The following is a 56,290-nucleotide window of genomic DNA, read 5'->3' on the forward strand; positions in this document are numbered from 1 at the left end:
CAACTTGCGGCGTCGATTTATCGAGCACGACCTCGCGGTTACTCATCGTGGGGAGCACACTTTTTGAGCCTTAACTCACAAAAACCTAGGTTGACCAGCTATTTTCCTCAGGCGCGAAAAAAGTTGGAGAATTGGTGTTGACGTTTCGGTGCCAAGTCCGTATGATGGCAGCAACAGCTAGATTTCCCGCGAACCGAGCGTGGGGAAAGGGAAGTCTCAAAATATGCAGAGCGTCCTCGGACGTCGCATCATAAGGTTATGAGAAGCAGAGTATTTGAGCGAAAGCCGGATGCTCTGCTTTTTTGTTGCCTTAAGGAGGTGAGACGAGGATGGATGTCAACTTGTATGCGCTTCTCACGTATGCGCTGACGGCGGCGATCTCCCTTTTGGTCATCGCAGTCATCGTGGTCATCAACAAGCTGATGAACCGCAGCAAATCCAAAGATTCCGAGTAAACCGAGTATCTGATTTGCCCCTGGGCGCCCTTGCGCCCGCTCCTCTGATCTCCGAAAGGAAAACGAACTAAGATGGATGTTTTAGCTCAGATTTTCCCCGGCATCGCCACCCTGTTCATGACCGATCCCGTTTTGGGCGCCGTGCGCGTGGGGCTGACGATCCTGGGCTTCGTTTTGGCCTACTTCGGCTTCAAGGGCAAGCTTGAGCCGCTGATCATGGTTCCCATGGGCCTTGGCATGATCGCCGTGAACTGCGGCGTGCTGTTCTTGGACGGTGGTACCACGGGCACCCTGATCATCGACCCGCTCGTCAGCGAGACCGATGATCTCATGACGGCCATCCAGGTGAACTTCCTGCAGCCGATCTACAACTTCATGTTCTCCAACAACCTCATCGCATGCTTGGTGTTCATGGGCATCGGCGCTCGCAGCGAGATCAGCTTCCTGCTGGCCCGCCCCTGGACCTGCATCATCATCGCCATCTTCGCCGAGCTGGGCACCTTTGTCACCCTGGCTCTGGGCGTCGACTTCTTCGGCCTCGATCCGGCCAGCGCCGCCTCGGTGGCCATCATCGGCGGCGCCGACGGTCCCATGGTGCTGTTCGGCACCCTCATGATGAAGCCGGAGCTGTTCGTGTCCGTCTCCATCATCGCCTACCTGTACCTGTCCCTCACCTACGCGGGTTATCCCTACATCATCAAGGCCATGGTGCCCAAGAAGTACCGCGGCATCGACATCGAGTTCGATATGCCCCAGGTGTCCCAGAAGGCGAAGTTCATCTTCATCGTGGTGGTCTGCCTGCTGCTGTGCCTGCTGCTGCCCGTGGCCGCACCGCTCATGCTGTCCTTCTTCCTCGGCATGGCCGTGAAGGAAGCGAAGATCATGCCTTACCAGGAGCTGCTCGAGGGCGGTATCACGAGCTTCTCTTCCCTGTTCTTGGGTCTGGTGCTCGGCTGCCTCTGCGAGGCGAGCACTATCCTGAATCCCACCGTGGGCATCATCCTCGTCCTCGGCATCCTGGCCCTGGCCATCTCGGCCGTGGGCGGCATCGCCGGCGGCTGGGTCATGTACTTCGTGGGCAAGAAGACCGGTAAGTCCTTCAACCCCGCGGTCGGCATCGCCGGCATCTCCTGCATGCCCACGACGACCAAGCTCGCCCAGCATGCAGTGGAAGAGGAGAACCCCTTCGCCATCGTCATCCCCATTGCCATGGGCTGCAACATCTCCGGCGTTATCGTGTCGGCCATCGCCGCCGGCGTCTTCGTCGCCACCATCGGACTGGTCCTCTAGTCCAGCGTTTCAATCGCGAACCATTCGATGAGCGGGCCGCCTCTCACCGAGGCGGCCCCCGAGAGGGCGGTGGGATCTCATGGATGCTATCGACTACGAACGGCTTCAAATCAAGGGTATCGGCCCCCAGGGCCTGGGGCGCCGGGCGCTCCAGCTGTCCATGACCGAGACCAAGTCCGAGGAGGACGCCCTCAAGCGGCAGTTCCTTCGCGAGGGCATTGTGGCTGTGGCCACCGAGGTGGGCGGCACGAGCGATACCGACTTCCAGACCAAGGCCGCCCGCGCTGTCATCGGGGCGGCGCTCAACTCCGGTCTGGTGGAGAAGGAGGGTCGCTCCATCCACGCCCTCATGCATGCGACCGAGGAGGCCAAGCGCGGCGTTCTCGTGAACACGGCGTCGTCGGCGAGCCTCGCCATGAAGATCGCCATCGTGCGCAATAAGGGATGGGTGGCCGTGGCCTTCTACGGCGAATCGTCCCTCCATGTGTTCTCGTGCCACGAACGGGTGGGCCTGGGCGTCATGCACCTGCCCGATCTGGACCGCATTGAAAAGTAAGGCAAGCAGGTATCAGGAAAGGAAAGGAGAAGGAATGACGACGGAACCGAAGATCTGGAACACGCTCCAGCGGGACTACCGTGAGCGCATCGAGGCCGCCCGTCCCTATGTGATGGACGGGAAGGTGGTCGAGGCGGGAGATGCGGTGAAGCTGCTCGAGGCCGTGATCCGCCCCGGCGACAAGGTTAACATCGAGGGCGACAACCAGAAGCAGGCCGACTTCTTGGCCCAGTGCCTCTGCGAGGTGGACACCGAGAAGGTGCACGATCTGCACATGGTGCAGTCGGTGCTCTCCATCCCGGCCCATCTGGACGTCTTCGATAAGGGCATCGCCAAGAAGGTGGACTTCTCGTTCTCGGGGCCCCAGGCGGGCCGCTTGGCCGAGTACGTGCGCGACGGCAAGATCGAACTGGGAGCCATCCACACCTATCTGGAGCTCTACGGCCGCTACTTCGTGGACCTCACGCCGCGCGTGGCGCTGTGCGTGGGCGTGTCCGCCGACAAGGACGGCAACATCTACACCGGCTTCAACACCGAGGACACCGCGGTCATCGCCGAGGCGGTGAAGTTCCACCAGGGCATCGTCATCGTGCAGGTGAACGAGCTGGTGGACGAGGTGCCCCGCGTGGACATTCCCGGCGACTGGGTGGACTTCGTCATCCAGGCGCCGCGCCCCTTCTACATCGAGCCCCTGTTCACCCGTGACCCGGCCCTCATCACCGACTCGCAGATCCTGCGCGCCATGATGGTCATCAAGGGCATCTACGGCGAGTACGGCATCCAGCGCTTGAACCACGGCATCGGCTTCGATACCGCCGCCATCGAGCTTCTGCTGCCCACCTATGGCGAGGAGCTGGGGCTCAAGGGCAAGATCTGCTCCTACTTCGTGACCAATCCCCATCCCACCCTCATCCCGGCCATCGAGTCCGGTTGGGTGAAGACCATGTACTGCTTCGGCGGCGAGGCGGGCATGGCCGACTACGTCCAGGCGCGCCCCGACGTGTTCTTCATCGGCCCCGACGGCACCATGCGCTCGAACCGCGACTACGCCCAGACCGCGGGCCACTACGCCCTGGACATGTTCATCGGCGGCACGCTGCAGATCGACAAGTACGGTAATTCCTCCACGGCCACGGCCAGTCGCATCGCCGGTTTCGGCGGCGCTCCCAACATGGGCTGCGACGCCAAGGGCCGACGCCACTCCACGCCGGGCTGGATGAAGTGCGGCGAGGAGTACGGCATGCACGACGAGCTGGTTGGCGACCTTCCCCGCGGCAAGCGGCTCGTCGTGCAACTCCAGGAGACCTTCCGGGAGAAGATGGCCCCGGGCTTCGTGGACAAGCTGGACGCCGTGGCCCTGGCCGAGAACGCCGGGCTCGATCTGCCCCCGGTCATGATCTACTCCGACGATCTCACCCACATCGTCACTGAGGAGGGCATCGCCTACCTGCACAAGTGCACCTCCATGGCCGACCGCATGGCCGCCATCCGCGCCGTGGCCGGCTTCACCGAGGTGGGCATGGCCGAGGATCCGGACGAGACCGCGGCCCTCAAGGAGCGCGGCATCTTCAAGACCCCAGCCGATCTGGGCATCGACGTGCGCCGCGCCAACCGAGACCTTTTGGCCGCTAAGTCCGTGAAGGACCTGGTGAACTGGTCCGGCGGCCTGTACAACCCGCCCGCGAAGTTCCGCAACTGGTAGTTCGACCCAATCGGTCCGAAGAGAAAGCAAGGAGGTTACCCGATGGCATTGAGGGAGCTCAATTTCACGTTCACTCCCGAAGACCCGCGTCCGTTCCCGGTGGGCTGGTCCCACCGAGGCGTCGTCGGCTCCGGCGATATGGAGGTCATGTTCGAGCAGCGCGATCTGGGCGGCGACGTGCAGATCAAGGTGTGCACCCCGGTGGTCGGCTTCGACGAGGTGTGGGAGCGCGTGCTCGACCGCTTCGTGCGCGAGAGCCAGGTCAGTGACGCCGTTATCGAGATCAACGACAACAACGCAACCCCGGTCGTGGTGTCCATGCGCATGCGCCAGGCCATTGAAGAGGCAAGGAAGGAGGCAGAGTAAATGATCGACTGGAAGGAACTGGAGGCCAAGAGCTTCTACGGCGCCTCGGCTCGCGAGCGCGCCCGCGGCATCGTCGACGAGGGCACGTTCACCGAGCTTGCCGGACCTGCCGACCGTATGAGCAGCCCGCATCTGCCCGTGCTCGGCGAGGCCGTGGAATGGGACGACGGCTGCGTGACCGGCGTCGGCCTCATCGGCAAGCACCCGGTGTTCGTCATCTCCCAGGAGGGCCGCTTCATCGGCGGCGCGGTGGGCGAGGTCCACGGGGCCAAGATGGTGGGCACCTTCGTGCTGGCCCGTCAGATGTACGAGCGCATCAAGGAGGAGTATCCCGACGAGCTGGCCGAGCGCCTGCCCGCCGTGGTCATCTCCTTCGAGACCGGCGGCGTGCGCCTGCACGAGGCCAACGCCGGCCTTCTGGCCCATGCCGAGGTCATGGACCAGATTCAGGAGACCAAGGGCAAGTTCCCCGTCATCTCGCTCATCGGCTCGAAGGTGGGCTGCTTCGGTGGCATGGGCTTCGTGGCCGCCGCCACCGATGTCATCGTCATGAGCGATCTGGGCCGCCTGGGCCTGACGGGCCCCGAGGTCATCGAGCAGGAGATGGGCAAGGACGAGTTCGACTCCGCCGATCGCTCCCTTGTGTACCGTACCACCGGCGGCAAGCACAAGTACATCATGCGCGACGCGAACTACCTGGTGGAGGACACCCTGGGTGACTTCCACGATCAGCTGGCCGCCATCATGGAAGCTCCCTACGACGAGATCGTGAAGTGCCGCCGCATCGGCAGCGAGGAGCTCGTGGACGAGCAGCTGGCCCTAGCCGAGCTGTCCGTGGAGATGGCGCCGAAGGACGCGCGCGACGTGTGGGCCTACTTCGGCAACGAGGACGTCGAGCAGATTCCCGAGATGACCACGGCGGAGTTCCTCGCTGTGGCTCAGCGTCGATAAGGAGGCACCATCTATGACTGTTGAAGTAATGATCGGACGGGGCCGCGATGCCATCGACATGGTGGTGGACCCCGGCAGCTTCCACGAGAATTCGGTGGGCGATGTAACGTTTTCCGAAGACATCGGCCCGGGTGCTGTGGTAGGCGAGGCGGCCATCGACGGCCGCGACGTGGTGGTCATCGCCAACGACGCCCAGGCGTTCAATGACAAGTTCCCCGTGGTGTATTTCGGCGTCATCGGCCTGGAAGAGGCCTACAAGATGGCGAAGGTGGTCTACACCACCATCAAGCAGGACGCCGACAAGCCCGTGGGCGAGAAGCGCCCGCTCGTGCTCATCGTGGACACCCCCGGCAACGGCCCCGGCAAGATCGAGGAGATCTTCGGCATGAACAAGGCCACCGGCTCCTATCAGCTGGCCTTGGCCGAGGCGCGCAAGAGCGGGCATCCCGTGATCGCGCTCGTCATCGGCCGCGCCATCTCCGGTGCCTTCCTCTGCCACGGTCTGCAGGCCGACCATATTCTGTCCCTGTCCCCTGAGTTCGGCACCATGATCCACGTCATGCCCATCACCTCCATCTCCCGCATCACGAAGATGGATATCGAGCGGTTGGAGGAGCTGTCCAAGGAGAACCCGGTCTTCGCGGCCGGCCCCCAGTTCTTCTACCACCTGGGCGGCGTGGACGAGCTGGTGGAGAACGTCGAGGACATGCGCCCGGCGGTGGCCCGCCACATCGCTGAGGTGGAGGCCGCGAAGCTGGCCGGCGATGGCGACGCTACCGGTCCTATGGGCCACGGCACCCTCGGCGAGGAGCGCGGCGGCCGCATGATGCGCCGCAGGGTCATCGACCGCATGGAGGAAGAGTTTGCCTCCGTGGCCGGCCAGTACCTCTAGGCACTCCCATGGACGTAGCACAGCAGGCTGTCGACGAGCTGGCGTACCTGGCCGAGGAGTTTTCCACAGCCCCCGCGTTGGACGAGATGGAGCGGCGCACCTTGGCCGACAAGGCCACGGCCGGCCCGACGAGCGCCCATGTGATCGAGGAGGTGCACACGCCCCTGAACTTCGCCTATACGACGTTCACCACGGGCAGCACCGCCTTCCAGAACATCGTGGGTGTGACCTGGTCCGAGCTGCCCGAGCGCGAAAGATCTGGGGCGCGGGCCCTCAGCCGGGCCGGGGCGCGGCCCGATGACACGGTGCTGCTGTGCTACGCGCCGCTGGGCAACGTGTTTTCCCGCGGGGCCTTCGAGCGGGCGCAGGTCAGGCCGGTGTTCCTCAGCCGGTCCTCGCGCGACGCGTTCCTCGTGGCCTTGTGCCGCGAGCGGCCCCGGGTGGTCGTGGGGGAGTCCAGCTTTCTGCGCGCCTCGCTGGAAGATGCCAAGAAGCTGGGCGTGTGGGATGCGGTTCCGGAGGGGGTGCACCTGCTGTGCGCGGGCACGCCGCTCGATCTGGAGCTCTTGCCCATCGCCGAGGAGAAGGGCGCGGTCGTGCACGACCTGTACGGCTGCCAGGAGTTCGGCTGGCTCGTGATGGATGGAGCGCCTCTGCGCGACGACCTCACCCTGGTGGCCGACCCCCAGCGGGAAGGCTGGGCCATGTTGGCAGCGGGAGGGCTGCCGACCGGCGACAGCTTTCCCGTGGGCGGAACCGGGCACGTGCTGAACCCCGCCGGCATCATCCACACCTATTCCCGTAAGCGCACGACGCCGGAGCTGGAGGTGGTGGTGCAGGCTTGCACCGCGCAATCGGCTCTGACCCTCGAGCGGGCATGCCGGTCCATCCTGCGGATCAAGGGCCGCATCGTGCGCATGGCGCCCGACGTGGTCGTCGGCGCTCCGGTCAACGAGCTCGCCCTCATGAGCGCGTGGCCCGAGAACCGCATGGTGGCCGTCATCGACGACCCGGAGAAGACGGTGCTGTTCGCGCGCCTTCTGGAAGCGCAGGAGCGCTACCAGGCCACGTCGAAGAGCGATCCGCTCTGGACGAAGGGGCGCTGAGCGGTGCGCGGGCGCTTTCGCCGCCACGACCTGGTGACCATCGTGCCGGCGGCTCGCCGGTCGCTGGCGGTGGAAGTGCTCGGCGACCCGTCGTGGTGGCCCGCCGACGAGGTGGAGCAGCTGCGATGCGGGGTGGTGGACGGGGTGCCGCTGCCGGGAATCGTCTCCCGGCAGGAGGACGGTCGCCCCGGCTTGGCGGTGGGGTTCGCAACGCCCTTCCGCCAGGAGGGAAACCGGTTGCGCGGGCGCGCCGTCGTGCCGCCCGCGGCCGTCTCCCTCATTCGCGATCCCTACCAGGTGATCGCGCACAAGCGCTGCACGGTCGTTCCCGATCTGCCGGTTTTCGGCGTTCTGGACGAGGCGTGGGCGCTGGCCGCCGCGGCCGGGCTGCCCTGCGGGGTCTTCGGATCCGTCGCGCTGCAGCTGGCAAGCGGCCTGCCCTTCTGCCACGAGGGCTCGGATCTGGACCTCGTGGTGAAGATGGGGGCGCTCGGCGCCGTCGAGCGCTTCTACGGCGCGGTGGTCGACCTCGCGCAGAAAAGCGGCGTTGCCATCGATGTGGAACTGGAGCTTCCCGATGGCGCGGGCATCAAGCTCGCCGAGCTTTTCGACGGGGGAGCCACCGTGCTCGCCAAGGGATTCACTGGCGTGCGCCTTATGGACAAAGACGAGGTGCGCGCCATGGATCATAGATATTCGCTCTGCTAAGAGAAGGAGAAAGAAATGGATGTCAAATCTCGTGTGCCCGGCAAGATGGTCGAGGTGAAGGTTGCCGTGGGCGACACCGTGGCGACCAAGGACGTGCTCGGCGTCATGGAGGCGATGAAGATGAACCAGAACATCGCCTGCCCCTGCGACGGCGTGGTGAAGGAGATCAACTTCGCCGCCGGCGATCGCGTCGACGCCGGTGCCGTGATGTTCGTCATCGAGTAACTGAGAAAACGAAGGCGGCTGCGGAAAGGGGTTTTCGCCGCAGCCGCCCCACCTGACATGTAAGGGGCAATTCATGGTTATTTACGGATTAGCCTTGCTTTCGGGATGCTTCTTCGGCGGCATGCTGCTCGGAGACATCCTGGGCATGATCACCGGCGTTGGATCCAACGTCGGCGGCGTGGGTTTCGCCATGTTGGCGCTGATCCTCGTCTCGAGCAAGCTCTTGAAGGAGAACAAGCTGTCCACCAAGGCTCAGGACGGCATTATGTTCTGGAGCGCGATGTACATTCCCATCGTGGTGGCAATGACGGCCTGTCAGGACGTCGCTGCGGCCATCATGGGAGGCGGCGTGCTCACCATCATGTGCGGCATCGTGTGCACCATCGTGCCGCTGCTGCTCATTCCGGTTATCTCGAAGTTGGGCGCGCCTTCCGAGCCGCTGCCCCCGCTGAGCAAGGAATAAGGGGGTCGTCATGGAACTGATCGAAATGATCACCAACATCATGACCAAAAACGGCCTGGTCATGTCGTTTCTCGTCGTGGGCGCCGTCATGGCCGTCGCGAATCTGCTCGGCAAGGCCACCCGGGGCCGTATCGCCGGCTCGGCCATCGCCATCGTATTCGGCCTGATCCTCGCCCTCATCGGCGGTCTGGCCACCGGCGGCGAGAAGGGCCTGTCGGACGTGGCCATGTTCAGCGGCCTGGCGGTGATGGGCGGCGGCATGCTGCGCGACTTCTCCATCGTGTCCACGGCCTTCGGCGCCAGCCTCGATGAGATCAAGAAGGCCGGCCTGCCCGGCATTCTCGCCCTGTTCATCGGCGTCATCCTGGCGTTTATCATCGGTGCCATCTTCGCCTTTGCCTTCGGCTACACCAGCGCGGCCGACATGGCCACCATCGGCGCCGGCGCCGTGACCTTCATCGTGGGCCCGGTCACCGGTGCTGCGGTGGGCGCCTCCTCCGAGGTCGTGGCCATCTCCATCGCCATCGGCGTGCTGAAGTCCATCGTGGTCATGATCGCCACGCCCATGCTGGCCAAGCCACTCGGCTTGAACAACCCGAAGTCCGCCATGATCTTCGGCGGCCTCATGGGCACCACCTCCGGCGTGGCCGCGGGCCTGGCCGCCACCGACGAGCGCCTGGTTCCCTACGGCGCCATGACCGCCACGTTCTACACCGGCACGGGCTGCCTGCTGTGCCCGTCGGTGCTGTATCTGGCGCTCACGATGTTCTTCTAGCGGCGCTGATCGCGCTGCGGGGCCCCGGACGGGGCGCGGGCGCGGTGTGGTGGCGCCTCAGGCCGCCGAGGCCCTCTGGCAGGGGCCGACGGAGCGGTTGGGGGCGACGGGCCGGTTCTCTGGCAGGAACCGCGCAGCGGTCGCCCAAGAAAGTAACGGCATAGGATTATGCGCGGGGGAGAAGGAATTGAACGACGTGCGCTGGGCTTTGGCTGAGCCGGTGGTAAACGGTCTGTTGCTCGAAGTGGCAACGGCAGGCAAACCGGGACTGGTTTGCCCTGGCAGTACCGGAAGCCACGACGATATGAGCATTCTCACGTTCATGTGCGGGTCGGCGTCCCTTCTCCCTTACTTTCTGGAGTTTATCGAACGGGGGCTCTCTTTTGAAGGAGAGCCCGCCGAGTTGTTCCGCCAGGCGCGGTTTCGGGGCATCTCGGCTGAGCGCCGCCTCCTGGAGGCAACCGGGGGCGTGAATACGCAAAGGGGGGCGCTGTTCGCCCTCGGTATGCTGGCAGCCTTCGCCGGCCAGGTGCATCGCCTTCACGGAGAAGTGCGGTGCCCGTCCCTCTTTGCCTATGCGCGCGCGGCCACCGCCGGCCTCGTGGAGCGGGAGCTGGCGGGGACGACTGAGCCGGTCACGGCCGGAGAGAAGCTGTATAAGCGCTACGGGGCCACGGGCATCCGTGGCGAGGTGGAGGCTGGCTTCCCCTCGGTGGCCGAGGCGGGCTTGCCGGCCCTGCGCGAGGCCTTTGGGCGCGGGAGTACCCTCTCGGAGGCCCTGACCCACAGCCTGGTGGCCCTCATGGCCGTAGTGGACGACACCACGGTGCTCTGGCGCGGCGACGATCGGCTCTTGGTCGAGGTGCAGAACCGCGCCGCCGCCGTGCTGGAAGCAGGCTCGGTGTTCACCGAGGCAGGACGGGCGGCCTACGGGCGCCTGGGTGCCTTCTGCGCCGCCTATCGTTTGAGCCCTGGGGGCAGCGCCGACCTGCTGTCGGCCACCATCGCCTGCTACCTGTGGGAAGAGGGGGCCTTCCCCGCCGATATTAGCCGTCGCTAGGGCGGCGGAAGGGAGCTTGCCGTGATATCCTGTCAGGCCATTGCTGCCGAGCTGCGCCTCGGTCACCCCTGGGCCATTCGCAGCTTCGATGAAGTGGGCTCCACTATGACTGAGATTAGTCGGGCCGCCGAGGAAGGTGCGCCCCCCTTCACGGTGGCCGTGGCCGAGAGCCAGACCGCGGGCACCGGCCGCCACGACCGCCCCTGGGCATCGGCGGCGGGGGACGGCCTGTGGATGACGGCCCTGCTGCGACCCTCCCTTCCTGCGGATCGGGCACCCTGGTTCACCCTGGGCGCTGCGGTGGCCGTGGCCGACGGCCTGCTCTCCCTCGGGTTCCCCGTGGGCATCAAATGGCCCAACGACGTGCTCGTGGCCGACGGCCCCCTCTTTCGCCGCAAGCTGTGCGGCATTCGGGCCGAGATGGCCGTGGCCGAAGACGGGAGCCTGGCCTGGGTGAGCATCGGTATCGGTCTCAACGTGCACCAGGCCGCCTTCGAGGGGGAGCTGGCTTCGGTGGCTGCCAGCCTGCGCATGGTGGCGGCCGCGGGGGGCGTGGAGGGGGCTGGCGATTGCGCGGCCTCGGGCGAGCATTCGGGCGCGGCTTTCGGCAACGTGGCGACGGCTGGCAGGTGTGGCGCAGCGGGAGCAGGCGGTGCGGCGGGAGAGCCCTCGCGGGCCCAGTGCGCCGGAGCCATTTTGAACCGTTTGGAACGGGTGGACCGCTCCTTTGCCGAAGAGGGCTTCGGCCCGGTGCGGAGCCGCTGGCTTGATCTGGCCCTCGGCCTGAACCGAGAGGCCACGGTGCGTGACATCGAGGGCGAGCAGACCGGTATCGTGCGCGGCATGGACGAGGAAGGGCACCTGCTGCTGGAGCGGCCCGGCGACGACGCCCCTTTCCCCATTGTGGCGGGAGATCTCGTCTTCGCCGTGTAGGGCGGCGGTTTTGCAGCCCGATCCCGCGCAGGGGCGCGGCGGCTCCCTTTCCTTGGTGCGGAATGGTGCCGTCGGGGTAGTGCGGCCAGAGGTTCGCGGGGGGCTGGGAATGCGGCCGGCGCGCCCCGGCCTTATTGACGCTCGTTCGGGCTTTTCGATCTTTCACCCTTTTGGCCGATGGGCTGTGCGTTTTTGTATCGACATTCGTTCCCGCGTCGTTTATCATCCAAATAGCTGATGATATGCCCGCTGCGGGAGGGGTTGTTCCTGTGTTTGAATTCTTGTCTTCGCCATTCGGTTTGGTAGCCGTGGGCCTCGGTGTCCTGGCGGTGGCCGTCTTGGCCCTGTGCCTGTGGATCACCACCCTCGACCGCCGTATGCGCGGCATGGCCGATGGTCTGGAGGTGGAGCGACGCAAGGTGGCCGAAATGCAGATGGTCATCGGCCGCCGCAATAATGCGGCCCGCAGCTATGGGCGCGGCGGCCGCCCTGCCCCGGCGGCTGCTCCGGCTCCGACGGCCGCCCCCGCGCCCAACGGCGCCCCCGCGGCCATGGCCCAGGCCGCTCCGGTTCCGAGCGGTGCCGCCGCAACGGCGCCCGGCGCCCCCGTGCCCGGCCGCCCGGCTCCCGCACCCCGCGGTGCGGCCGGCCATCCGTCCCAGCCGACCCCCAATCCGCAGCAGACGCCGCAGGGCTGCGGCCCGCAGCCCGCGCCGGCTCGCGGCGGTCGTCCCGCCCGGGGCCAGGGCAGCCGGCACCCGCAGATCCCCCGCGGCGCTCAGGCCGCCCTGGCTCCCACGCCCCAGCCGGCCGCTGCCGGGTGGACCCCTACGAGCATCCCCCTGCCCACGGGCCAGGAGGTGGATTCCTGGGTGCAGGGTGGTCCGGCCGATCAGGCCATCGTCATGCCCGGTAAGAAGATGAGCCGCAAGGCCCGCCGCGAGGCCGAGCGCGCCTTCGCCGCTCGGGCTGCTGCCGAGCTGGAGGCCCGTCAGGCCCGCCGCGCTCAGGAGGTTTCGGTGCCCCGGGGCGCCCAGCGCACGGGCAATCCCCGGGCTGTGGCTGCCCGCGGTGTTGAGGCCCGCGGGGCCGTGCGTCCCTACGGCGGACCGGCCGCTCCGGTGCCGTCGGCTGTGGCCCAAGCCCAGGTCCAGGCCCGCGGCCGCCACGCCCGCTAAGGCCCTCGCCCACCGCAAGGCCCCCGTTCGCCACGGCGAACGGGGGCCTTGCGGTTGCTGCCTACTTGCCCGTATAGGCCGCTTGGAATCGGGCCACGTCGTGCTCGTAGATGACGAGCGTGCTGTCGGGCTCTTCCAGGTAGAAGGGCACCCCGGTCAGCTTCGGATGGTTCACGAGGGCCGCCAGGGCCTCAAAGCCGATCGCACCCTCGCCGATGCGGGCGTGGCGATCCACATGGCTGCCGCGCTCGTGGATGGCATCGTTGAGGTGCACGGCCTTCAGCTTGTCCAGACCGACGGTGCGATCGAACTGCCCGAGCACGCCGTCCAGGTCGCCCGCGATGTCGTAGCCCTCGGCCCACACGCCGGCGCAATCGAGGCACACACCCACGTGATCGGCCAGCTTTACCTGGTCGATGATGGCTGCTAGCTGCTCGAAGGAGGTGCCCACTTGGCTGCCTTCCCCGGCCATGGTGTCCAGCAGCACCAGGGTGGTCTGGCTGGGGGTGATCACCTTGTTCAGGGCATCGGCCACATCGGCCAGCCCCTCTTCCACGGAAATGCCCATGCGGCTGCCCGGGCGCACCAGGTACAGCGGCACTTGCAACTCGGCCAGCTGGGCCAGATCCTCGGCGTAGGTCATGAGGGCGAAATCGCGCTCGCTCATCTGGGCCGCGGCCGGGTCGGTGTCGTAGGGGGCGTAGGCCAGCACGTCGCGCATGCCGTGATCGGCTGCGAAAGCGAGGTATTCCCGCACGTCCTTGGTATCCAGCTCCGCCTGTCGGCTGCCCCGCGGGCTGCGGGTGAAGTACTGGAAGGTGTTCGCGTTGATGGATGCGGCCTCTTTCGCCATTTCCAGATAGCCGCGCCGCTTCGACAAGTGGCAACCGATAGTCAGCATGGGGGTCCTTTCGCGAGTAGATTCTATTTTTGTGGCCAAAAAGCCGCCGAGTGAGCTCGAGATGATGGGAAGATCATAGTTCAGGGGTTGCCGAGGGGCCGAGAGTGGGGAAATTCGTTCAATAATCCGTTGCTTTGTACCCATGGGGACTCTTGTATGCGGTCCGGCGCGCTCCCAGAGCTCACTCGGCGGCTTTTTGGCCACAAAACGGCGGAGTGCTCCCATTCCTGTGCCCCCCACACTCTCCACACCCCCGCACCCCACGTACCCCACACACCCACATTCCCGCCCCCCCACATTCCCCACACCCCGCGCACCCCGCACCCCGCGCACCCACCTCCCGCACACCGTGCTTCGCCCCTCCCACGTTGGCGCGGCACCGTTTGGCCCGTGGAAGCCGCCGATCAACGGTCGCCGCGGCGTTGCCCGGGTGGTAGAATGGCCCTACCTCAAGAACATGCAGCCCAAACGAAGACAGAAGAGGTTCTCGCCCCATGGCACGATCTCAGCTCATCCTCAATCGCTATCGCGTTATCGACCAGGCCGGTGCCGGCGGCTACGGTACCGTCGTGCACGCCTTCGACACCCATCTCAAACGCGATGTGGCCATCAAGTGCATCGAGCTCTCGGAAGACGAGGTGGCCCGGGCGCGCCTCGTGGCCCTAGAGGCCCGCATGGCCGCCGATCTGGAGGACGGGGAGCCCTCCGCGGGCGCTGTAGCCGCTGGCGTTACGGCTCCTGCGGGTGCCGCGCCTTCCGGCGCCTCCGCCCCGGCCTCCGGTGCCGCCGATTTCCCCGCCGACCCCGCCTTCCTCCGGGGGGTCGACGAACGTCGCAGCGGTCGTCACTCGGCTGCGACTGTGCGCAGCGCCGAGGAGGTGCCCCCCTGGGAGGACATGGCCTTTGCCGAGGAAGAGGACGACTCCCTTGTTCCCTGGAACGCCGCTACCGGCGGCTTCGCCGGCCGTTCGCGGCCGAGCTTGGACGGCCGGGTGGGGCCCCGCAAGACGCGCCATGCCCCCGAGGCCCCCTACGTACCGCCGGTGGAGGTGCAGGATGCCGCCCCCATGAGCGACTACTTCGACGAGAGTGCCGTGGATGTGCGCCATCTGCGGGGCATCCGGGCATCCCGCACCATCGACGGGGCCGCCGAGAAGCGCCGTCGCCGCGGGGGCCGCGCCGCGGCCGCCTCCGTCGCCGTGTCGAGCGTATCGGCCGCAGTGGGCGGGGCCGGCGCCTCCGTGCCCCCGGCTTCCACCGACTTCGACGAGACCGACGATGCCGATCTCTTCGAGCACATTCCCGGCTTGGAGGAAGCCCGATCGGTGGCGAAGCTGTCCGATGCCAACATCGTCACTGTGTACGACTGCGCTGTAGAGGACGCCTGCGCCTACGTCATCATGGAGTACGTCGAGGGCAAGACCTTGGCGCAGATCATCGACGAGATCGACGACAGCATCACCCTGGATGTGGTGGCCGCCGTCTTCTCGGCCGTGGCCCATGCCCTCGAGGTGGCCCACGGCGCGAATACGCTGCACCTGGACATCAAGCCCGAGAACGTCATCGTGAACTCCAAGGGCGTGGCGAAGGTGACCGACTTCGGCCTGGCCGCCCTCATGGACGCCACGGGATCGGGCACCACCGGCGGCGGTACTATCGGCTATATGCCGTTAGAGCAGATGCGCCAGGAGCCTTTGGACGTGCGCACCGACGAGTGGGCCCTGGCGAGCCTCACCTACGAGATGCTCTCTGGCGAGAACCCCTTCTTCGCCAACGATCTGCCCGAGGCCGAGGAGGCCATCGAGGAGGCGGAGCTGGTGCTGCCCTCTCTGTGCTGGGACGAGCTGCCCGCCGAGGCCGACGACATCATGTTCGCCGCCCTCGACCCCGACCGCGACGAGCGCTTCGATACCGTAGCCGACTTCTCCGAGGCCCTCATGCCCCTGCTCGGCAACGCGAAGAAGGGCAAGAAGGTGCTGGCCGACATCGTGAAGGGGAAGGAAGACGCTGTCGCCGCCCCTGAGCCGGTGGAGCCCGCCGAGCCTCTGCCCCCCTTGGTGGACCGCCTCGGTCTGCGGGGCGCCATGGTGGTGGGCCACAGCCTGGCCGCCGTGGCCGTGGGGCTCATGGCTGCCGTGGGCATGGCGAACATCTCCCTGAGCCCGGGCTCGGCCATGGGCCTGGCCACCGATGCGCCGGTGGTGTACTGGGTCCTGGTGGCCCTCTGCGCCGGCGCGGCGGCCCTGCGACCCGCCTGGGGCTCGCTTCTCGGCTACGGGGCCCTCGTGGTGGGGCTCGGGGCCTCGGGCAGCTGGGTGCTCGCCCTGTTCCTGGCTGCGGTTACGGGGCTGTGGTGGTACTACGTCGGTCGGCGCGGTCCTACCCAGGCCGTGGCGGCCCTGGCTCAGCCCCTGTTCGGCTCCTTCGGTTTCGCGGGGCTGGCACCGGTGTGCTGCGGCGTGTTACTGCCGGTGCTGCAATCGGCCATCACGGCGGCCTTCACCTTCGCGACGGCTCTGGTCATGGCTTCCTTCGGCTCCCTGGATCTGCTGAACTGGGACGCTCTGCTCCATGTGGAGTTCGGCAGCAACCCCCAGGCGGCCTGCATCTCCATGGTCTCCCAGAGCGCGCCGTGGGCCATTGGCGTCAGCTGGATCGCCGCGGCCGCCGCCTACAGCCTGTTCTGCGTGCGCGGCACCCGCAACTTCGATATCGCCGGGTCGGTGGCGGCCGCGGCTCTGCTCATGCTCGGCGTGTGCGCCGCGGCCCACCTGGGCTCCTTCGGCGGCTCGTGGCTGCCCGCGCCGCCGGCTCTGCTGGGCGCCCTCGTGCCCGGTGCCCTCGGCATTGTCGCCGCGGTCATGGGCATTCCCGACCGCGCCCGCTGGGCCGAGGAGGAGTGGTACCTCGACGACGAGGAGCTGGAAGGGTAGGGCCTGTCCCAGCCCGGGGCCGCTCGTGCTCGGCTCCGGACCGCGGCGGCCGCTTGCGCTCGGCCCCAGGCTGCGCCCGATCCCGGGCTGCGGCGCTCGTGCTCGGCTCCGGCCGGGGCGCTCTCGGCTTCGAGCCCAGAAACACCGCGAGCCCGACCGTGATGGCCGGGCTCGCGTGGATGCGCGGGTCAGTGGCGAAGGCGGGCTAGTTCTCCTCGCCGTCCTCGTCATCGTCGAACAGCGACCAGTCGTCCTCGGTCTTCTCGTGGTTCTTGAACTGCTTGCGCGTCTTGCGTTCCAGAATGACGCACACGATGATGCTCGCGAGCAGGCCGATGCCGACGAGTACACCAATGCCGGGCATGGTCTCGAACAGGAAATGGTAGATCTCTTCAAAGTTCACGTTCATGGCGTCGTCCTCGTCTGCCTGAAACGCCGCGGGGCCCCTGGTGCCGAACGCGGCGGCGGGTCGGTGTTTTGCTGGGGAAAGTATACTATGCTTCTTCACCGCAAACGCAATCTCCACGCCCACTGGTTGCGCTATACTGGTCGAACGCAAAACGCACGATTCGAGGAGCGCCCCTATGCTGGATGTCAAATACGTTCGCGACCATCTTGATGAAGTGGCCGAGGCCATGCGGAACCGCCATGCGTCGTTCGATCCGGAGCAGTTCGCTGCCCTCGATGTGCAGCGTCGCGAGGTCATCGCCGAGGAAGAGGCCCTCCAGGCCGAGCGCAACCGTATCTCCAAGCAGATCGGCGCGCTTATGGGCCAGGGCAAGAAGGACGAGGCCGAGGCCGCCAAGGAGCAGGTGCGCCAGATCAACGAGAAGCTGGAAGCGGCCAGCGCCGCCCGCACCGAGGCCGACGGCGCGCTGCAAACGCTGCTCATGAGCGTGCCGAATCTGTGCGACGCCTCTACCCCCATCGGCGAGGACGAGGACGACAACCCCGAGGTGCGCCGCTGGGGCACCCCGCGCGACTTCGCCGCCGAGGGCTTTGAGGCCCAGGCCCACTGGGATCTGGGGCCGGCCCTGAATATCATCGACTTTGAGCGCGGCGTGAAGCTGGCCGAGAGCCGCTTCTACGTGCTCGGCGGCGCCGGTGCCCGCCTGGAGCGCGCCCTCATCTCCTTCATGCTGGATCAGCACACCGCCCGCGGCTACAAGGAGTGGTGGGTGCCGGCCATGGCCAACGCCGCCACGCTTACGGGCACCGGCCAGCTGCCGAAGTTCGAGGAGGATCTGTTCCACACCACCGAGGGCCTCTACCTCATTCCCACGGCCGAGGTGCAGCTGACCAACCTGCACGCCGGCGAGGTGCTGGATGCCAGTCAGCTGCCGCTGCACTACTGCGCCTTCACCCCCTGCTTCCGCGAGGAGGCGGGTTCGGCCGGCCGCGATACTCGCGGCATCATCCGCGTGCACCAGTTCTCCAAGGTGGAGATGGTGAAGTTCGCCACCCCCGAGACCGGTTTCGCCGAGCTGGAGTCCATGGTGGAAGACGCCGAGAACATCCTGCAGAAGCTGGAGCTGCCCTATCGCGTCATCAGCCTGTGCACCGGCGACATCGGCTTCTCCTCCGCCAAGACCTACGACGTTGAGGTGTGGCTGCCCAGCTACAATGCCTACAAGGAGATCTCCTCGTGCAGCTGCTGCACCGACTTCCAGGCCCGCCGCGCCAACATCAAGTACCGCGATCCGGCTAACTTCAAGGGCACCCGCTTCGCCTATACCCTGAACGGATCGGGTCTGGCCGTGGGCCGCACCATGGCTGCGGTCATCGAGAACTACCAGAACCCCGACGGCACCATCACGGTGCCCGAGGTGCTTGTGCCCTACATGGGCGGCAAAACGGTGATTGGGCCGGAAGAGGTCTAAGGCCATCATGGGTGCACAATCGCGCGAGCCGGGGCCTCGCGAGTCCCGGTGCCGCGCCTCGGCGCAGCGTTTCGGCCGCGGAAGCGGGCCGTCGGCAGAGCGCCGCGCCGCGCGCTGCGGGACGGCCGCCTGGGATGATGAGCCGCCTTCGGCCGAGGAGCGCGTCGCGGCCCGCCTCGCCCAGCGCGCCGGTGCGGCCGGGGGTGAGGCGGGCCGTTCGGGTCGTGCCGGTCGCGACGGCCGCACGGATCGCGTGAGCCGTCCCGCCGTGCGCAAGCGCCGCTGGACGAAGGGGAAAGTGGCGGCCCTCGTGCTGTCGCTGCTCGCATTGTCCCTGGCGGCCGCCGTGGTGGTCGGCTTCTCGTGGCTGCGCTGGTTCTCCGCCGACGACGGCGCCGACATCCAGGGCACCTGGTATCTGGCCGGTACCTCCACCCCCATCACCATCACCGACGAGCGCATCCAGTTGACCGAGGACGTGGCCTACCACTACGCCCTGGATCCGGTTGCCAAGACCATCCAATTCACCTTCGGGAACCTCACGGGGGGCGGCTGCTACCGTTTCTCGCTGGATCGCGACGAGCTGGCCCTGGTGGACGGCTCCTTCTCGGCCACCGACACCCTGGGCCGCGATATCGGCTGGACTCTGGAGGCCCTCATCGAGAAGCTGCGGGACGGCGACCTGCCCCCGGCCGAGGAAGCGGGCCGCGGTCTCACTCTGCTCTCGCGCACTCCCACCGCCGGGGCCACGGCCAGCCCTCAGTCGGTACGCGACACCCCGGCGCCGGGGGAGGGCTCCCTTGGCAGCGCCGATGGCGCTGACGATGATTCGGAGACCGACGGCGGCGCCCAGACCATCGAGGACGAGCCCGTGGGCGACCTGTCGGGCAAGGTGCCCGCTGCCATCGACGAGCCCCGCGACAAGGCCGCCGATGACACAGGCGGCGCCGGGGCGTCTGGCAGCGCCGATGGCGCGGGTGGCACGACGGACGGCACCGGAGACGGCGCGAGCGCTCCGGATGGCGCTGGCACGGTGGGTGCGGGGGCTGACGACGACAGTGCCGGAACCTCGGCCGGCCGCGGGGCCTGATGGCGGCCCTCGTCCTCGAGCGAGCGGCTATGGAGCGCGACCGCATGGCCCTGCTCGTGCGCGTGGCCGGCGGCGCGAGGGCCCGGCTGTCCCCGGCGGCCGCGGCCCGGCTGCTGCGGGAGCGCCCCACTCTGGCAGCCCACGCCTGCCTCAACGAGGCCGGCGAGCCCTTCGGCGCCATCCTCGACCGTACCTCCCTTCCCCATATCCTGGAGCATCTCATCATCGATTTCCAAGCCGAGCTCGATGACCGTTCGGCGGCAACTTTTGTCGGTACGACGGAATGGCTGAACGAGCGCGAGGGTCTGGCCCGCGTTGAAGTAAACTTTACCGATGACCTCATCGCACTGGCGGCCTTGAAAGCCGCCTGCGCGCTTATGGAAGGGATGGTGGATTAGCCATGTCATCAGCTCACATCACCTTCGACACCACGGGCGACAAGATCGCCCATCGCGTGCGCATCATGCGACCCTCGGCGGTGCGCAACCTCTTCGCCGCCGCCACGCGCGACGACGTGATCTCGCTGTCGGGCGGCATGCCCGCCGTGTCGCTCCTGCCCGAAGAAGACGTGCGCCGCGCCGTGCTGGCCGCGGTGGAAAGTCCCCAGGCCCGGGCCGTGTCGCTGCAGTACGGCCCCACCGACGGCCTGGCCGGCCTGCGGGCCGTGCTCGCCGATATGATGCGCGATCTGGGCATTCGCGTGAAGGCTGACCAGATTCTCGTTACATCGGGGGCCCAGCAGGCCCTCACGCTCATCGCCGAGGCCTTCATCGATCCGGGCGACATCATCATCACCGAGGGCCCCACCTATCTGGGGGCGCTGCAGGCCTTCTCCGCCTTCGAGCCCGATATCCGCGCCATCCCCTTCGACGAGGACGGCATGCGCATGGATCTCTTGGAGGCCGAGCTCGAGCGCATCGGCAAGGGCAATCCGCGCCTGAAGTTCTGCTATACCATTCCGAACTTCCAGAACCCCGGTGGCGTGACCATGAACGCCGAGCGCCGGCGTCGTTTGTTGGAGCTGGCCGACGAGTACGGCTTCATGGTGGTGGAAGACGACCCCTACGGCCGCTTGCGCTACGACGGCGGCCATCAGGTGCCTTTGAAGGCCATGGACGATTCGGTCATCTACCTGGGCACTATCTCGAAGATGTTGGGGCCGGGCCTACGCACGGGCTGGATTGCGGCGCCGGAATCGGTGCTCGCCCGCGTCAACCTGGTGAAGCAGGGGGCCGATCTGTGCGGCAGCGCCTTCGACCAGCTCGTGGTGCAGCACTACTTCGCCGATATTCCCTGGCAGCGCACGCTGCAAAAGTTCATCGCCCTGTACAAGGAGCGGCGCGACACCATGCTGGCGGCCTTGGAAGAGTTCTTCCCGCCCGAGGCCACCTGGACCCATCCCGCCGGCGGCATGTTCCTCTGGATCACGCTGCCCGACTATATGGATACCGATTCGATGCTTGCCGAGGCGCTGGAGGCGGGCGTAACCTATGTGCCAGGGAACTCCTTCTTCCCCGATGGCGTGACCGGCAAGAACTCCATGCGCGTGAACTTCAGCTTCGAGACGCCGGAATCCATCACCGAGGCTATCCGCCGGCTGGCCGGGGTCATCGAGGAGCGCCTGGAACTGTACCGCGTGTTCATCAATGCCGGCGCGCTGCCGGGTTACGGAAAGGAGGCCGTCATGGCCGAGAACGAGCGCGAGAATTGGGACGAGGTCATCGTGGCGTCCGAGCAGAACGAGGAGGCCGTCATGCAGTCTCACGACGGCGATGCTGCCCAGATCGAGATTGCCGAGGACAAGGTGGCCGAGGCCGAAGAGGAGGCTCGATGAAAGTAGCAGTGCTCATGGGAGGCAAGTCCTTCGAGCGTGAGGTGTCGCTGGCATCGGGCAAGGTGGTCTGCGAGGCCCTGGAAGAGGCCGGTCACAAGGTGGTGCCGCTGGACACGAACGCCGACTTGGTGCCCACCCTGCGCAGCGAGCGCCCCGATGTGGTCTACAACGCCTTGCACGGCAAGCACGGTGAGGATGGTACCATCCAGAGCCTGATGGAATTCGTCGGCTTGCCCTTCGTGGGCTCGCCGGCCAGCGTGTGCCATTGCGCTTGGAACAAGGACGCGCTGCACTCCTCTCTGGAGAAGTACCGCGACATCACGGGCGAGGAGGGCATCGCAAGCTGGCCCCAGGGCGTGTACCTGTCCCGTGACGCCTTCAAGGACATGGGTGCTGCCACGGCTCTCGACCTGGTGGCCGACCGCGTGATCGGCGGCTACCCGGTGTGCGTGAAGCCGGCCCACGGCGGCAGTGCGCTCGGCGTACACAAGGTGGAGAGCCAAGACGAGCTCGGCGAGGCGGTGCTCGATGCACTCTCCTTCGACGAGGCTGTGAACATCGAGCAGTGGGTCGACGGCGTGGAACTGTCCGTAGCCATTCTCGGCACCGGCTGGGACGCCTATGCGCTCCCGCCGGTGGAGATTGTGGCTCGCGAAGGGGAGTTCTTCGACGCAGCGGCCCGCATGCGCAACGACGCCGTGGAGTTCTTCTGCCCTGTGCGCCCGGCGTCGCTCTCGCCCGATGAGGCGACCGCCCACGCCATCCGCGCCGAGATCGAACGGGCCGCGCTGGAAGTGTATCGCGCCTACGGCGCCCGCGATTTGGGCCGTGTGGACCTTGTGTGGGACGGCGGTGCCGCCCGCTGCTTCGAGCTGGACGTATCCCCGGGCATGACGCCACATTCCCTGTTCCCCATGGCCTGCTCGGCCGCCGGTCTCACCCTGCCCAAGGTGCTCGACACCCTGGTGGAAGAAGCCTACGCCCGCGGTGCCAAGTTCTAGGCCGCTGCACATTTTCCTCAGTGCGAAAATGTGCGTTATCGCGAGTTTTGCTTGTCCGAATGTGCGAAAATGCACGTTATCGCGAGTTTGAAGCGGCTATCGTTGGAGCAGGGCTCGCGATAACGTAATTTTTCGCACGGGGGCCATCTGAGCTTCCCCGATCCCGCCCCTTTTCCTCGGCCTGTGTCGCTCTTGCGCACAGGCTGAGGTTTTCTCTGAGAGTTTTCCTCATCGATGATGTTTGACGGCTTGTTTACCGTAAGGTGAGAAGCGGGCTTTCGCGGCCCCGTTTCGGGTGCGCTCACCCTATAATGAGCGGACTTGATAACCTGTCGATAAAGGAGGCAGTTATGGCCAACAAATTTGGAATGTTTCTGATCGGTGGCGTCGTCGGTGCCGTCGCAGCCCTGCTGGCCGCGCCGCGTCCCGGCGCTGAGACCCGCGCTATGGTGGCCGACAAGGCCAACGACATCTTGGGCGATGCCCAGCAGTGGGGCGGCCAGGCCGCCGCTGGAGCCCAGCACATCTACCAAGAGGCTGCCACCAAGGGAGCCGAAGTGGTGAACAGCGTGACCGCCCGCGGCCAGGAGATCGCCTCCGAGGCCGCCGCTCGCGGCGCCGATATGGCCGCGTCCATCCAAGAGGCTGCCAGCAACATTTCCCCCACCATCAACGAGAAGGGCGACGAGCTGCGCGAGAAGATCGAGGCAGCCCGCCAGCGCATTGCCGACCAGGTGGCCAAGAACGCCGGCGAGGACGCCGACGCGGTGGCCGATGCCGCCGAGGATGTGAAGGATGCTGCCGCTGACGGCGCCGAGGCTGTGAAGACCGCCGCCCACGAGGCCAAGGAAACCGTGAAGGAAGTTGTCGCGGACGATAAGAAGGACGCCGAGTAGACCATGGCCAAGCGTTACGGCACCACCGGAGAGATTGTCGGCAAGCGCGTGTTCCTCGATAGGAGCACGCCGAAGAGGCCCGAGGCGGTCAAAAGGCTGGGGAAGGTGCGCCACTGTGTGTTCCATCCCATCCAGCGCCGCTTCGTCGGCTTCATCGTGAAACGGCCCGATTTGTTGTGGATGTTCCACCGCAAGGATGTGTTCGTGGCCTACAACGGCTACGACGTGGTGGACGGCCGTATCCTCGTGCTGCAAGATGCCGGGGCCACCGATAAGGGCGCCTGCAAGGCTCTGGGCGTGGATTACGACGACTGCGTGCTGTGGGCGGGGCTGCCCGTCATCGGAGAGGACGGCACCGTCTACGGCACGGTGGGCGACGTGTCCTTCGATCCCAAGACTGGCGAGGTGCGCTTTCTGGCCGTGACCCAGGGGGCCACGGCCAACGCCCTGCTCGGCGTGAGGGAGATTCCCGGTTCTATGATCCGGGGTTTCCGCCGCGGCATCGGCACGGCGCTGTCCGTGAACGGCCAGGCCGACGCCGAGAACCCCGAGCTGGGGGCCATCCTCGTGAGTGACGAGGTGGCCGAGTTGGCAGTCGAGGGCGGCTTGGCCGCCAAGGCCGGCGAGGCCACGGCCGTGGTGGCCGATCGGGCCCGGGAGACGGTGGAGGCGGTAAAGCCGGCGGTGTCTACAGCCACGAAGGCCGCGGGCAAGGCCGTCAACGCCGGCGCCTTCGCCACAGGCCGCCAGATCAAGCGGGCCAGTGGCATGTTCTCCGCCTTCAAGGAGGAGTACGACAAGGCCCGCAAGGACGACGATGAGCGCGGGGGCGGACTTGCCCGGTAACATTGTCCCAGTATGGGGGGCGTGTTGGCGCGAAGGTCCGGCCGGGCTCGGGCTCTTCGCGGGCAGCCCTTACGATTTCGTCACTAAGCTATAGAGTTCTTTAAGATGCGCCCCGCCCCGCGGGGCGCTCCGTTACACTGGAGCCCATGAATACACACGATAACAAATCCCCCAAATCCGAGCGCCTCCAGAAGCTGGACGCCAAGGCCCACCAGGAGAAGTCCGTTGCCGGCCATGAGATGCCTGCGGCGAACATCTTCAAGTTCGCGGGCCTCATCGCGTTCTTCGTCATCATGATCGTGGTGTGCGCGGCTCTCTGGCCCATGATCCACGAGCTGTTCGAGCCCGGCGGGGTGGACCGCGTCACCTCCGACATTCGCAACGCCGGCCCCTGGGGCTTCCTCATTCTGCTGGCTATCCAGTTCCTCCAGATCGTGGTGGCCTTCATTCCCGGCGAAGTGGTGCAGGTGGCCGCCGGCATGATCTACGGCCCCTGGGTGGGCGCGCTCATCATCTGGCTCGGCTGTATCATCTCCAGCTCGTTCATCTTTGTGCTTGTGCACAAGCTGGGCGCCCCCTTCGTGCAGGCCATGGTGCCCGAGAAGTACATGGGCAAGTTCCGCGAATGGGAAACCTCCGAGAAGTTCAACGTCATCGTGTTCATCCTGTTCCTCATCCCGGGGCTGCCGAAGGACGTGTTCACCTACATCACGCCGCTGACGCACATGTCCATGCGCAACTTCGTGCTCATCTCGAACTTTGCCCGCATCCCCGGTATCGTGCTGTCCACCTATGCAGCGTCCGGGCTCGTGTCGGGCAACATCGCGGAGTCCGTCGTCATCTTTGCGGCGACGGCGATCATCGCCATTGTGGCGCTGGTGGTGTACAGCCGCATGACGAAGAAGGCCGCCGACCCGAAGGAGTAGGGTCCCCGATACCGCGCCGGCCCTTCGCCACTTTCTTTGTGAAAGAATGCGCGGTCAGGCTTACTTTTCTGTACAATAGTCGCCGTTATTGATACGAATTCCAAGGAGGATCCCCATGCCGAAGATCACCCGTGATCAGGTGCGCGTTCCCGCCGACGTCATGCCCGAGGCTCGCGATGAGTACATCTCCAACTACATGAAGGCCACGCGCGAGACCGGCCGTCTCATGCTGTTCGCCTGCGATCAGAAGATCGAGCACCTGAACAAGGACTTCTACGGCGAGGGCATCGACATCGCCGACCTGGATCCGGAGCACCTGTTCAAGATCGGCTCCGAGGGCGTCTGCGGCGTGCTCGCCGGCCAGCGCGGCCTTGTGGCCCAGTACGCGGCCGACTACCCGGAGATCAACTACCTCGTGAAGATGAACTCCAAGACCAACCTCGTGGGCACCAAGCAGGAGGATCCCTACTCCCCGCAGCTGTACGATCTGGACGCCGTGCTGGCCATGAAGGAGGCGGGCGTGAACGTGGTGGGCCTCGGCTACACCATCTACCTCGGCAGCGAGTACGAAGCCACCATGATGGCCGAGGCCGGCGAGCTCATCGCCCAGGCCCATGCCAACGGCCTCATCGTGGTGCTGTGGATCTACCCCCGCGGCAAGGCTGTCACCGCCGAGAAGGATCCGGACCTCATCGCCGGTGCCGCCGGCGTGGCCCTGTGCCTCGGCGCCGACTTCGTGAAGGTGAACCCGCCGAAGCCCGAGGACGGCACCCCGGCCGCTGAGGCCCTGAAGATCGCCTCCACCGCCGCTGGCCGTTGCGGCCTGGTGTGCGCGGGCGGTTCCACGGTGGATGCCGACACCTTCCTCACCCAGCTCTACGATCAGATTCACGTGGGCGGGGCCGTGGGCAACGCCACGGGCCGCAACATCCATCAGCGCTCCCTGGACGAGGCCGTGCGCCTGACCAAGGCCATCTCTGCCATCACCCTGGCCGACTGGGCGGTGGCCGACGCCCTGGCCGTGTTCAACGGTGAGCGCGACTTCACCCTGGCCGACATCTAGGCCGCTGGCATAGTGCTTGCAGGAAAGGCTTCCGAAAGGGAGCCTTTCTTTATGGGATAGAGAAGGGGAGCAGTGGCAATGAGCGCGCTTGATGGATTGGCGATGCGGGTTACGCGGCCGTACCGCGAGGAGGATGTGGCCGCCATGATGGAGATTTGGAACGCCGTGGTGGAGGCCGGTCGCGCCTTTCCGCAGACCGATCCGCTGACGGCGGAGGAGGCGAGCGCGTTCTTCGCCGAGCAGTCTCATACGGCGGTGGCCACGGTGGCTGGACGCGTGGCGGGGCTGTATATCTTGCATCCCAACAATGTGGGTCGCTGCGGACACGTGGCCAACGCGAGCTATGCGGTGTCGTCGGAGGTGCGCGGCCACGGGGTCGGGCGTCTTCTGGTGGAGGACTCGCTGCGTCAGGCGGCGCGTCTCGGCTTTCGCGGTCTGCAGTTCAACGCCGTGGTGGCCAGCAACGAGCGCGCCATCGCCCTCTACGAAGATCTGGGCTTCCAGCGCATCGGGCGTATTCCCGGCGGTTTTCGCAACAAGGATGGCGTCTACGAGGATATCTTCATCTACTACCACGAGACTGCTTGAGCGCTCCGCCGGGCCGCCGCCCTTGCCTGCGACGAAAAACGGCTCCCGCGGGGGAGCCGTTTGAGGTTCGCGGCGCTCGGGGCGTTTCGGTAGGGAGCCGCGTACTGCGAATGGCGGCCCCTTTCCCGCTGTGGGTGTCAATTTCCGGTGGATCATTGGCGTGCGGCGTTGTGGGCCTGCAGGGTCGCGGCGATCCGCTGGCGTGGAGTCGCTAAGCTGCGAAGCCAATCGGGCTTGCGAATGAGGGCGCTCGCGAGTTTGCGGGTGAGCCGCCGTATGAGGAGTATCGGTGCGGTCGGCTGAGGTTCTCCCAGCGTGATTTTCGGCGCTGCGGCTCGGATTTTGTTTCCGAAGAGACCGGTTTTGTGCAGTAAACTCCGCGAAGTAGACGTAAGGTCTCCGGGAAGGGGCGGCTGGCTTGGTTGAGATGCGGCTTATGCAGCGTTTTCCCTGGTGCTATATGGCCGCAAAGCCGTTCGAGCTGGAATGTGTGTCGGGGAGCATCTATCTCGCGGAGTTTGCTGCGCAAATCTACCCGTTTCGGAAACACGAACTGATCCTGCGAGGGAATCGGGCACACCTCGATCGGAGCACTGAGCCTTAATCGTTATCCTTCTTGTGCCGGCTGCGGCATAGGAAGCGTAAGCGCCATTCCAAGGCAATTCCAAAAGCAAGCAATTCCCTCATGAATGGTCGTTCAGTTAATTTCGCGGCATGGCCTGCCGAGCGTCGAATCGGCACAGTATCCTGCACCAATGAACATATATCCGAGTCATACCTCCGCCCTTCTCCTGTGGCGCACTTGGTCGGTGGCACATTCGATTCCGTTGAGTGAGTTTCACCTGTCCGGTAAGCGCCGAGGCGTCGACCTGCCCGCATCAATGCTCTCCGGCTCTACGGCGGTGAAGACGTGCGCGTCGACGCACGAAGATATAGTGCATGTTCTCGGGAAACTTCCCCCGGAGTCGCGCGCGTTGCTCGCGGGATGCGAGCCGGTCACACCTGGGGGTCTTCCCCTTGAGGTGCTCGTGGGCAAGAAACCCGGTGTGCGATCGGCGGCCTCGGTGTGCCGGCGCCAGTGCGGCCGCAGTATGCCGCGCAATGCGTTTCTCGAGGTCGCGCCTGGAGTGTGGGCCTCGTCGCCCGAGTTGGTTTTCGCGCAGATGGCGTCGCGGCTCACCTATGGAGAGCTGCTCGCGCTCGGCTATGAGCTTTGCGGCAGCTACCCGATTGTGGGAAGCGGAGGCGACATGGTGCGACGCCCCCTAACGACTCCGGAGCGACTGCTGGCGTTTCTCGAGCAGCTTACCGATGTTCGCGCTATCAAGTTGGCGCGCTCGGCGGCGAAGCAGGTGCGTCGTAAATCGGCGTCCGTTATGGAGACCGAGCTGGCCATCATTGCGCTCACTCCGAGGCGCCGAGGAGGGCTGGGGCTTCCCGATGCCCGCCTGAACGAACCCCGCGCACTGGGCGATCGGGGGCGTCGTATTGCGCGACAGAAGTATGTTGTCGGGGATCTGTGCTGGTGGGAATGCGGCATTGTGGTTGAGTACGATGGTCGCGACGCCCACAGCGGCAGTCTCGCCCAGGCGCGCGATTCGCGGCGAAGAGACGCGTTGCTTGCCGAGGGCGTCGATGTGGTCACCGTGACGTCGGCGCAGTTCTCGAATGTGTATGAGTTCGCGAGCTTGATGGGCAAGGTGTCCGAGAAGACGGGGAAGCGCTTTCGGGGGTGGCTTCCCGGGCAGATTGAGAAGCACACGGATTTGCGCTGGCAGGTGGGGAAGTTCCATCGCGAGCAGCTCTGAGCCGAGGCGCGCAATGCCCCCCTGCCTGTCGACCAGTCGCCACAGGCCGTTCTGCTTTGGCGCGGAAGGTGACGGGAGGGGGCAGGCTCGTGCTCCGGGAGAAGATGCCCTTTGCCTTCCTGGGTTTTGTTTCCGAAAGGGCCGATTCTGTGCAGCAAACTCCGCGAGATAGATGCGCTTCCCGCAGAGACGATCGTACACCGCCCTTTCGTGCTTTCTCCACCTGGAAAAACGCGGGCAACACCCGCATCTCGATCACTTCCTGGCAAGGACAGGTGAGCTCGATGTCTATCTCGCGGAGTTTGCTGCGCAGAATTGCGAAATAGGGAAACAAGGGAATGAAGCCGATGGTTGAGGCGCGGAGGCGACGGCCGTGGCCTGCAACGAAAAACGGCTCCGTCGGCCAGCTCGCTCCCAACGAAAAACGGCTCCCCGAAGGGAGCCGTTTGAGGTTCGTGGTGCCCGGGGCGGGATTTGAACCCGCACACCTTTCGGCAACGGTTTTTGAGACCGTCGTGTCTGCCGTTCCACCACCCGGGCCTAGGCGCATCTACGCAGTATAGCGGAAACGCGGTGCGCCGTCGAGAAGAAACCGTCGAAGGCCCGCACGCTGACGTCACGCGGGGTGGTTCGCTATGCGAGCCCCAGCCACAGCATGATCTTCGGCACGTAGCCCATGATGAAGATGATGATAATGAGCGTCGGCAGGCCGAAGGCAAGCCAGCCGCGGGCCCAGCGGGGGAATTTCACGCCCGTGCCCGTGTCGGCCTCGGCCAGGAAGTTCTTCCAGCCCCAGCCCTTGCGGGACACGCAGAACACCACGTACAGGAGGCTGCCCAAAGGCAGCAGGTTGTTCGACACGATGAAGTCCTCGATGGACTGGATGTCGCCGATGCCCGGCACGGTGACGCCGGCCAGCACGTTGAAGCCCAGCGCGCAGGGCAGGCTGAGCACGGTGACGAGGATGGCCGTGCGCTTGATGGCGTCGCGGCGGGAGAGATCCCATTTCTCCATGGTGAAGGTGATGAGGTTCTCGAACACGGCGATGATGGTGGACAAGGCCGCGAAGCTCATGAACACGAAGAACAGGGTGCCCCACAGCTGGCCCAAGGGCATCTGGTTGAACACGTTGGGCAGGGTGACGAACACGAGCGAGGGGCCCTGGTCGGGGGCCACGGCGAAGGCGAAGCAGGCAGGGAAGATGATGAGGCCGGCGAGAATGGCCACGAGCGTGTCCAGGCCGCAGATACGCAGGGCCTCGCCGGTGAGCGAGTTCTGCTTGCCGATGCGGCTGCCGAAGACCTCCATGGCCGAGATGCCGAGCGACAGCGTGAAGAACGCCTGGCCCATGGCGGCGTACACGGCCTCGCCGAAGCCGCCGATGCCGCCGGCGAACATGCGCCCGAAGTCGGGGACGAGGTAGAAGGCCAGACCCTCGGCGGCGCCGGGCAGGGTGACCGAGCGGACGACCAGCAGGCCCATGACGCCGAGCAGGCAGATCATCATGATCTTGGTGATGCGCTCCACGCCCTTCTGCAGGCCGAAGCTGCATACGAAAAAGCCGATGACGATGACGGCGAGCATCCAGCCCACCATCTCGGAGGGGTTCGCCAGCATGGTGCCGAACACGCCGCCGACGCCTTCGGGATCCAGCCCGTTGAAGGTGCCCGTGGCCATCTTGGCGGTGTAGGCGAGCATCCAGCCGCACACGGTGGTGTAGAACATCATGAGCAGCATGCAGCCGATATACCCCCACCAGCTGAACCAGTGCCAACGGCGGGAGGGCTGCAGCACGTCGAAGGCCAGGGCCGCCGAGCGCTGGGAGGCGCGGCCCACGGCGAACTCCATCACCATGACCGGCAGACCCAAAATGACGAGGAAGATCAGGTACAGCAAAATGAACGCCGCGCCGCCGTACTCGCCGGCGATATAGGGGAAGCGCCACACGTTGCCGAGGCCAATGGCGCAGCCAGCTGAGATGAGGATGAAGCCGAGGCGGCTGGCGAAGTGCTCGCGGGGCGCGGCCGCGCTGCCGATACCGGCGGGGATGTCGGCGCCGGCGGGGTTGCTGTCGGCGGCCGGAACGGCGGCGTCGCGGGCCGGCGCGGGGATAGAGGCGGGATCGGTGGACACGGGAACCTCCTGGGTTGGGCGCGCGGGCGCCCCTCGGCACGGCGAGTGACCGGGGCACAACGGCCGCTGCGGGAATGGCAGGGCCGATGGCGGCTCGCGGTCATGGCGGCGGTGCACTCGCCGCGCCGGGAGATGCCCGCATTTGAACGAAATTGCGGTGCCATTGTAGCCGAAGGTGAGAGGTGCGGTCATGGTAAGGCTGCGAAGTGCAGGCAACGGCTTTGTGTCTGGCGGGGTCGGCGCAGTGCACCTTTCGGCGGAGTGGGGCATAATAGACCCATGAGCGATATACTCACATATCTGGAAACGCAGCTGGCCACCTTCGACGAGGAGCCCTTCAACGCCGTGGACTCGGCGCTGCTCGCCCAGTTCTGTATGGCCCGGGGCGAGGGCATCATGCCGCGCATGGCTTTAGGGGAAGGCGCCGGGGAAGAGGGGAGCGCCGAGAGGACGGCCCGCTGGCGCGCCCCCTTCGCGGCGCTGCGTCGCCGCCTGCGCGAGCGGCGCGAGAGCGGTCGCGACGAGAGGGCGGGGAAGGCGGCCGCGGCGGGGAAGGCGGCTGCGGTCGGGGCCGCCTCGACCACGTCCGATGGCGCCGATCGGGCCGAAGAGGCCCAGGGTGCGACGGCGCCCACGGCTCCCGTTCGCTTCGCCGACCTGCTGCGGGCCGAGCTGTTCCCCACGATGTTCTCGGGTATGCATGCGACCTCAATGACCCAGCAGCTGTTCCGGATGGCCGCGAGCCCGCGCTTTCGCGAGCTGCTCATCTACGATCACGAGGCCGCTTTCGACGAGGCGCTCGATATGCAGTTCGCCGCCACGACCTTCGTGTGCCCGGGGCGGTTCGCCTATGTGGGGTACCGCGGCACCGACACGACGCTTACCGGGTGGCGCGAGGATTTCAACATGGCCTACATGGTGCCGGTGCCGGCCCAGGATTTGGCCGTGCGCTATCTGGAGGCCGTGGCCGCCGACCGCCGACTGCCCGGACGGCTCATCGTGGGCGGCCATTCCAAGGGCGGCAACTTGGCCGAGTACGCGGCGCTGAAGGCATCGCCGGCGGTGCAGGAGCGCATTGTCCACCTGTACAACCACGATGGCCCGGGCTTCATGCCCGGCACCTTCACGGCGGTCGACTATGAGCCGTTGGTGGGTCGCATGACCAAGCAGGTGCCGGGAGATTCCATGGTGGGCATTCTCATGGAGTCGCTGATGCCCACGGAAGTGGTGCAGGCCACGGGGCGCGGCTTCGAGCAGCACACGGTGTACCGCTGGGTGGTGGCCGATGCAGAGGCCGAGCCTGGGCCGCGGGAGGACGCCGCCCATGTCGCCAAGCCCGGCGGGGCGCCTGCGATCTTCGCTACGTTGGGCGCGCTGCCCGATCGCACGGAGCGCCGGGCCGAGGCGCTGGCCACATGGCTCGCCTCCATGGACGGGGAAGATCGCGAGCGCATGGTGGAGGCCCTGTTCAGCGCTTTGAAAGCCGCAGGCATCACCGATGCCGCCCAGCTGTTCGCCGGCGGACGGGAGTGGGCCATTCTGCGGGACGGCGTCATGCGGGCCCCCATGGCCGACCGCACCACCATGCTCAACGCCCTGCGCGGCCTCACCCGCGCCTTCAGCGACGTCACCGCCGCCCGCAACAGCGCCCGAAGATCTGGAAAGAAGTAGCACGGCCCCGAGGCCGACCTGCAGGCCGACCTACGGGACCGACCTGCAGGGGCGATTAGCGGGAGTGGTTTGCGGGCCGATTAGCGGGGGCGATCCGTAGGGGCGGCCTTCAGGCCGCTCGCTCAGCTGGCGCCATCCCGCACGTCCGACCAGCTCCCGAGCGGGCTCAAGCCTGTCCCTGCGACGGTGCGGCGCGGTTGCGTTGGCTGCCGCCCGATGCCCACCGCTCGCAACGATGCGGTCGCTCAAATCCAGTGGACGCGGGTTTCGTCGTAGCGGCTGGGGCCCTTGGGCTCGGGGCGGTGTGCGGGATGGCCCACGGCCACCAGCGCGAAGGGCTCCACGCCCCGGGGGCTGCCGAGGGCCACGGCCACGGCGGCCATGCGATGGGGGTCGGGGGCCACGCCGAGCCAGACGGCACCCAGGCCAATGTTGGCCGCTTCCAGCAGGATGTTCTCCACGGCGGCGCTCATATCGAGGGGGGCGCAGGGGACGAAGCGCAACCCGTCGGTGCGTGTGCAGGCGGCGATGACGCAGGGAGCGAGTTTCGCGGGCGCGGCATAGGGGCTCGTGGCGGCCAGGGCCATGCGCGTGGTCTCGTCGCGGGCGATGTAAAACTCCCAGGGTTGCTGGTTGCCCGCCGAGGGGGCGGCCATAGCGGCGCGCATGAGTCGCTCGATATCGTCGATGGCCACGGGTTCGTCGGTGAACTGTCGCACGCTGCTCCGCTTGAAGATGGCGTTCATGAGACTGCCTCGATCCTACTTGCTGTCGAAGGGATGATTCCGCGGCGAAAAGGCACACGGAGCCGTCGGGAAAACGCGCCCGAGGGGCACGAGAGTCGCATCGGATTCCCACTCTAGCGGCCAGGGGGCACAGAAGGCGGCGAAGGCTCTCCCCATTACTGACCTGCGAACTCCCCGCTACGGAACCGACAAGAAAAGGGCGACCCGAAGGTCGCCCGAAAAGGGGTGGATGTTGCAGGGGCGGCATTGGAGTCGCGGCATTGGAGTCGCATCTCGGCCCGTTGAGCGCCGACCGGTTTGCCGGTGGTGCCTCGATGAGGTCGCATCGCTTTGCCGCCTTCCCCGGTTTCCCGAACTTCCCGGGGCGTGACCGCGCCAGCCTCGACGGCCCTTACAGATCGCGCTGGTAGAGGTCGTCGTAGGTCTCGCGGCGGGTGACCACGCGCGACACCCCGTCGCGCACGAACACCACGGCGGGGCGCGGCTGGCCGTTGTAGTTGCTGGCCATGGTCATGTTGTAGGCGCCGGTGCCGAAGACGCACACGATGTCGCCCACATCGGCCTTCTGCAGCGGCATGTCCACCACCACGGCATCGCCGCTCTCGCAGTGCTTGCCGCACAGCGTGACGATCTCGGTGCGCGGCTGGGATGCCTTGTTGGCGATGGTGGGCTCGTAGTCGGCGTGGTAGAGCGCCGTGCGGATGTTGTCGGACATGCCGCCGTCGATGGCCACGTACTTGCGGATGCCTGGCAGCGTCTTCAGGATGCCCACGGTGTACAGGGTCACGCCGGCATTGGCCACCAGGCTGCGGCCCGGTTCCACCAGAAGGCGCGGCAGCGTCAGGCCGTGGCGCTCGCACAGGTCGCGCACGGCGGTGCAGGTGACCTCGGCGAAGTCGTCGATGGAGGAGGGGGCGTCGTCGGCCAGGTAGGCGATGCCCAGACCGCCGCCCAAGTCCAGCTCCTCGATCTCGTAGCCGTAGCGCTCGCGGATGCGCGCCATGAACTCCACCATGACCGCTGCCGCCTCGCGGAAGGAGTGCAGGGCGAAGATCTGCGAGCCGATGTGGCAGTGCAGGCCCGCCAGGCGCACGTTTTCCGCGGTCAGCACGTCGGCGACGCAGGTGAAGGCGAAGTCCTCGCGCATGGTGAAGCCGAACTTGGAGTCCTCGCAGCCGGTGCGGATGTACTCGTGGGTGTCGGCCTCCACGCCCGGGGTGATGCGCATGTAGATGTCCTGCACCACGCCGAGGCGGCCGGCGATCTCGTTCACGCGGGCCAGCTCGATGCGGCTGTCCACCACGATGCGGCCCACGCCCGCTGCAATGGCCTCTTCCAGCTCGCGCGGCGTCTTGTTGTTCCCGTGCACGAACACGCGCTCCATGGGAAAGCCCACGGTCTGAGCGCAGGCCAGCTCTCCGCCGCCGGACACATCCAGGCACAGCCCCTCGGCCTGGGCGATGCGCACCACTTCCTTGTTGAGGAAGGCCTTCGAGGCGTAAATGACGTCGGAGTTCTCGTAACGGCTGCGGAAGGCCTCGCGGTAGGCCTCCATGCGGTGGCGCAGGTCGGCCTCATCGAACACATAGAGCGCCGTGCCCTCTTCGCGGGCCAGCTGAACCATGTCGACCCCGCCGATGAATAGGTGGTCGTCACGCACCTCGGCGGTCTCGGGCAGCACGGCGCCCAGTTCCATGGTGGTGCGCAGGTCGGGCTTCTTGGTAAGGTCGGAGGCAGGCAGGGCCATTTCCGCTTCCTTTCTTCTCGGTGTCTCGTTTAGGCGGTCGGGCACGGCCGCGGGGTATGGGTCGCGCGGGGTTCTGGTCGCGGGCTCGCGGATCGCGCGGGGCTGTACGGGCATGAGCGTGCGCCCATGGTAGCAAGGCTTTATTTCCAACGCGAAACACCGCAGGGTATCCGTATAATATTTCGGAACGAATGGTATAGGGAAAGGACCCATCATGGCAAAGACCGAACCTTCTGTTGATCAGTGGCTGCGCGAGGCCAAGGCCGATCCGACAGCGGCCCAGTGCGGCATGTTCCTCACCCATAACGGCGTGGTGCGCATCACGCCGAAGGCCCAGGTGCGCGAGGGTGTGGAAGGCCTTGGCGAGGTGGTGGCCGTGGAATTTTCCTACGACGCCGAGGGGCTCGCGGCGGCCGAGGCCGAGGCGCTCACCTGGCCCGGCGTGTACTACGTGCGCACGTGGCTGAACGAGGGCCGCTGCGAGGTGGGCGACTCGCTCATGTACGTGCTCATCGGAGCCGACATTCGCCCGAACTGCATCGACGCCCTGCAGAAGCTCGTCGGCCACATCAAGAACAACCTCGTCGTGGAGAAGGAAATCTTCGCGTAGAGATATTCGTCGGACGGCCGAGCGGACGGGACTGCTCACGGGCCGGCGGAGCGTGAGGGGAGGAGCTGCTCGCCGGTCGGCCGCTTCGGCGTCCTGACACTGTGCTCTCCTCATCAGGCTGTGTTTGATTGGCTTCTGCGTGCTCTTGTCGCTCCCTCTTGCTGCTCTCTTGTTTCTCTATTCTGCAATTCTGTGCAGTAAACTCCGCGAGATAGATACCTCCGTCGCAAGAGCTAGTGCAATGGAGCCCTCCGCGTTTTTTCACCTGGGAAAATAGCCTCGACAAATCAGTTTCGGCTCGCGTGTGGCGAAGTCAGCTGCGTGCGGCATCTATCTCGCGGAGTTTACTGCACAGAATCAATCTCTTCAGAAACATGCGTCGGCTTTTACTTCCTTCAGCACCGGCGGCTAGGCAGACGAGCTGCGGCCCCTCGCTGGCGCACGCGATTCCGCTCGCCTCGGCGCCACTGTCGGTGGGCGTCGCCGTGGAGGCGGGCCCCCTCTGGCGCAGGTGGCCCCTCGCTGGTGCACGCGGCCTCTCGAAGGCGCATGCAGCCCCTCGCTGGCGCACGCGATTCTGCTTGCCTTTTCGAGCGAGCTGTCTGCTGCCGCACCCGAACTGCATCGACGTTCTGTGGAAGAGGGGCGCGACAGGGCATTGTCTGGCACTGGGAAGGCCTCGGGCAGTCGCGAATTGCGGCCCTCTCCCCTGAGCCACGGCCCTCTCCCCTGAGCCGTCGCGGCTTTTGCGCCGTGCGCCCTTATAATCGTCCGATCAGAGAGAACCTTCGCGCTCGGGAGAGGACGCAATATGGCAGTGAAGATCGGCTTAGTGGGCACCGGCACCGTGGGTGGCGGCTGCATCGATATCATCTTGAAGCACGGCGACGCCTTCCGCCGCCACTTCGGCATCGACCTGGAGCTGGCCCGCGTGTGCTCGCTCTCATCGGAAGAGGCCGAGGCCCACGGCGTGGGGCACCTGTTCACCGACAACTTCAACAACATCATCAACGACCCCGAGATCGACATCGTGGTGGAGCTCATCGGCGGCACCACCATCGCGCGCACCGTGGTGCTGAATGCCCTGGCGGCGGGGAAGAACGTGGTCACGGCCAATAAGGCGCTCATGGCCACCCACGGCAAGGAGGTCATGGACGCCGCGGCAGCCGTGGGCAAGGAGCTGGCCTTCGAGGCGTCGGTGGGCGGCGGCATTCCCATCATCGATCCGCTGAAGCACTCGCTCATCGCCAACGAGATCACTTCGGTCATGGGCATCGTGAACGGCACCACCAACTACATGCTCACCCGTATGGCCGACAATGGTCTGTCCTACGAGGATGCGCTGGCCGAGGCTCAGCAGAAGGGCTTCGCCGAGGCCGACCCCACGGCAGACGTGGGCGGGTTCGATGCGGCCGCCAAGATCGCCATTCTGGCTTCCATCGCTTTCAACTCGCGCGTGACCTTGGACGACGTGTTCACCGACGGCATCACCAACATCACGCCCGTGGACATCGAGGCGGCCCGCGACATGGGCTACGTCATCAAACTTTTGGCCATCGCCCATCGCCGCGAGGGCGGCGTGGACGTGCGCGTGCACCCCACCATGATTCCCGAGAGCCATCAGCTGGCCACGGTGAACGGCGTGTTCAACGCCATCTACGTGGTGGGCGACTTCGTGGGCGAGACCATGTTCTTCGGCGAAGGGGCCGGTGCCGGTGCGGCCGCCAGTGCCGTCATGGGCGATGTGCTGGAAGTGGCGCGTCACATTCAGCAGGGCGTGGCTCCCATCGTGGGCTGTACCTGCACCGATGAGCTGCCCATCCTGCCCATGGACGAGCTGGTCATGCGCTACTACCTGCGCTTCTCGGTGACCGACCGTCCCGGCGTCCTGGAGACCATGGCCGGCGTGTTCGCGCGCCACAACATCTCGGTGAAGTCCATCGTGCAGCGCGGCCGCTCGGGTGCCGAGCGGGTGGACCAGGTGGTGGTCACCCATCGCTGCAGCGAGCGCGACATCCGCGAGGCTTTGGAAGAGGCCCTCTCCCTGGACAACGTGGTGCTTGACACTCCCTCGGTCATCCGCGTGGAAGAGTAACTTGTTCCGTGCGCCCTGACGGGGCGCACGGGCCGCCCGACGTTGCGAGGCTCTGGCCCGTTTCATCTTCACCTTAGTTTTTGGGCGCGGCATTGACCGAAGCCAGCTTGGCCCAAGGGCGGGCGAATCTGAAACGTGCCAGAGTCTCTCGCTGACTTTGCCAGGAATGTGAGGTTGCAGAAAATGAGTGGTATCGGTGTTATCTTCGATTGCGATGGGACGCTCGTGGATTCCATGGGCGCGTGGCACGAGGTGGATCGCACCCTGGCGGCTGAGGCGGGTATCGCGCTGACGAAGGCGGATACCGACGCCATCACCACCATGTCGCTTGACGAGGCGAGTACCTACCTGCACGAGCAATGCGGCCTGGGCACCAGCGCATCGGCGGTGAAGGAGATGATCTTCGAGCGCATGAGCGCCTTCTACGCCCATGAAGTGGAGGCACGGCCCGGGGTGCTCGCCTTCGTGCAGGGGCTGCATGCCCGCGGTGTGCCCATGGCCGTGGCCTCCTCCACGCCGCCCGACATGCTGGCCATCTGCGTTGAGCGCTGCGGGTTCGCCCCTTATATGAAGGCGGTCGTGTCGGTGGACGACCTGCGCACCAGCAAGCGCGAGCCGGCCGTTTACGACCACGCGCGCAGCTTCCTCGGCACCGACCGCGCTCACACCTGGGGTTTCGAGGATGCCGCCTATGCCCTGGACACCCTGAGGGCGGCGGGCTTTCGCGCCGGCGCCATCTACGACAACGATATCTCCGGGACTCGCGCCGACTTGCTCGCCCGCGCCGATTTCCTTATCGCCACCTGGGAAGACCTCACCGCCGACGAGTTCCTCGCGAAGGCGGGGGCCTAAGCCCCTTCTTGAAAGCTATTCCTCATTCGGTATAGTTGGCAGAGCGGCACGGGGAAAGCGAGGCGCGTATGCTGACGACGAAATCACCTTATGGCGAATTTCGACCGGCGTACCCACAACTTCGGCTTCATTCGCAATGCCGAGGTCCTCGATGGCTACCGCGTCGCGCCCCTGTTCGATCACGGTTGCGGATTCTACAGTCGGGCCACTACCGCCGAGCTGGAGGCGCATCCCTATGGCTGGGAGAGCAATCCGTTCCGCGAGTACCCGTCCCAGCAGCTGGCGCCGGTGGAAGATCTCGGCTGGTATGATCCGTCGGCGCTTGGCGGCTTTGCCGGCGACATCGCCGCCGTGCTGGGGGAGAATCCCGAGATAGATGAGTGCTGTATCGCTGTGGTGCAGAAGCAAACGGCAAGGCAGATCGCCATGGTGAACACGCTGGCTGCCGAGCGCGGCCTCGTTGTGCCGGGGGTGGTAGGACTTCCATTGCCCGGGCCTTGGCACAAAGCGACATTTTTGTAAGGGACGCGCAACGGGGCGGTAAGATGGGGCTGCCATAGTGGTCTCATCGAAATTATTCCGCATGAAGGCGGGGCATAGAAAGAGATCGCCCCAGCCGTACGGAAGCGGGGAGCCGAAAGAGGTTGTCCCGTCTGCCCGGAAAGGAGATCCGCCATGATTACCATTGTTGCCGGAGCCGCCCTATTCGCCTTCGCCACCGCTGCCCTCGCCGGTTGCATTGGAGCCGCGGCTCTGTAAGTCCGCACGGCATCGAAATAAGATGCCCGAGGCGATCGCGCCGCCCGACCCCATCCTGAAGAGCGCGGCGTTTCTTGGAACGTACGCGATGTTCGACACGGGAATGCTTCCCGACAATGCCGCCCAGGCTGCTTTGTACCCCCTGGAAGGGAGAAGAGGCGCCTGCGGCGCTCAGCGGCGGCTACAACCAGATGATGTTGGGGGAGAGGCGCGTCGTCAGCTGCGCATTCCGCATCTTCCGCAGCAGCTTCTCGGGGGCGGACGGCATCGACAGCGCGGATCTTTCGAGCATGGAAATCTCCTACGTCGACTACCATCCCCGCCGCATCGTCGCCCTGAAACTTGCTAACGCGCACGATGCGGCTCGGGCGGGCGTGCACAACGCCTGCCTCGACGGGATTCGCTCGGGCGCGTTGGCCTCCTAGTCGTGGCGCTTTCGTGGAATGGGCGCGGGGGATGCAACAAAAGGGGCGCCCCGGGCGTCTTAGAAGTAGAGAGGGGCCGCGCCTGCGGTGGCAGGGGCGGCCCGTGAGGGGTTCGCTGCGCCCCGTATGCCGCAGCCTGCGTGAGGAGATGCCCATGAACAAGCTGAGTGACATTTTCGCCGTGATGGGCCTGGCCACCGTGTTCGTGGCCATCGCCATGATGATCGCCTGCTGGGGGTAGAGGGCGCGTCCTGCGAGAGGATGAGGTGGTATAATGGGGGCATTGTTCGGGATAACGGAAGGCTGATTCTCGTGGTGATGGGTTACGGTTACTTGGAGACGGCTCTGGGGAAACTGAGGGTGCGCTGTGCTTTCTGAGTGGTGGGGCAAGGTGCGCCGGCGCGAGGGACAGCTGACGATTCCCACGCGGTTCGGCGAGGCTACGGTGTACACGATGCCCGACGAGGACGGATCGCTCGTGCGCATGCTGAACGTGGGCGGCGTGCTGCAATCGGCTACCTACACCGACGAGCGCTGGGCCGTGTGCCCCTTCGCCTACCTGCGGGCCTTCGACCATCTCTTCGAGGCTGCGGACCTGTCGGTGCCCCGCCCGCTGGTGGTAGGCCGTGTGCTCATGATCGGCGGTGCCGGGTTCGCGTACCCGAAGTCGCTGCTGGTGAACCATCCGGGCGTGAGGCTGGATGTGGTGGAGATTGACCCCGCCATGGTGGCGCTAGCCCGTGAGCATTTCTGCCTGGATCGGCTGGAGGCGTTGTTGGCGGTGGAGGGTCGGGCCGACGACCTGCGCATTTTCGTGGAAGACGGCGCGGCCTTCCTGCGGGGCGAAGGTGGCGCGGCCGAGGGTCGGTCGGGCACGCCTAGCGCTGGTGGGGTCGCGAGCCGGCCGGATGCGCTTGGCACCGCCGGGGCTGGGAGCCGGTCGGACGTGTGCGATGCTGCCGAGACTGCCCCGGCAGCCGGGCCCTACGACGTCATCATCAACGACGCCTTCGTAGGGCGCGAGCCAGTGGCCTTCTTCGCCAGCGACGAGGGCATTGCCGCTGCCAAGGCGCGGCTGACCCCCGGCGGACTGCTGATGGCCAACTGTGTGGCAGAATTTACTGGCAACGCTATGTACCAGCTGTTCTCCCAGGTGGAGCGCTTACGCGAGCACTTTGCCAACGTGTACGTCATCGATGCCGCTGACGAGCAGTTCGGAGGCGCTGACAACTACCTCGTCATCGCCACCGACGGCACTTACCCCTTCACCAACGTCATTCCCTACGGAGATTAGCAGGCCGTCAGCTGGGGGAGTGGGCCGCGAACCCGGTGTCGGGTGGAGTTGAGTGCCAGGTGCCGCCCGGGGCCATGCGGCGACGGGCCTACTCCTGGGCTTGGCGTCGCAGGTGATCGGCAAGGTGCGGTACAGCCATGGAGACGCGCCCCCGGCCGGCAAAGTGCCGCCGTCCCACGGTCTGCCTTTCCTTTCTTTCCTACTTTTCCCTTTTTTCCTATTTGCTCAAGACGGGGCGACATTTCGGCCGCGTGACGGGTGCGTGCCAGGTTGGCAGATGTTGGGTGTGGCGGTCATCAATGGAGGGTCGGCCTTTCTATACTGGCATCGTGAATCAGTGTCAGCAGGGAAGGGGGAAGCCGTGAGTCCGTCGAAACCCGAGAGCGGCGAGCATCCCGAGCACGAGGAGCGCCTTGCCAAGACCATCCGCGCCGCCGAGGCGAAGGTGGCCGAAGGGCTGGAAAAGGCCGTGGCGTTCGAGCGGGCCGATATGGCCGAGACCGAGCACGAGTGGAGCGAGCAGCTGCACAACGACGGCGCCGAGCTGCGGGCCGACGTAGTCCGCGACAAGGAGAGGGTGCGCGAGGCACTTGACGATGTGCAGCACCCCGAGCGCATAGCTGAGGCCGCCGGGGAAAAGCTTGCGCAGGTGGCCGAGGACGTGCGCGGCGTGGCGCGGGCCGTGGGGCACCCCAGCGTGATCGTCGCCGAGGCCGAGCACGCTGCGGCCGCCAAGAAGGCCGCCTTCGACCGCACCACGGCCACCATTGCCGCCGAGTTCACCAGCCCCGCCGACGCCCGCAAGCTGCCCCGGGTGCTGAAGGTCTTCGGTGCGCTGCTGGCTTTGGTGTCGCTGGCGACGTTGCCGGGCATCGGCACGGCCATCTATCGCTCGGTGACGAGCGTGGAGGCCCACGGCCTGGGTACCGAGGGCGTCTCCACGGTCGTGGTGAACTTCCTGCACCTGGGCGTGCTCTCGATTTTGGCGCTGACGGCGGTCATCTTCGGCTACCGTCTCTTCCGCAACCAGCGGCGCTGGGCCGCCATCATTTCCTACGGGCTGTACGTGCTGCTGATCGCTGGGGTGCTGTGCTCCATCATGCTGCAGGGCATCACGCCGGATCTGGTGTTCTATCTGGTGGCCTTCGTGGTGACCATCGGGCTGCAAAGCTATCTGGACCCCTCGCTTCTGGAGGAGCGTCGGCGCCACCGCAAGGCCCGCGAGGCCGAGGAGCACGCCGAGGGTGAGGCCGGCACCCTGGGCCGCGATCTCACGGGCAAGGGTTACATCACGCTGAACTTCTTCAACCTGTTCTGGATCTTCGTGGTGGCCAGCGTGCTGGGGCTTATCATGGAAGAGGTGGTGCACTTCCTGTTCGTGGTGCCGGGCCAGTGGCAGGATCGCGCGGGGCTTCTGTTCGGGCCGTTCTCGCCCATCTACGGGTGCGGTGCGGTGCTCATGACCGTGTTCCTCAATCGCTTCCACAAGAGCAACTGGCTCGTCATCTTTGTGGTGGCCGCGGTCATCGGCGGCGGCTTCGAAGCGCTGACCAGCCTGTTCATGCAGTACGCCTATGGCGCGGTGGCCTGGGACTACTCCAACATGCCCGGGTCGCTGTTCGGCGGTCGCACCTGCCTGCCGTTCATGGCCTGCTGGGGGCTGCTCGGCGTGGTGTGGATCAAGCTGCTCTTGCCCTTCATGCTGCGGCTCGTGAACTTCATTCCCTGGAACTGGCGCTACGGGCTGACCGTGGTGGCCGCCGTGTTCATGCTGGCCGATGCCGTGATGACCCTGCAGGCCCTGGACTGCTGGTACGAGCGCCTTTCCGGCGACAAAGTGGACACGCCCATCCAGCAGTTCTACGACCAGCACTTCGATGATACCGTCATGGCCGACCGCTTCCAGTCCATGACCATCCATCCCGCCGACGCCGTGCGCGGGAAATAGGGCGCTAATTCGCCTTCACAGAGGGAAAGAATGTCTTGCTGACCTGCGGCGGTCGCGTTCCTCGGTTTTTCCGATGGCATTGACTGGGTAGTTCCTATAACGGGCACGGGCGTGTTGCCCCTATAATGGGCGAACCCCTTCTATGAGACAAGAGATCAGCAAAGGAGCCCTCCATGGACGAGCGCATTGGAACCATCTGCGTGCAAGGCGGCTGGCGGCCCGGCGATGGCGAGCCGCGCCAGGTGCCCATCTATCAGAACACCACGTGGAAGTACGATACGAGCGAGCACATGGGGCGCCTGTTCGATCTGGAGGAGTCCGGCTACTTCTACACGCGCCTGGCCAACCCCACCAACGACGCGGTGGCCGCTAAGATTGCCGCGCTGGAAGGGGGCGCGGCGGCCATGCTCACCTCTTCGGGCCAGGCGGCGAACTTCTTCGCCGTGTTCAACATTGCCGGCGCGGGCGATCACGTGGTGGCCTCCTCGGCCATCTACGGCGGCACCTACAACTTGTTCGCCCATACCATGGCGCGCATGGGGCTGGAATGCACCTTCGTGGATCCGCACTGCACCGACGAGGAGCTGGCGGCGGCCTTCCGTCCCAACACCAAGTGCGTCTTCGGCGAGACCATCGCCAACCCGGCTCTGTCGGTGCTCGACATCGAGCGCTTCGCCGCGGCGGCCCACGACCACGGGGTGCCGCTCATCGTGGACAACACCTTCCCCACGCCGGTGCTGTGCCGGCCCATCGAGTGGGGCGCCGACATCGTGACGCATTCCACCACCAAGTACATGGACGGCCACGGCGCCTCCGTCGGCGGCGTCATCGTGGACGCGGGCACCTTCGACTGGAACGCCCACGCTGACAAGTTCCCCGGGCTCACCGAGCCCGACGAGAGCTACCATGGCGTGGTGTACACCGAGCGTTTCGGCCTGGAAGGCGCGTTCATCACCAAGGCCACAGCCCAGCTCATGCGCGATCTGGGGTGCATCCAGGCGCCGCAGAACGCCTTCATCATCAACCTGGGTCTGGAGAGCCTGCATCTGCGCATGGCCCGGCACGCCGCCAACGGGCGTGCCATCGCCGAGCACTTGGCCGCGCACCCGAAGGTGTCCTGGGTGCGCCACCCCTCGCTTGAGGGCGATAGCGAGTACGTCCTGGCCGAGAAGTACCTGCCCGAGGGCAGCTGCGGCGTGGTGAGCTTCGGCGTGGCCGGGGGCCGTGCCGCTGCCGAGACCTTCATGGCGAACCTGAAGCTGGCCCAAATTGCCACCCACGTGGCCGATGCGCGCACCTGCGTGCTGCATCCGGCCAATGCCACCCATCGCCAGATGAACGATGCCGAGCTGGAAGCGGCTGGCATCACCTCCGATCTCATCCGCCTGTCCTGCGGTATCGAGGACGCCGCCGACCTCATCGCCGACATCGATGCGGCCCTGGCCGCTGTGCGATAGACGCGCCGCACCCTTCCGTTCGCGCCGGCGCGGCATCTCCCGCTCGGCAGGATGCCGCGCCGAACCCACCGTCAGGTAAAGGAGCCCCTATGCCCATTCGCATTCCCGACGCCCTGCCCGCCACCGCCGCTCTGGAAAGCGAGAACATCTTCGTGATGACGGAGCATCGCGCCATGCACCAGGACATCCGTCCGTTGCGCGTGCTGCTGCTGAACCTCATGCCCACCAAGATCACCACCGAGACGCAGATCTTGCGGCGGCTGTCCAACACGCCCATCCAGGTGGAAGTGGAGCTGCTCCAGACCGTCAGCCATACCGCGAAAAACACGGCCGCCGAGCACCTGGAGGCCTTCTACACCACCTTTGACGAGGTGCGCGACGAGCATTTCGACGGGCTCATCATTACCGGCGCCCCTGTGGAGCGCCTCGATTTCGAGGCGGTGGACTACTGGCCCGAGCTGTGCGAGATCATGGAATGGTCGAAAACTCACGTGCATTCCACGTTGCACATCTGCTGGGGCGCCCAGGCGGGCATCTACTACCACTACGGGGTGCCCAAGCACGCCCTGCCGGAGAAGATGTTCGGCGTGTTTCCCCACGAGGTCGTGAAACGCACCTCGCCCCTCGTGCGCGGGTTCGACGACGTGTTCTTCGCACCGCACTCCCGCTTCACCGAGGTGCGCGCCGCCGATATCGAGGCCCATCCCGAGCTGGAGCTCATCGCCGTGTCCGACGAGGCGGGGGTGTACGTGGCGAAGTCCACCGATTCGTCGAACTTCTTCGTGTTCGGGCATCCCGAGTACGACCGCGACACGCTCTTGCGCGAGTACGAGCGCGACGTGGCCGGCGGTATGGCCATGGCGCTGCCGGCCCACTACTATCCGGGCGACGACCCGGCGCGCGAGCCCGTGGCCACGTGGTTTTCCCACGCGCAGCTGCTGTACACGAACTGGCTGAACTACTACGTGTACCAGACCACCCCCTACGATATCAGCCGCGCCGGCGAGCGCGACGGGGAAGAGGGGGCGTCGCGGTGAGCATCGATCCGATGCGCGACCCCCACGCGCACATCGTGGTGAAGCCGCTGCCGAGCCAAGGGCGGAAGGCGACGGGGGCGGACGCGCGCTCGGGTGCCGCGGTGCCGGCCACCCCGTCGGCCGACCCCTTCCTGCGGGCCGCCAACGAGGACGACGACGGCTACGACCCCTATTCCGACCGCCCGGCCCCGCCTGAGCCTCTCTTCCAAGAGGATCCCTGGGCCTAGGCGGCAAGATACTTCGCGCCCACCCCTTTACGGGAATTGTGCAACCTGTCAAAATCGCCTTGGAATCTGGGCGCGATGGGAGGAGGGGCGCGATGGGCGAGAAGGCGACGGCCACGGCCGCGGACGCAGGAGCGGCTGGCGCGAACGCGGCGGAAACCAGGGCGGCCGCTGGTACGCAGGCGCCGCCGGCCGAGGCGACCGTGAAGATGCCGGCGGGGAAAAGCCACGTGCTGCGCGGCATCGTGTTTGCGGCGCTTGGCGGCATCTGCTGGGGCTTCTCGGGCAACTGCGCCCAAATGCTCACGGCCGAGCTGGGCGTGCCGGTGCTGTGGATCACCGCCGTGCGCCTGACGGTGGCCGCCGTTATCTTCCTGGCCATTTGCCTGGTGCGCGAGCCGCGCCATCTGCTGGCGGCCCTGCGCGACGGGCGCAGCCTCGCCTACATTGCCGGGTTCGCCATTTTGGGCGTGCTGCTCACGCAGGTGAGCTATCTCTCGGCCATCGCCTACACCAACGCCGGCACCGGCACCGTGCTCGAGCGCACGGGGCTCGTGCTCATCATGGGCTATGTGTGCCTGCGCACCCGCCGCCTGCCGCGTCCGCGCGAGGCGGCAGGGCTCGTGCTCGCCATCGGCGGTACGGTGCTCATCGCCACCCAAGGCGACTTCTCGCGGCTGGCCATCGCACCGGCGGGTCTCGGTTGGGGCCTCGTGTCGGCGGTGGCGCTGGCCTTCTACACGCTGATGCCCGGCAAGCCCCTGGCGAAGTGGGGCAGCTTCATCGTGACGGGGCTGGCCATGGCCATGGGCGGCACGGTGGCCATGGCCGGCGTGCAACCGTGGACCCTCGGCGTGGAGGTGACGCCGGCGGTGGTGGGCGTCATGGCGCTTATGGTACTCGTGGGTACGTTCGCGGCCTACCTGTTCTACCTGCAGGGCATTGCCGATGCGGGCCCGGTGCGCGCGGGCCTGGTGGGCTGCGTGGAGCCGGTGTCGGCCACCATTATCTCGGCGGCGTGGCTCGGCACCGCGGTCACGCCGGTGGACGTGCTCGGCTGCGCCATGATCGTGGCGATGGTGTTCCTCGTCACCGACCGGGGCGGCGAAGGCGATAGCGATCATGCTGTGGAAGGCGGCACGGGCGCGGCGCCGAGCCGCTACGATGGGGCTCGCGGCAACGTGCCCGTGTTCCAGGGACGCGCGAGCGAGTTGGGCTATTATGCGGCCCGGGTGGCCACGCGCGAGGATGTGCCGCTGCTGCAGCAGCTTCTGGCCGACGGGCGCCGCACCATGGCGAAACTCGGCGTGAAGGAGGGCACGAAGCGCTACCCCTCGTCGCGCCGCCTCTTGCGCGCCGTGGACGCCGGCAGTGTGTACGTGGTGGTGAGCAACCCCGTCTGGCTCGGCGTGGAGGCCCGCAAGTCGGAGGAGGGGCCGGCGGCCGGGGGCCTTTCCGCCGAAGACACCACGGCAGTCGAGCGCCTTTCCGCTGAGGATGCTGCGGAAGGCTGTGGGGATGGCCCCGCGGGGAAGGTCGGCGAAAGCCGCATCATCGCCATGTTCGACGTGGACGTAGAAGGCGACGCGGCCTACGAGGAAGGGCGCGGGCTTACCTGGATCACCGAGGGCGACGGCAACTATGGGGCGTTGCACTGGGTGAACGTGGCGCCGTCGGCGCGCCGCTGCGGCGTGGGCGCCTACATCCTGGGAACCGCCCAGCGCATCGCCCGCGACGCCGGCTGCCACAACCTGTGCTGCGATGTGTACGAGGCCAACGCCCCCATGCGCGACCTGCTCGCCCGCGAGGGCTGGACCGTCGCCGGCACCATCGCCCTGCGCGACTGGCACGGCCATGAGTCCCACCGCCTCATCTACGAGAAGCTCTACTGGTAAGGCTGTTTTTCTCGCGACTCCCAGCGTCTTCCCTTGGCCGAGGTGATTCGGGCTAATCCCAAAACAAGGCGGCCGATTCTTCCCCTCGATGGAGACGATGGGGAAGATGACGATGCTCGCGCTGTCCCCGCCGGGGCCTCCCGTGCCCTAAGTGCTCGTTGCCGGTATCGAATGCCGCCGCTCTCGGCGGCGGCCCCTACAGGTTGTCGGTGTCCAGGCAGAGGGTGAAGGGGCCTCGGTTCACCAGGCTCACGTCCATCATGGCGCCGAAGACGCCGGTGTCCACGCGGGGCACGTCGCGCCGGGCGAGGGAGACGAAGTGCTCGTAGAGCCGCTCGGCCTCATCGGGCGCGGCGGCGTCGGTGAACGAGGGGCGGTTGCCCTTCCGGCAGTTGGCGAAGAGCGTGAACTGGCTGACCACGAGCACCTCGCCTCCCACGTCGGCCAAGCTCAGGTTGGTCTTGCCGCTCTCGTCCTCGAACACGCGCATCTTGCGAATCTTCTCCCAGAGCCGCTGTGCCTGGGCCTCGCCGTCGCTATGTCCCACGCCCAGAAGGATCAGGTATCCGCGCCCGATGCGACCGACGACGTTCCCTTCCACGCTCACGCTGGCTTCGCTCACACACTGCACAACAGCTCGCATAGGGAATCCTTTCGGAACGGGCGCCGCCGCGGGGCGGCGGGGTTTCTAGAAGAAGATCATCAGCATGCCCAGGGCCAGGCCGATCATGACGGCGAAGGCAGGCAGCTTGCTGCGGTAGATGAGGTAGCTCTCGGGCATGATCTCGCCGAACACCACATACAGCATGGCGCCCGAGGCGAAGCCGAGGGACAGGGTGAGGCCCAACGGCCCGATGTCGCCCAGCCAGAAGCCGAGCCACGCGCCGAGCACCGTGGGCAGGCCGCAGGCCGCCGTGAGCAGGGTGGCCTTCACGCGGCTCGTGCCGCCGGAGATGAGCGGCACGGCCACGGCCATGCCCTCGGGAATGTTGTGCAGGCCGATGAGCACGGCCATGATCATGCCGGTGCCCCATACCAAATCGGTCGACACGGCGAAGCTCGCGCCGATGGTCATGCCCTCGGGGATGTTATGCAGCGCGATGGCGCAGGCCATGACCACGCCGGCCACGAACAGCGACAGCCGCGAATCGTTGTGGCGCTTGTGCATGTTCAGATGGTCGGCGTGCACCAACTCGTCGATATTGTCGTGGGTATCGGGGTGCGCGGCGTCGGCAGTGTGGGACACCTCGGTCCGCGTCTTGCGGTCGATCAGGTGGTTCAGCAAATACACCACGGCCACGCCCAGGACCACGGCGAAGATGACCAGCAGCACGCCGTGCTCGACCACCTGGTTGGCGGCTTCCTCGGCCTCGGCCAGCAGGTCGAAGCACACCATGGCGGTCATCACGCCGCCGGCGAAGGCCAAAAGCAGGCTGATGGTGCGGTTGCTCTCGCTCTTGAACAAGGCGCCGATCAGACCTCCGAGCCCCGTGCCTCCCGCGCCGGAGACGAGGGTGACCAACGTGATGAACGCGAACGGCGACATTGCTTCCATAGTATGCAGGCTTCCTTACACCTCAAGGTTTCACACAGCGCCGCCTATTGTGCGTCAATCCACGCCCGCGCGGAAGCGCCTCCTGCCCAAACGTTAGTCGGAGGTAACATTTCCCACGGCAACGGTGCGCGCACGAACGGGCTGCCGGCGGGAGGGCGAAGTCGCCAGGGGATATAATAGATGGCGGGTCACCCATTCCGGGGCGCTCGACAAGAGAAGGAGGCTGGCTGTGAGCGAGGGAAAATCGGAGCGGAGAGGTCTTCTGTGGTGGATCGAGCACGAGAACACCAATGCGTTCTGGAGTGCGAGAAACCCCTGGATCGTCATCGCACTTGCCGGGACGGCGATCATTGTGCTCTGCACGGTCGGGATGCATTTCTGGGGCGTGCCTCACGGGGTGGCAGGTGTGACGGTAAATATAGTCTTCTACGGTTATCTGGCCGCACTCTTTTTCTGCGAGGTGAAGACCGGGCGTCGTGTCGCGGCCCTCGGCGTTGCAGTCCTCGCGGCGTTCAACCTCCTCCTCTGGGGAATGTGAACCTCCTGGTGCCCACATTGATCAAAATGTTATTTTATGTACATGAAAATGTACATAAAGATAGCTACAATGGGCCTATGATTGACGCGACAAGGAGGAGTCTATGACCGAGATGACCGCAACGGTAGCTGAGACGCGGGCGAACTTCTCGAAGATTGCCGCGACGGTGCGCGAGACCGGGCAGCCTGTGACCGTGTTCAAGAACTCGAAGCCCTGGGTACTGGTTGCGCCCATCGAGAGTGGTTACGGTGATCGCATTCCGCATATCGATTGGGCTGCTCAGGATGTAATTCGGGTGGATCCGGAAACTCGCCGGACCGTTTTGCCCGCTGATTGGGACAACGAAGAGGACGATGGGGTTTACGATGCCCTCGTGTGATCCGAAGCCTGGAGAAATCTGGCTCGCCTACGTGGAGTTTCTCGATCATCCCGGCATCGGCAAGGTTCGTCCGGTGTTCGTGATTGATGTTGAAAGCGAAATGTGCATTGCGATTGCCGCAAAGGTTACATCGAAGGATTTGAGCGCAGATGGATCGGGCAGGTGTGTTCCGATCATCGACTGGCGCGAGTGCGGGCTGCTTAAGCCGTCCTACCTGCGGATTGACCAAAAGCTTGAGGTTGCTTTCGAGAATCTTTTGCGCGATGAACCGCTGGGAACCTTATCCCCGGTGTATCTGGAGCTCGTTGTGGGGGCATTGAGCGCATAAGGTGCGCTGGCCGAACCAGCCATAAAGCCGACGAAGCTGCGAGAGGCATGTCCGTGAAGGTAAGGGCGGCCTTCGCCATCGTCGCAGCCTGCGCTAAGAGGGATCGGGCACCTGCGTCTGATGCGGCCGATCTCGACTCCATCAACGCTTACGTTGGCCCTCCTCGCGCCTCTCAGCGGGAAAGTTTTGACGATTGTGGGTATTCGTCGACCGCCTCCGTTGACATATACGCGCGGGCGAGTGAGAATGCAAAAGTTCGCTTTCAAAAGCCCCGTAAACGCATGGGTTCAAGGAAACGCAACCGCCAAGGGTTGTCCAGGCCCGCGGCACCGCGTGTCGGCGTAGGAAACCGACTTCCAAGGATCGTGCACTTTTGAAAACAAACACTCTGGAAGACGGTTCCGCGCTTCCAGGCAGCGCGGCCGCAAGGTCGCAACGCACGGAGAAGCGGAGGCTTCACCCGTCGGACAGAACCTGCAAGTTAATGGAGGAAACAGTGAAGACGTATTATGCAAAGCCCGGTGAGGTTGAGCGCGAATGGGTCATCATCGACGCCGAGGATCAGGTCCTCGGCCGCGTGGCTGCCCGCGCCGCTCAGATTCTGAAGGGCAAGCACAAGCCGCAGTACACCCCCCACGTGGACACGGGCGACTTTGTCATCATCATCAATGCTGACAAGATCAAGGTCACCGGTACCAAGGCTGCCACCAAGACCTACTATCGTCATAGCGGGTTCCCGGGTGGTCTCAAGCAGGAGACGTTCACCGAGGCCATGACCAAGCACCCCGAGCGCGTCATCGAGCATGCCGTCAAGGGCATGCTGCCGAAGAACACGCTGGGCCGTGCGATGGGCAAGAAGCTGAAGGTGTACGTTGGCGCTGAGCATCCCCATGCTGCTCAGAAGCCCCGCAAGATTGAGTTGGAGGGTTAATCATGGCAGATGAGGCTTTGTACTACGGCACTGGCCGCCGCAAGAACGCGGTGGCGCGCGTCCGTCTCGTTCCCGGCACCGGCAAGGTGACCATCAATGGCCGCGACGGCGAGGAGTACTTTGGTCGTGAGGCGCTGTTCAACTACGCGATGACCCCCTTCAAGGTGACCGACACCGCTGGTCACTTCGATGTGAAGGCCCGCATCGACGGCGGCGGCGTGTCCGGCCAGGCTGGCGCTCTGCGCCACGGCATCTCCCGCGCTCTGCTGGAGGCTGGCGACTACCGCGCCGAGCTGAAGAAGGCTGGCTTCCTGACCCGCGACGCCCGTATGGTGGAGCGCAAGAAGTACGGTCTGAAGAAGGCCCGCAAGCGCCCGCAGTTCTCCAAGCGCTAAGCCGCAGCGAGATACAACCTGCAGAAAGCCCGCTGTTCGCAGCGGGCTTTTTCGTGTCCGAAGCCAGGAGGACTCGTTCCCCGACCTATGGAGTCATTGTTGTTGATTTGTTACAGGCGCGCACCTCTTTGGGCATGCGGGCTTGCGGGGGTGCGCCAACTGGTACACTGTGCCGCGCATTATTTCCGATTAGGTGTTTCTCCTGGTAAATGGTGAGAAATACGCTCAGAGATAGGACGGCTATGGCGCAGCAAGCGCAAGGTGCGCGAACCGACTGCTACGCGGCGGTGGATATCGGGGCATCGTCGGGGCGCGTGGTGGTGGGCTATCTGGAAGAGGGGCTCATCCGCCTTCAGGAGGTCCATCGCTTCGACAACCGCCAGGTGCGTCGCGACGGTCACGATTGCTGGGATCTCGATCTGCTCTCGAGCGAGCTTCTGCGTGGCCTGGCCCGCTGCAGGGAGGCCGGCTTTGCGCCCAAGACCGTGGGCATCGACACCTGGGGCGTCGATTTCGTGCTGCTGGATGCCGACGACAACCTGGTAGGTGATGCCGTGTCCTACCGCGACGGTCGCACGGCGGGCATGTACGCGGTGGCCGACGCCATCATGGCCCCCGAGGAGCTGTACCGTCACTGCGGTCTGCAGCGTCAGCCCTTCAACACCATCTACCAGCTGCTGGCCCTGCAGCGGGAACACCCCGAGCAGCTGGAGGCGGCTGACACCTTCCTTATGATTCCCGACTACCTGAACTTCCTGCTCACGGGCCAGAAGGCGGTGGAATATACCAACGCTTCCACCACGGGCCTGCTGAACGCGGAAACCGGCGCGTGGGACGAGGCGGTCATGGCCGCCTTCGCCATCCCGCGGCGTCTGTTCCCCAATGTGACCCATGCCGGTGCCAGCCTGGGGCCGGTGTTGCCCGAGGTGGCCGAGGCCATCGGCTACGAGCCGCGCGTGGTGCTGCCGGCCACCCATGACACGGGCAGCGCCTATTTGGCCGTGCCCGCTTGCGAGCCGCCGGCGGTGTTCCTCTCGTCGGGCACGTGGAGCCTGCTGGGGGTGGAGAACCGCAGCCCCATCTGCTCCGAGGGCGCCTACCGCGCGAACTTCACCAACGAGGGTGGCTACCATTTCCGCTACCGCTTTCTGAAGAACATCATGGGGCTGTGGATGATCCAGTCCATCCGCCGCGAGCTGAACGGCATCACCTACGTGGTGGATGAGAAGGCCATCCGCAAGGGCCGTCTGCACCAGTACATGCGCGTGGAGGGGCTCGGCCACGAGGTGGATTTCCCCGACCTTATCAAGGCGGCCGACGAGGCCGAGGCGGCAGGCGTGATCGCATCCATCGTGAACGTGAATGACGACCGCTTCCTGGCTCCCGACTCCATGATCGAGGAGATCTGCGCGGCCTGCGAGGAGGCGGGCCAGCCGGCGCCCGAGACCTTGGGCGAGCTCATGCTCTGCGTGTACGAGAGCCTCGCGCGCTGCTACCGCGACGCCATCGAGGGGCTCGCGGCGCTCGCGGGCCACGACTACGCCTCCATCAACATCGTGGGCGGCGGCTGCCGCGACGACCACCTGAACCGCCGCACCGCCCAGGTGTGCGGACTGCCCGTGTACGCCGGCCCCGTGGAGGGAACAGCTCTGGGCAACCTGGCGGTGCAGATGCTTGCCGACGGCGTGTTCCCACACCTCAAAGCCGTGCGGGCTGCTATTTCTGAGTCTTTCGATGTGAGAAAAATCGAACCTGAGCGAAAGGACGTCTAAATGACCACCATGTACGAACTGGCAAAAGAGGAGTACGCGGCCCTCGGTATCGACACCGAGGCTGTGATGGCGAAGCTGGCGGGAAAGCCCATCTCGGTGCACTGCTGGCAGGGCGACGATGTGCTCGGTTTCGACCAGGAGGGCGGCCTGTCCGGCGGCATCCAGACCACGGGCAACTATCCCGGCCGCGCCCGCACCTTCGAAGAGCTCACGGCCGACTTCGAGGCGGCCATGGCGCTCGTGCCCGGTGCCAAGCGCATCAACCTGCACGCGAGCTACGCCGTGTTCACCGATGAGAACCCCTGGGTCGACCGCGACGCGTTGGAGTACAGGCACTTCGAACCTTGGGTGGCCTGGGCGCGCGAGCACGGCTTCGGCATCGACTTCAACCCCACCATCTTCGGTCATCCCATGATGAACAACGAGCTGTCGCTGTCCTCGCCCGACGCGGCCACGCGCGACTTCTGGATTCGCCACTGCAAGGCCTGCCGCAAGATCTCCCAGCAGATCGCCGAGGCGCTCGATGACGAGACGCTCTGCAACATCTGGATTCCCGACGGCCTGAAGGACGTGCCGGCCGACCGCTACGGGCTGCGCGAGCGCCTGCGCGATTCGCTGGACGCCATCTACGCTGAGAAGTACGACCGCGTGATCGATTCCTGCGAGTCGAAGGTGTTCGGTATCGGGCTGGAATCGATGACGGTGGGCTCCAACGAGTTCTACCTGGCCTACGCCGCCACGCACCCCGGCGTGTACGACCTGCTTGACCTGGGGCACTTCCACCCGACCGAGAACGTGGCCGATAAGCTGAGCGCGCTTTTGCTGTTCTTCGACAAGGTGCCGCTGCACGTGACGCGCCCCATCCGCTGGGACTCCGACCATGTGGTGCTGTTCGACGACCCGGTGAAGGAGATGGCCATGGAAGTGGCCCACTGCCCCGGTGCCTGGGAGAAGGTCATCATCGGGCTGGACTTCTTCGACGCCTCCATCAACCGCGTGGGCGCCTGGGCCATCGGCACTCGCGCCATGGAGAAGTCGCTGCTGTACGCGCTTTTGCAGCCGGCGGCTCAGCTGAAGGAGATGCAGGACACCTACCGCTTCACCGAGAAGATGGCGCTGTCCGAGCAGGCGAAGTCCATGCCCTTCGGCGCCGTGTGGGACGAGTACTGCCGCCGCGAGGGCTGTCCCACCGACGGCGAGGTGTATCCTCTCGTTGCCGCCTACGAGGCGAAGATTCTGCCGACCCGACAGTAAGAGGAGCAACCATGGCATTTATCGATCAGGCGCAGGATTTGTTGGCGAAGGGGGCCAGCGCGGCCCGCGGGGCGGTGTCGGGCGTGGCGGTGGAACAGCTCGGCTTCGTGCGCGGCTTCGTGCGCCTGTGCAGCGACGGCTGGGGCCAGGGTTGGCACGAGCGCAACGGCGGTAACCTCACTTACCGCATGACCGAGGCCGACGCAAGCGCCGCGCGGCCCTTCTTCAACCCGGAGCCGAGTCCGTGGGTACCCATGGGCGTGCAAGCGGCCGATCTGGGCGGGGCGTTTTTCCTCACCACGGGCTCGGGGCGCTACATGCGCAATGTGGCCGCTGATCCGGCCCACAACATCGGCATCGTGGAGATCAACCCCGAGGGCGACGCCTGGCGCATCGTGTGGGGGCTGACCGACGGCGGCCGTCCCACCTCGGAATTCCCGAGCCACTTCATGTGCCACGCCGTGCGCATGCGGGCGACGGGCGGCGCCTCGCGGGTGCTCTACCACGCGCATCCGAACAACGTCATCGCCATGACCTTCGTGCTGCCCCTGGAATCGCGCGCTTTCACCCGGGCGCTGTGGAAGGCCATGACCGAGTGCGTCGTGGTGTTCCCCGGCGGCGTGGGCGTGGTGCCGTGGATGGTGCCGGGCGGCGCTGACATCGCGCGGGAGACCGCGGCCATGATGGAGACCTTCGACGCCGTCATCTGGGCCCAGCACGGCCTGTTCGCCTCCGGCCCCGACTTCGATACCACCTTCGGCCTCATGCACACCGTGGAGAAGGCCGCCGACATCTACGTGCGCGCCCGCTCCATGAACGGGGGCTCCGACGACTTCATGAACACCATCACCGATGACGGCCTTAAGGCCATCGCCCGCGAGTTCGCTATTCCGCTGAACGAGGCCATGCTGGAATCTCCCGTGGCCGGCGAGGCCATCGACTAGAAAGGTTCCACCGACTATGGCACTGTCCCAAGAGAAAAAAGGCACCATTGCCGTTTCGCTGACCAACTTCCTCGACTCGGGCTGCATTGTGGCCTCGTCGGTGGCTCTGGCCGCCTGGGCCATCGCCTTCAACTTCGACAACGTGTGGGTGTCCATCTTGGGCGCCGTGGGCGCGAACGCCTTCGGCGCGGCGGTGGGTGCGCTCATCGGCGGCTTTCTGGCCGACCGCTTCGGGCGCAAGTTCATCTACACCTACAACCTGCTCGTGTACGCCGCCGGCGTGTTCATCATCATGTGCGCCGTGAACCTGCCTATGCTCTGCCTCGGCATCGTTGTCTCTGGCCTGTCGGTGGGCGCCGGCGTGCCGTCGTCGTGGAGCTACATCTCCGAGATGTCGTCCTCCACGAGCCGTGCCGCCAACATCGGCATCAGCCAGTTCGCCTGGTCTTGCGGCCCGGCGGTCATCTTCGTCATCGCGCTGTTGTTCTCGTTCGCGTTTCCCACGTTCGGGCCGGACGGCGCGCTGCTGCCTGCGGGCACCTACGGGCCCTTCGATGGCCTGTTCGCCATGCGCCTGCTGTTCCTCATCTTGTTCGTGGTGGCGCTCGTGGCGTGGAATTTGCAGCGCAGGCTGGAGGAGTCGAAGGACTGGACCGAGAAGCGGCAGGCCGGTGCGTCGCGCGATACTTTCATCCAGATGATGCGCCGGGCGCTCACGAACTCCGTGAACGTGAAGTCCATCGTGTTCCTCGTGGCGGTGTACCTGACCTGGAACATCGTGGCCGGCACCATGGGGCAGTTCATGCCCTACATGTACGCGGCGGCCGGGCACTTGGACGACACCACCATCTCGCTTCTGCAGGCGGTCATGTGGG

Annotated in this window: 56 protein-coding genes and 1 tRNA gene (1 of these 57 cut by a window edge); 49 read left to right on the forward strand and 8 right to left on the reverse strand. The window is 65.8% G+C overall.

All coding sequences use genetic code 11. The features are described 5' to 3' along the window. Nucleotides 1-329: 329 nt before the first annotated feature. The 15 genes from AAK988_RS01965 to AAK988_RS02035 all read left to right on the forward strand — a co-directional run bounded on the left by AAK988_RS01965 (nt 330) and on the right by AAK988_RS02035 (nt 12,660). A complete protein-coding gene (locus AAK988_RS01965) occupies nt 330-455 on the forward strand; it encodes a hypothetical protein (protein WP_016310353.1) in 126 nt (41 codons plus the stop codon). Between the two features lie 72 nt (nt 456-527). Next, complete coding sequence (madB, locus tag AAK988_RS01970) at nt 528-1,745, forward strand: Na+-transporting malonate decarboxylase, carboxybiotin decarboxylase subunit (protein WP_369872667.1); 1,218 nt, start codon at nt 528-530, stop codon at nt 1,743-1,745. A gap of 79 nt (nt 1,746-1,824) precedes the next feature. Beyond that, nucleotides 1,825-2,301, forward strand: coding sequence for a HutP family protein (locus AAK988_RS01975; protein WP_016310355.1), 477 nt, complete (start codon nt 1,825-1,827; stop codon nt 2,299-2,301). Between the two features lie 34 nt (nt 2,302-2,335). Further along, entirely contained in the window at nt 2,336-4,003 is a 1,668-nt protein-coding gene (gene mdcA / locus AAK988_RS01980; protein WP_151430385.1) for a malonate decarboxylase subunit alpha, read from the forward strand. 42 nt (nt 4,004-4,045) lie between these two features. Continuing rightward, complete coding sequence (gene mdcC, locus AAK988_RS01985; protein ID WP_016310357.1) at nt 4,046-4,369, forward strand: malonate decarboxylase acyl carrier protein; 324 nt, start codon at nt 4,046-4,048, stop codon at nt 4,367-4,369. Next, on the forward strand, nt 4,370-5,320 hold the full coding sequence (locus AAK988_RS01990; protein ID WP_016310358.1) for a biotin-independent malonate decarboxylase subunit beta: 951 nt from the start codon (nt 4,370-4,372) through the stop codon (nt 5,318-5,320). Nucleotides 5,321-5,333: 13 nt separating this feature from the next. Continuing rightward, a complete protein-coding gene (mdcE, locus tag AAK988_RS01995) occupies nt 5,334-6,212 on the forward strand; it encodes a biotin-independent malonate decarboxylase subunit gamma (protein ID WP_369872668.1) in 879 nt (292 codons plus the stop codon). Between the two features lie 8 nt (nt 6,213-6,220). After that, nucleotides 6,221-7,318, forward strand: a complete 1,098-nt coding sequence (locus tag AAK988_RS02000; protein ID WP_369872670.1) for a phenylacetate--CoA ligase family protein — start codon at nt 6,221-6,223, stop codon at nt 7,316-7,318. 3 nt (nt 7,319-7,321) lie between these two features. Then, nucleotides 7,322-8,026 carry a malonate decarboxylase holo-[acyl-carrier-protein] synthase gene (mdcG, locus tag AAK988_RS02005; RefSeq protein ID WP_369880319.1) on the forward strand — a complete coding sequence of 235 codons (705 nt, stop codon included), beginning with the start codon at nt 7,322-7,324 and terminating at the stop codon, nt 8,024-8,026. 15 nt (nt 8,027-8,041) lie between these two features. Then, nucleotides 8,042-8,251: an acyl-CoA carboxylase biotin carboxyl carrier protein subunit gene (locus tag AAK988_RS02010; RefSeq protein ID WP_016310362.1), complete on the forward strand. Its 210-nt coding sequence runs from the start codon at nt 8,042-8,044 to the stop codon at nt 8,249-8,251. A gap of 73 nt (nt 8,252-8,324) precedes the next feature. Beyond that, complete coding sequence (gene madL / locus AAK988_RS02015; RefSeq protein ID WP_151430395.1) at nt 8,325-8,714, forward strand: malonate transporter subunit MadL; 390 nt, start codon at nt 8,325-8,327, stop codon at nt 8,712-8,714. Between the two features lie 10 nt (nt 8,715-8,724). Further along, nucleotides 8,725-9,489: a malonate transporter subunit MadM gene (gene madM, locus AAK988_RS02020; protein ID WP_016310364.1), complete on the forward strand. Its 765-nt coding sequence runs from the start codon at nt 8,725-8,727 to the stop codon at nt 9,487-9,489. Between the two features lie 196 nt (nt 9,490-9,685). Next, nucleotides 9,686-10,549 carry a triphosphoribosyl-dephospho-CoA synthase gene (locus AAK988_RS02025; RefSeq protein ID WP_501993988.1) on the forward strand — a complete coding sequence of 288 codons (864 nt, stop codon included), beginning with the start codon at nt 9,686-9,688 and terminating at the stop codon, nt 10,547-10,549. Between the two features lie 21 nt (nt 10,550-10,570). After that, entirely contained in the window at nt 10,571-11,482 is a 912-nt protein-coding gene (locus tag AAK988_RS02030; protein ID WP_151430398.1) for a biotin--[acetyl-CoA-carboxylase] ligase, read from the forward strand. Nucleotides 11,483-11,751: 269 nt separating this feature from the next. Next, the gene (locus tag AAK988_RS02035; protein WP_369880320.1) at nt 11,752-12,660 is read left to right on the forward strand and encodes a hypothetical protein; all 909 of its coding nucleotides are present in this window, start codon (nt 11,752-11,754) and stop codon (nt 12,658-12,660) included. 61 nt (nt 12,661-12,721) lie between these two features. On the opposite strand, the gene AAK988_RS02040 is transcribed toward AAK988_RS02035, so the two are convergent. After that, nucleotides 12,722-13,561, reverse strand: coding sequence for a deoxyribonuclease IV (locus AAK988_RS02040; RefSeq protein WP_369880321.1), 840 nt, complete (start codon nt 13,559-13,561; stop codon nt 12,722-12,724). Between the two features lie 494 nt (nt 13,562-14,055). Between AAK988_RS02040 and AAK988_RS02045 the strand changes: the two genes are divergently transcribed. Then, nucleotides 14,056-16,494 (forward strand): protein kinase domain-containing protein, encoded by a 2,439-nt coding sequence (locus AAK988_RS02045; protein ID WP_151429722.1) that lies wholly within the window; start codon nt 14,056-14,058, stop codon nt 16,492-16,494. Between the two features lie 205 nt (nt 16,495-16,699). Here the strand turns inward: AAK988_RS02045 and AAK988_RS02050 are convergent, their stop codons facing one another. Beyond that, nucleotides 16,700-16,903, reverse strand: a complete 204-nt coding sequence (locus AAK988_RS02050; RefSeq protein ID WP_201757842.1) for a DUF6724 family protein — start codon at nt 16,901-16,903, stop codon at nt 16,700-16,702. A 175-nt stretch (nt 16,904-17,078) separates the two neighbouring features. Here AAK988_RS02050 and serS point away from each other — a divergent pair, with 175 nt between their 5' ends. The 11 genes from serS to AAK988_RS02105 all read left to right on the forward strand — a co-directional run bounded on the left by serS (nt 17,079) and on the right by AAK988_RS02105 (nt 28,426). Beyond that, the gene (gene serS / locus AAK988_RS02055; RefSeq protein WP_135970003.1) at nt 17,079-18,374 is read left to right on the forward strand and encodes a serine--tRNA ligase; all 1,296 of its coding nucleotides are present in this window, start codon (nt 17,079-17,081) and stop codon (nt 18,372-18,374) included. 7 nt (nt 18,375-18,381) lie between these two features. Then, nucleotides 18,382-19,464, forward strand: coding sequence for a hypothetical protein (locus AAK988_RS02060; RefSeq protein WP_369872672.1), 1,083 nt, complete (start codon nt 18,382-18,384; stop codon nt 19,462-19,464). Beyond that, the gene (locus AAK988_RS02065; protein ID WP_369872673.1) at nt 19,464-19,862 is read left to right on the forward strand and encodes a cyanophycin synthetase family protein; all 399 of its coding nucleotides are present in this window, start codon (nt 19,464-19,466) and stop codon (nt 19,860-19,862) included. The genes AAK988_RS02060 and AAK988_RS02065 overlap by 1 nt, the downstream gene beginning before the upstream one ends. 2 nt (nt 19,863-19,864) lie before the next feature. Further along, nucleotides 19,865-21,298 (forward strand): aminotransferase-like domain-containing protein, encoded by a 1,434-nt coding sequence (locus AAK988_RS02070; protein WP_289636529.1) that lies wholly within the window; start codon nt 19,865-19,867, stop codon nt 21,296-21,298. After that, a complete protein-coding gene (locus tag AAK988_RS02075) occupies nt 21,295-22,299 on the forward strand; it encodes a D-alanine--D-alanine ligase family protein (protein WP_160325382.1) in 1,005 nt (334 codons plus the stop codon). Before AAK988_RS02070 ends, AAK988_RS02075 begins: the two co-directional genes overlap by 4 nt. A gap of 350 nt (nt 22,300-22,649) precedes the next feature. Further along, nucleotides 22,650-23,195: a YtxH domain-containing protein gene (locus tag AAK988_RS02080; protein ID WP_201757838.1), complete on the forward strand. Its 546-nt coding sequence runs from the start codon at nt 22,650-22,652 to the stop codon at nt 23,193-23,195. Nucleotides 23,196-23,198: 3 nt separating this feature from the next. After that, on the forward strand, nt 23,199-24,041 hold the full coding sequence (locus tag AAK988_RS02085; RefSeq protein WP_369880322.1) for a PRC-barrel domain-containing protein: 843 nt from the start codon (nt 23,199-23,201) through the stop codon (nt 24,039-24,041). Between the two features lie 146 nt (nt 24,042-24,187). Then, nucleotides 24,188-24,967: a TVP38/TMEM64 family protein gene (locus AAK988_RS02090; RefSeq protein WP_242370183.1), complete on the forward strand. Its 780-nt coding sequence runs from the start codon at nt 24,188-24,190 to the stop codon at nt 24,965-24,967. Nucleotides 24,968-25,082: 115 nt separating this feature from the next. Next, nucleotides 25,083-26,030 carry a beta/alpha barrel domain-containing protein gene (locus AAK988_RS02095; RefSeq protein WP_369880323.1) on the forward strand — a complete coding sequence of 316 codons (948 nt, stop codon included), beginning with the start codon at nt 25,083-25,085 and terminating at the stop codon, nt 26,028-26,030. A gap of 78 nt (nt 26,031-26,108) precedes the next feature. Further along, on the forward strand, nt 26,109-26,618 hold the full coding sequence (locus AAK988_RS02100; protein ID WP_289636218.1) for a GNAT family N-acetyltransferase: 510 nt from the start codon (nt 26,109-26,111) through the stop codon (nt 26,616-26,618). A 1,028-nt stretch (nt 26,619-27,646) separates the two neighbouring features. Beyond that, nucleotides 27,647-28,426 carry a putative endonuclease domain-containing protein gene (locus tag AAK988_RS02105; RefSeq protein ID WP_369872679.1) on the forward strand — a complete coding sequence of 260 codons (780 nt, stop codon included), beginning with the start codon at nt 27,647-27,649 and terminating at the stop codon, nt 28,424-28,426. Nucleotides 28,427-28,882: 456 nt separating this feature from the next. Here the strand turns inward: AAK988_RS02105 and AAK988_RS02110 are convergent. Continuing rightward, nucleotides 28,883-28,966: transfer RNA gene (locus AAK988_RS02110), tRNA-Leu, on the reverse strand. A 93-nt stretch (nt 28,967-29,059) separates the two neighbouring features. Continuing rightward, nucleotides 29,060-30,463: a sodium-dependent transporter gene (locus AAK988_RS02115; protein WP_369872891.1), complete on the reverse strand. Its 1,404-nt coding sequence runs from the start codon at nt 30,461-30,463 to the stop codon at nt 29,060-29,062. Nucleotides 30,464-30,838: 375 nt separating this feature from the next. Here AAK988_RS02115 and AAK988_RS02120 point away from each other — a divergent pair, with 375 nt between their 5' ends. Then, a complete protein-coding gene (locus AAK988_RS02120) occupies nt 30,839-32,230 on the forward strand; it encodes an Mbeg1-like protein (RefSeq protein WP_369872680.1) in 1,392 nt (463 codons plus the stop codon). A 245-nt stretch (nt 32,231-32,475) separates the two neighbouring features. Here AAK988_RS02120 and AAK988_RS02125 read toward each other — a convergent pair whose 3' ends face one another. Next, nucleotides 32,476-32,976: a nitroreductase family protein gene (locus AAK988_RS02125; RefSeq protein WP_160324916.1), complete on the reverse strand. Its 501-nt coding sequence runs from the start codon at nt 32,974-32,976 to the stop codon at nt 32,476-32,478. Between the two features lie 391 nt (nt 32,977-33,367). Further along, nucleotides 33,368-34,723, reverse strand: a complete 1,356-nt coding sequence (gene lysA, locus AAK988_RS02130; protein WP_369872681.1) for a diaminopimelate decarboxylase — start codon at nt 34,721-34,723, stop codon at nt 33,368-33,370. 214 nt (nt 34,724-34,937) lie between these two features. On the opposite strand from lysA, the gene AAK988_RS02135 reads away from it, so the two are divergent. The 12 genes from AAK988_RS02135 (at nt 34,938) to AAK988_RS02190 (ending at nt 47,319) form a co-directional block, all read left to right on the forward strand. Next, the gene (locus AAK988_RS02135; protein ID WP_135970017.1) at nt 34,938-35,333 is read left to right on the forward strand and encodes a molybdenum cofactor biosynthesis protein MoaE; all 396 of its coding nucleotides are present in this window, start codon (nt 34,938-34,940) and stop codon (nt 35,331-35,333) included. A gap of 811 nt (nt 35,334-36,144) precedes the next feature. Beyond that, complete coding sequence (locus tag AAK988_RS02140; protein ID WP_369872682.1) at nt 36,145-37,428, forward strand: homoserine dehydrogenase; 1,284 nt, start codon at nt 36,145-36,147, stop codon at nt 37,426-37,428. 183 nt (nt 37,429-37,611) lie between these two features. Next, a complete protein-coding gene (locus AAK988_RS02145; protein ID WP_369872684.1) occupies nt 37,612-38,280 on the forward strand; it encodes an HAD family hydrolase in 669 nt (222 codons plus the stop codon). A gap of 90 nt (nt 38,281-38,370) precedes the next feature. Next, entirely contained in the window at nt 38,371-38,802 is a 432-nt protein-coding gene (locus AAK988_RS02150; RefSeq protein ID WP_369872686.1) for a hypothetical protein, read from the forward strand. A 311-nt stretch (nt 38,803-39,113) separates the two neighbouring features. Next, entirely contained in the window at nt 39,114-39,464 is a 351-nt protein-coding gene (locus AAK988_RS02155) for a hypothetical protein (protein WP_369872688.1), read from the forward strand. A gap of 103 nt (nt 39,465-39,567) precedes the next feature. Then, a complete protein-coding gene (locus AAK988_RS02160) occupies nt 39,568-39,705 on the forward strand; it encodes a hypothetical protein (protein WP_369872689.1) in 138 nt (45 codons plus the stop codon). A 126-nt stretch (nt 39,706-39,831) separates the two neighbouring features. Next, nucleotides 39,832-40,758, forward strand: a complete 927-nt coding sequence (locus AAK988_RS02165) for a spermidine synthase (RefSeq protein ID WP_369880324.1) — start codon at nt 39,832-39,834, stop codon at nt 40,756-40,758. Nucleotides 40,759-41,119: 361 nt separating this feature from the next. Beyond that, nucleotides 41,120-42,706 (forward strand): putative ABC transporter permease, encoded by a 1,587-nt coding sequence (locus AAK988_RS02170; protein ID WP_369880325.1) that lies wholly within the window; start codon nt 41,120-41,122, stop codon nt 42,704-42,706. A gap of 173 nt (nt 42,707-42,879) precedes the next feature. Continuing rightward, complete coding sequence (locus AAK988_RS02175; RefSeq protein WP_369880326.1) at nt 42,880-44,163, forward strand: O-acetylhomoserine aminocarboxypropyltransferase/cysteine synthase family protein; 1,284 nt, start codon at nt 42,880-42,882, stop codon at nt 44,161-44,163. An 89-nt stretch (nt 44,164-44,252) separates the two neighbouring features. Further along, nucleotides 44,253-45,200 carry a homoserine O-acetyltransferase MetA gene (metA, locus tag AAK988_RS02180; protein ID WP_369880327.1) on the forward strand — a complete coding sequence of 316 codons (948 nt, stop codon included), beginning with the start codon at nt 44,253-44,255 and terminating at the stop codon, nt 45,198-45,200. After that, a complete protein-coding gene (locus AAK988_RS02185; RefSeq protein WP_369880328.1) occupies nt 45,197-45,427 on the forward strand; it encodes a hypothetical protein in 231 nt (76 codons plus the stop codon). The genes metA and AAK988_RS02185 overlap by 4 nt, the downstream gene beginning before the upstream one ends. 92 nt (nt 45,428-45,519) lie before the next feature. Beyond that, nucleotides 45,520-47,319, forward strand: a complete 1,800-nt coding sequence (locus AAK988_RS02190) for a GNAT family N-acetyltransferase (protein ID WP_369880330.1) — start codon at nt 45,520-45,522, stop codon at nt 47,317-47,319. 196 nt (nt 47,320-47,515) lie between these two features. Here the strand turns inward: AAK988_RS02190 and dtd are convergent, their stop codons facing one another. Together dtd and AAK988_RS02200 are read right to left on the reverse strand one after the other, a co-directional pair. Beyond that, the gene (gene dtd, locus AAK988_RS02195; protein WP_369880332.1) at nt 47,516-47,962 is read right to left on the reverse strand and encodes a D-aminoacyl-tRNA deacylase; all 447 of its coding nucleotides are present in this window, start codon (nt 47,960-47,962) and stop codon (nt 47,516-47,518) included. Nucleotides 47,963-48,007: 45 nt separating this feature from the next. Then, entirely contained in the window at nt 48,008-48,874 is an 867-nt protein-coding gene (locus tag AAK988_RS02200; RefSeq protein WP_369872695.1) for a ZIP family metal transporter, read from the reverse strand. 229 nt (nt 48,875-49,103) lie between these two features. Between AAK988_RS02200 and AAK988_RS02205 the strand changes: the two genes are divergently transcribed. The 9 genes from AAK988_RS02205 to AAK988_RS02245 form a co-directional block, all read left to right on the forward strand. Then, on the forward strand, nt 49,104-49,412 hold the full coding sequence (locus AAK988_RS02205; RefSeq protein ID WP_369872696.1) for a hypothetical protein: 309 nt from the start codon (nt 49,104-49,106) through the stop codon (nt 49,410-49,412). A 103-nt stretch (nt 49,413-49,515) separates the two neighbouring features. Further along, on the forward strand, nt 49,516-49,791 hold the full coding sequence (locus AAK988_RS02210; protein WP_016309685.1) for a type II toxin-antitoxin system Phd/YefM family antitoxin: 276 nt from the start codon (nt 49,516-49,518) through the stop codon (nt 49,789-49,791). After that, on the forward strand, nt 49,766-50,119 hold the full coding sequence (locus AAK988_RS02215; RefSeq protein ID WP_022926530.1) for a hypothetical protein: 354 nt from the start codon (nt 49,766-49,768) through the stop codon (nt 50,117-50,119). The genes AAK988_RS02210 and AAK988_RS02215 overlap by 26 nt, the downstream gene beginning before the upstream one ends. 496 nt (nt 50,120-50,615) lie before the next feature. Beyond that, nucleotides 50,616-51,050, forward strand: coding sequence for a 50S ribosomal protein L13 (rplM, locus tag AAK988_RS02220; RefSeq protein WP_028027495.1), 435 nt, complete (start codon nt 50,616-50,618; stop codon nt 51,048-51,050). A 2-nt stretch (nt 51,051-51,052) separates the two neighbouring features. Further along, on the forward strand, nt 51,053-51,445 hold the full coding sequence (gene rpsI / locus AAK988_RS02225; protein ID WP_135970025.1) for a 30S ribosomal protein S9: 393 nt from the start codon (nt 51,053-51,055) through the stop codon (nt 51,443-51,445). A gap of 242 nt (nt 51,446-51,687) precedes the next feature. Beyond that, nucleotides 51,688-53,217, forward strand: coding sequence for a rhamnulokinase (locus tag AAK988_RS02230; protein WP_135970026.1), 1,530 nt, complete (start codon nt 51,688-51,690; stop codon nt 53,215-53,217). Beyond that, a complete protein-coding gene (locus AAK988_RS02235) occupies nt 53,218-54,471 on the forward strand; it encodes an L-rhamnose isomerase (RefSeq protein ID WP_135970027.1) in 1,254 nt (417 codons plus the stop codon). It abuts the gene before it with no gap. Nucleotides 54,472-54,482: 11 nt separating this feature from the next. Continuing rightward, nucleotides 54,483-55,415: a rhamnulose-1-phosphate aldolase gene (gene rhaD / locus AAK988_RS02240; protein ID WP_135970028.1), complete on the forward strand. Its 933-nt coding sequence runs from the start codon at nt 54,483-54,485 to the stop codon at nt 55,413-55,415. Between the two features lie 16 nt (nt 55,416-55,431). Continuing rightward, on the forward strand, nt 55,432-56,290 hold the 5' portion of the coding sequence (locus AAK988_RS02245) for an MFS transporter (RefSeq protein ID WP_135970029.1). The gene runs 500 nt beyond the window's last position; the window shows 859 of its 1,359 coding nt (coding positions 1-859); it begins with the start codon at nt 55,432-55,434; its stop codon lies off the right edge, out of view.

This window comes from Adlercreutzia muris (assembly GCF_041223505.1).
GTDB lineage: Bacteria > Actinomycetota > Coriobacteriia > Coriobacteriales > Eggerthellaceae > Adlercreutzia > Adlercreutzia muris.

What these genes read in the sequence shown, in the direction of transcription:
- AAK988_RS01965 (WP_016310353.1), top strand. Translation starts at nt 330, where the DNA reads ATGGATGTCAACTTGTATGCGCTTCTCACGTATGCGCTGACGGCGGCG.
- madB (WP_369872667.1), top strand. Translation starts at nt 528, where the DNA reads ATGGATGTTTTAGCTCAGATTTTCCCCGGCATCGCCACCCTGTTCATG.
- AAK988_RS01975 (WP_016310355.1), top strand. Translation starts at nt 1,825, where the DNA reads ATGGATGCTATCGACTACGAACGGCTTCAAATCAAGGGTATCGGCCCC.
- mdcA (WP_151430385.1), top strand. Translation starts at nt 2,336, where the DNA reads ATGACGACGGAACCGAAGATCTGGAACACGCTCCAGCGGGACTACCGT.
- mdcC (WP_016310357.1), top strand. Translation starts at nt 4,046, where the DNA reads ATGGCATTGAGGGAGCTCAATTTCACGTTCACTCCCGAAGACCCGCGT.
- AAK988_RS01990 (WP_016310358.1), top strand. Translation starts at nt 4,370, where the DNA reads ATGATCGACTGGAAGGAACTGGAGGCCAAGAGCTTCTACGGCGCCTCG.
- mdcE (WP_369872668.1), top strand. Translation starts at nt 5,334, where the DNA reads ATGACTGTTGAAGTAATGATCGGACGGGGCCGCGATGCCATCGACATG.
- AAK988_RS02000 (WP_369872670.1), top strand. Translation starts at nt 6,221, where the DNA reads ATGGACGTAGCACAGCAGGCTGTCGACGAGCTGGCGTACCTGGCCGAG.
- AAK988_RS02010 (WP_016310362.1), top strand. Translation starts at nt 8,042, where the DNA reads ATGGATGTCAAATCTCGTGTGCCCGGCAAGATGGTCGAGGTGAAGGTT.
- madL (WP_151430395.1), top strand. Translation starts at nt 8,325, where the DNA reads ATGGTTATTTACGGATTAGCCTTGCTTTCGGGATGCTTCTTCGGCGGC.
- madM (WP_016310364.1), top strand. Translation starts at nt 8,725, where the DNA reads ATGGAACTGATCGAAATGATCACCAACATCATGACCAAAAACGGCCTG.
- AAK988_RS02040 (WP_369880321.1), bottom strand. Translation starts at nt 13,561, where the DNA reads ATGCTGACTATCGGTTGCCACTTGTCGAAGCGGCGCGGCTATCTGGAA.
- AAK988_RS02045 (WP_151429722.1), top strand. Translation starts at nt 14,056, where the DNA reads ATGGCACGATCTCAGCTCATCCTCAATCGCTATCGCGTTATCGACCAG.
- AAK988_RS02050 (WP_201757842.1), bottom strand. Translation starts at nt 16,903, where the DNA reads ATGAACGTGAACTTTGAAGAGATCTACCATTTCCTGTTCGAGACCATG.
- serS (WP_135970003.1), top strand. Translation starts at nt 17,079, where the DNA reads ATGCTGGATGTCAAATACGTTCGCGACCATCTTGATGAAGTGGCCGAG.
- AAK988_RS02060 (WP_369872672.1), top strand. Translation starts at nt 18,382, where the DNA reads ATGGGTGCACAATCGCGCGAGCCGGGGCCTCGCGAGTCCCGGTGCCGC.
- AAK988_RS02065 (WP_369872673.1), top strand. Translation starts at nt 19,464, where the DNA reads ATGGCGGCCCTCGTCCTCGAGCGAGCGGCTATGGAGCGCGACCGCATG.
- AAK988_RS02070 (WP_289636529.1), top strand. Translation starts at nt 19,865, where the DNA reads ATGTCATCAGCTCACATCACCTTCGACACCACGGGCGACAAGATCGCC.
- AAK988_RS02075 (WP_160325382.1), top strand. Translation starts at nt 21,295, where the DNA reads ATGAAAGTAGCAGTGCTCATGGGAGGCAAGTCCTTCGAGCGTGAGGTG.
- AAK988_RS02080 (WP_201757838.1), top strand. Translation starts at nt 22,650, where the DNA reads ATGGCCAACAAATTTGGAATGTTTCTGATCGGTGGCGTCGTCGGTGCC.
- AAK988_RS02085 (WP_369880322.1), top strand. Translation starts at nt 23,199, where the DNA reads ATGGCCAAGCGTTACGGCACCACCGGAGAGATTGTCGGCAAGCGCGTG.
- AAK988_RS02090 (WP_242370183.1), top strand. Translation starts at nt 24,188, where the DNA reads ATGAATACACACGATAACAAATCCCCCAAATCCGAGCGCCTCCAGAAG.
- AAK988_RS02095 (WP_369880323.1), top strand. Translation starts at nt 25,083, where the DNA reads ATGCCGAAGATCACCCGTGATCAGGTGCGCGTTCCCGCCGACGTCATG.
- AAK988_RS02100 (WP_289636218.1), top strand. Translation starts at nt 26,109, where the DNA reads ATGAGCGCGCTTGATGGATTGGCGATGCGGGTTACGCGGCCGTACCGC.
- AAK988_RS02120 (WP_369872680.1), top strand. Translation starts at nt 30,839, where the DNA reads ATGAGCGATATACTCACATATCTGGAAACGCAGCTGGCCACCTTCGAC.
- AAK988_RS02125 (WP_160324916.1), bottom strand. Translation starts at nt 32,976, where the DNA reads ATGAACGCCATCTTCAAGCGGAGCAGCGTGCGACAGTTCACCGACGAA.
- lysA (WP_369872681.1), bottom strand. Translation starts at nt 34,723, where the DNA reads ATGGCCCTGCCTGCCTCCGACCTTACCAAGAAGCCCGACCTGCGCACC.
- AAK988_RS02135 (WP_135970017.1), top strand. Translation starts at nt 34,938, where the DNA reads ATGGCAAAGACCGAACCTTCTGTTGATCAGTGGCTGCGCGAGGCCAAG.
- AAK988_RS02140 (WP_369872682.1), top strand. Translation starts at nt 36,145, where the DNA reads ATGGCAGTGAAGATCGGCTTAGTGGGCACCGGCACCGTGGGTGGCGGC.
- AAK988_RS02145 (WP_369872684.1), top strand. Translation starts at nt 37,612, where the DNA reads ATGAGTGGTATCGGTGTTATCTTCGATTGCGATGGGACGCTCGTGGAT.
- AAK988_RS02150 (WP_369872686.1), top strand. Translation starts at nt 38,371, where the DNA reads ATGGCGAATTTCGACCGGCGTACCCACAACTTCGGCTTCATTCGCAAT.
- AAK988_RS02175 (WP_369880326.1), top strand. Translation starts at nt 42,880, where the DNA reads ATGGACGAGCGCATTGGAACCATCTGCGTGCAAGGCGGCTGGCGGCCC.
- metA (WP_369880327.1), top strand. Translation starts at nt 44,253, where the DNA reads ATGCCCATTCGCATTCCCGACGCCCTGCCCGCCACCGCCGCTCTGGAA.
- AAK988_RS02190 (WP_369880330.1), top strand. Translation starts at nt 45,520, where the DNA reads ATGGGCGAGAAGGCGACGGCCACGGCCGCGGACGCAGGAGCGGCTGGC.
- dtd (WP_369880332.1), bottom strand. Translation starts at nt 47,962, where the DNA reads ATGCGAGCTGTTGTGCAGTGTGTGAGCGAAGCCAGCGTGAGCGTGGAA.
- AAK988_RS02200 (WP_369872695.1), bottom strand. Translation starts at nt 48,874, where the DNA reads ATGGAAGCAATGTCGCCGTTCGCGTTCATCACGTTGGTCACCCTCGTC.
- AAK988_RS02210 (WP_016309685.1), top strand. Translation starts at nt 49,516, where the DNA reads ATGACCGAGATGACCGCAACGGTAGCTGAGACGCGGGCGAACTTCTCG.
- AAK988_RS02215 (WP_022926530.1), top strand. Translation starts at nt 49,766, where the DNA reads ATGGGGTTTACGATGCCCTCGTGTGATCCGAAGCCTGGAGAAATCTGG.
- rpsI (WP_135970025.1), top strand. Translation starts at nt 51,053, where the DNA reads ATGGCAGATGAGGCTTTGTACTACGGCACTGGCCGCCGCAAGAACGCG.
- AAK988_RS02230 (WP_135970026.1), top strand. Translation starts at nt 51,688, where the DNA reads ATGGCGCAGCAAGCGCAAGGTGCGCGAACCGACTGCTACGCGGCGGTG.
- AAK988_RS02235 (WP_135970027.1), top strand. Translation starts at nt 53,218, where the DNA reads ATGACCACCATGTACGAACTGGCAAAAGAGGAGTACGCGGCCCTCGGT.
- rhaD (WP_135970028.1), top strand. Translation starts at nt 54,483, where the DNA reads ATGGCATTTATCGATCAGGCGCAGGATTTGTTGGCGAAGGGGGCCAGC.